A 57,478-nucleotide genomic window follows, 5' to 3' on the forward strand; every position below is an offset into this window, starting at 1 on the left:
CGTTAAGGCCTTCCTCAACGGTCAAATTATCGACGTTCAAATCGCGAGTTGATTGCAGTTGACCCGTCGCGTCAGTGTAGGTGACAACATCAGTGATAACCATTCCACTTTGAGCGTCAAAAACACCCTGAGCCGTAATATTGTCGTTGCCAACGCCAAGAACAACCTGGTTGTCGGACGTTGTAGTGGCTCCGGTGCCGAGAGCAGTCGAAAAGTCGTGCTCCACAACAGTGCCGAAACCGATCCCAGTCGATAGTTCACCGTTTATCATCGAACCACTGCCGACTGAAGTGTTTCTGTCTCCAATACTAGTCGAGTTAGAACCCAGTGTAACCGAGCCATTGCCCGAAATGCTGCTCCCTACGCCGACAACAACTGAGTTGTTGCCTTCCACACCACTGAAGCTACCAAGAATAGTGCCATTGTTACCGCTAGCATTACTAAAAGAACCAAACACTGAAGAATTGTTTCCATCAGCAGTTGACTGACGACCAACTACGGAAGCAGCGCTGCCCGCTGCTGTGGAAGCCCAGCCAATTGCAGTTGAACCTGCTCCCTGAACGTCATTAGAGCGGCCAAGTGCTGTACTCTGATCTCCAGCAACCGAGTTTTGTGAGCCATACGCAGTGGATCTGGGTCCAATGACATTGTTGTCATAACCGGCAGCAACAGAATCTGAGCCAACTACGGTGTTCTGCCCAGGCCCCAGATCTTGCGCAGATGCCAAATCAGCGACGGAAACAAAAACCATAATCGCGGTACAAGAAGGAGCGATACTGGCGATCACACCCTTCCATTTAGTCATCCGACCACCATTTTTATTTAGCAACGCAACCCGTTGTTCTGTTGAAGTGTCATGTTTATTCATATTCAGTCTCATTCATTGACTTTACAGATATTGATATCGAGAGATCATCAGCTTATCAGCGCACAAACCGACTAACTAAGCCGCCATTGGCTTGAATGGCAGGACACTGTGCCAAGCCGACGATAACATGAGCACCTTGGAACGAATTCTGCGACCTATCCGCAACCGCTACTTCGCAACCAGATACCGCGCGAGCCCGCGACTCGGCATCGCCAAACCTATCTGGAACCTGTATGCGCTTGCCTGGCGTTTCAGTTCGATAGAGAACCTCCGCAAATCCATAAGTTGAAACTGATGCACCTGTAGCCTCATCAAATGAAAAACGATCAGCGCGAGCACGCGTTACGATCTCGTTGTTGGCCCCTTCATTAGCAATAGCTGAGCCACGATTAGCGTCGCCTCCAACGTGTCCAGCACCACCACAAGCGGCAAGTGGGAAGAACAGCGCCGTTAGGGCCAAGGGTTTCAGAAAGTTCATTAATTTAGTCCTCGCAAAATTCACCCGACAACTGAAGACAAGTACGTCACACTCGGGCCTCACGTCGATGTGACTAATCAAATAATGAATGTTTTAAAATCTCGTCATTCCGATTTACGGAATACCGAGCTGTATGAAATGCGAGCGCTTTGCTAAAAAAGCCTTGCACAGATCGCTTCCGCTCGAAAGAATCAGGACACATGACACGCAAGGCAGCTTGCAGAATATTATTTGTAAGCTTTAAAGCGCTGTTGGATCGTAATAGTGGCGCGGCGCTTGAATTAAAGACGGTGATCGAAGCTCTGGCAAGAGACGAAAGTAACTCTGCCGCCTCTGTTAGCTTAAATTGCTACGATGTGGGAGACAGTTACCGTTTGGATCCGCGAATTGCCTCGGAAATGACCGACAGCTGCAATGTGGGGCGATTTTACCACTTCGACGATAATTGCATCCGGCACTATATTCAGGCTTGCCCTAGTATGAATACTATGAATATCGGGCGTCAAACTTATGATCTTTTTCTTAATAATGCACGCAAGGTAATCTCTAAATTTGATCCAACTGTTGTTATATTCTTTGGATCAAATGAAATTCTACCAGTTATTCAGTTTGCGAAAAACAGGGGTACCCGTGTTGTTCTTTATACCGGCACGGCATCCTATCATGAAGACCGGCAACCGTTATTTGATATCGCAGATGAAATTGTTGCTCCTAGCGACTTTATTAGAGAGCTTTACGAGGCTAGATTTAAAAAAAATGTAAAAGTTATTCCAACTAGTTTACCATTTGCACCACCTGCAATCAATATAGAGCAAAAGGTTGCTCGACGAGAAACTGACTTTATTACGATCATCAATCCGTCCACTGACAAAGGTGGGCACGTAGCATTTTCAATCGCCAGTCACATGCGAGAAATAAGAAACTTTTTTCTAGCTGTCGAGGGTCGAGCAACACATAAGTACTGGACGGAGCATGGTTACGATTTAAGTGCGATCTCAAATTTATTCTGGGCTCCATGGCAGTCGGATATAACAAGAATACTTTCGAAGACATCAATACTCTTGATACCATCTTTAATCCCGGAAGCCGCCGGTAAAGTTATTTCAGAAGCAATGGCACTGGGTGTACCAGTCGTTGGATCTGAAATTGGCGGAATACAACAACAACTTGCTGGATCGGGCGTGACTGTTTCGTTGAAACCTTCGCTACTTCCAAACACGTTGACCAACAAGTACAAGGTACATCTCAGTGCAGAGGACGTAGAAGATTGGACGAGTGCGATCGCTGCGGTATTAAATTCTGAGGATTTTTATAGATCGCTAGTAATTAAAGGTTTAGAAAGCTGCGATCGATACAAACTTGAGAATATCCTACCGTCTTGGCGTTCTTCGCTCGGAATTGAGATGTTCGACGCCACGGTTTGATAGTGTGTTCCTTTCTCAGGTTTGGAGGGAAGCAGTATGAGGCAAGTTCGTCACGCGAGCGCGTTGACCAGGCACGCCGTCTGAGGTGCCCCTAGTTTCCTAGTCACCTGCCGCGCTCAGTTTCTGCTGCCTGAATTCAGAGTCAACGGGCGACAGCATGCCTTTGTTAGTATGCTTGCGTTATCGGTTGTAGAACATTTCAATGTAATTGAACACGTCCCGTCTGACATCGTCGGGCGTCGGGTAAGTGCGCCGCCTGATCTTTCCACGTTACAGAAACTGGGAGACGCTTTCGACGACCGCGTTGTCGTGTCAATTGCCGCGTCGGCTCGTGCTGAGTTCGTGGTCGGGACGGCGGGGAAACGTCTACCACTCCCAACTCGTGAACTGGAAACCTTGATCGGAATGCACTATGGCCTTTCCATCAGGCTTTCGACGCCAGACGGCTATGAGAAGGACTTGCAGGGCGACGTCGGTCGTCAACCGGGACTGGGCGGACCATCCGATAACACGGCGCGAGAACGGATCGATTGCGATGCACAAATAGAGCCAGCCCTAATTGGTCCCGTTGTAGGTGGTGTCGGTCACCGAGGCGCGATCCGTTGAAGCCGTCTGAAACTGCTGTTCCAACCTGTTTTCGGCCACGATAGCTGGCCTGCCGCCGTAGCGGCCAGGGCGGCGTCTGCAGCCAACCGGCGCCACGATCCCGGCCAGCGATGCCAGCCGCGCCACACGGTTCTCCGAGATGCTCTCGCCCTAATCGCGCAGATCGTTCGTCGGCTTGCGATAGCCGTAGACCTTGCCACTCTCTGCCCAGGCCTGCCGGAACAGCTCAGACTGGCGCACGTATTCCTGAGCACGGCAGCTTAACAGTCCCTTAAGCGATGCATAGAAGCCGCTGAAGTGGACCCGAAGAACCCGGCACATGGCCCGGATGCCGAACTCCGCGCAATGCGCCCGGACAAAGGCGATTTTCATTGGGACCCTCGTGCGAAGTACACCGTTGGCTTCCTAAGACACACCCAGTTCTTCGCGGGCCTAAAGCAATGAGGTTTAGGTTCATCAAAGAACATTGAGATCACTTCCCGACCAATCGCTTGCGCCATGTTGTCGGTGACAGCAAGCGCGGGTTGCGGGCTTGGCGAACCCGTCCAGCCAACCGCCGACAGCGGTCTGACTTGGTCACTCTAGCACATATCATGGAACAGTCCGGTCTCAGTTTGGGCAGCTATGGCCGCCCTCGAATGACTGAAGTGCTGAAGGGAATTGGACTGGATACATGCCACCGCCGCGTTGGCAGATTGATGCGCCAGAACGGCATATCAGCGGTAAGAACATGTAAGCACAACGTGACGACCATTGCGCGGCAGGCGATTGCAAAGCAATCTGCCGAGAGGGGGGCAATGACCATAAGTTTACTATTGCGCCGAACCCCCTAGATCGTGACTTCATGGCAGAAGCACCAAACCAGAAATGGGCGGGTGATATCAGCTAGGTCTGGACCCGCGTGGACTGTTCGGACTTTCGCTTTCCAGTCGCCATTTACACCTCCAAGGTCAGGGTGTTGCGACGACCGGTTGAATCCGCGCAATACTGTTCGCACGACTGTCCGAAAGTCCTGGCCAAGACGGGTTCAAGGTGCCGATGTATAGGAAGGGTAACTGTTATGACAATGGAGCAGTCGAGACCTTCTTCAAAACCATCAAGGCCGAACTCATCTGGCGGAGATCATGGGAAACGCAGCGACAAACTGAAATGGCCATCTTCAAATACATCAACGGGTTCTACAATCCGCGTCGCCACCACTTAGCACTGGGCTAGAAAACCCGTCGCCTTTCAAAGGAAAGTGATCTAAACGAGCACCTGAAGCGGAACGAAAGCGTGACCGGTCCAATTGTGTGTTTCGCATTTGGGAACACGTTTTGCGACAATAGCGTTTATTTCTGCTTCACTCAGAGACTATAGTACTAATGTCGCAGAGCGCACGGTGTCATTTTCTGAAATATATTTGAGGTTGATAGGTCGTTACGCCCGCCCGCAAGCGGCGTGGCCAAGGGTTTACTTGGCCGTGTGGACTAGTGTTCTCCACTCTATGAATATGCTTGATCTGATCAAATATCTTACCGATGCATCACCCCCTTCATAACCAATCCCGCGGGACGGGAATTTTGCCATTCAAGAGGAGTTCGATGCTGCGAACGCTACTTATGGCACTGGGGACATTGCAGTATTTACCTTACGTCATCCCGATAGTGACATAACCAAATTCGCGGAAGCGGAAGCTTCAAAACGCAATAAAAAGTAGAAGGAATTTGTAATGGCTAAAGGAAAGAATTTAATCGGAACAGTGACCGAGTCTGGGGACAACCGGATTGACGGCCTTCTAATAGGCACAAATTGGGGCGGTGACGCGATAGAGTATGCTTATCATACCACTTCAAGCGTCGATGATTACTATTCTAAATATACGCAAGGATTTTCCGAAATTAACACCCAGCAAGAGAAGGCAGTCATGTTTGCCCTTGATGCGGATCGCGGTGGTCAGGCATCGCAAGGGTTTTCAGTCGAAGGATTTACGAATCTTCAGATCGAGTTTGATGCAGCCGCAGATAGCGCAGCACCCGAATCCCTAAGATTTGGAAACACAAGTTCAAGTTTGCTTGCAAGCGCATTTTCCTATTACCCTGGAGCCAATTCATCTGCAGGAGACGTCTGGTTTGGTCACGATGCTGCGAAAATTCCTGTCGCGGGCAATTATGGCTGGTACATGACGCTTCATGAAATCGGTCATGCCTTGGGCTTATCTCATGGCCATGAAGCAAGATTTGGGTTTCCTGCACTGCCACCTGAGTATGATTTTTTGGAAATGACTGTTATGTCCTATCGATCATATGAAGGTAAAACGCTTAGTTCTGGATTGTCCAACGAGAAATGGGGATACGCCCAATCCTTTATGATACTAGATATCGCTGCACTCCAATATATTTATGGGGCGAATTATTCGACCAATAGTGGTAACACCGTTTATCAATGGAACCCCAACAGTGGAGATACATTGGTGAATGGCGAGGTTGCTATTGATACCAGCGGAATCCGTATTTTTGCAACTATTTGGGATGGCGGCGGCGTTGATACATATGATTTAACCGCATATACTACGGATTTAAATCTAAACCTTCAGCCAGGTGAAAGCTCGGTCTTCAGTGATGAGCAGCTTTCAAAGCTAGGGCAAGGTAATGATGCGGAGGGCAACATTTATAATGCTCTAACACATGGCGGAAATAATACTTCGTTGATTGAGAATGCATTCGGCGGGACTGGTAACGACCGCATTTCGGGAAACGATGCCGACAATAATATGTACGGAAATGATGGAAACGACCAGTTATTTGGATTAGCCGGAAACGATATCCTTTCGGGCGGGTCAGGGCGAGATGATATCTTTGGGGGCACTGGAAACGACATCATTGATCTTGGCGCGACCATCGGTAACAGGCCACAGTTTGCCAGAGGCGGGGCTGGAGATGACATTTACTTAATCTCCCGCGGCAATGGTTTTTCCGCTGTCTATGACGAATCTGCTGGCGGCGGAAACGACCGCGTCATCTTCACGGATGTAAATTTTGACGAGAGCAGTTTTCAACAACATCCAGACGAACGATTATCAAACTCCATTATTATTAAAGCTGCAGGCGGCATGGACATTCACATTAACAACGTCATTGGGTCATATAATGCGATCGAAAGCTTTGAGTTCAGTGATGGCACCGTGATTAATGATTTCCACTTCGGTGGATCTGGGCGTGAAAGTATCTATGGTGGCGATGGGGCAGATTTCATGGACGGCGGTGCCGATTGGGATCTACTGAAAGGCGGGAACGGTGCAGATATAATGAACGGCGGGGATGGCCGGGATAAATTGTTTGGCGGGGAAGATGCAGATATCATTTACGGTGGTAATGGCTGGGATAAACTGTTTGGTGGCGGCGGTGCCGATAACATGGACGGCGGCAATGGCTGGGATAAACTGTTTGGTGGCGACGGTGCCGATATCATGGACGGCGGTACCGGCAGGGATCGACTGACAGGCGGGAACGGTGCAGATATATTTGTCTTCTCGGATGGTTATGGGGCGGATAAAATAACTGACTTCGACGTAAACTCCGGCGATGTTTTGCGCCTTGATGTTGCTGGTCTTGATACCTTCACAGCCATTCTTTCTGCGGCTCAGCAGAACAGTAGCGACGTCGTAATCAACTTTAGTGATGCTGATATTTTAACTTTGAAGGGCATTCAATTGGCGGCCTTGACCCAAGATGATTTCGCCTTTGTTTAGGTCCTTCACCACGGCATGTTGAGTTATGACCGAATTTGGTTATGGCGTAATTCAAAAAGCGGCGTAATGAGGCAGATGTCAGCGCCGGCCAGAACCTCATAAGTAGCAATACGCCCATAATGAACTCTACACAAACCCTACCGTTTAGCCCAACGGAAACGATTGTTGATCCGTTGATAAAACTTGCACGCGAATGTGCCCGCCGAATGCTGGCGGAAGCGCTGAAACCAGTAGCTGACGCCTTAATTGCCAGTTTTACAAATGGACAGCTAGATGATGGTCGCCAGCGGATTGTCCGTCATGGATTTGGCCCCGAGCGGCAGCTTCAGACCGGTTTCGGTCCGCTGGATGTCCAGCAACCCAGGGTGCGCGACCGGCTGGCGACACCTGATCTGTCAAAAAAGGTCCGCTTTACTTTGAACTTATTGCCAGAATGGGCCCGCCGCTCGATCAGCCTGGATGCCTTGCTACCAGTGATGTATCTTAAAGGCATCTCGACGGGTGATTTCCAAGAGGCGCTCTCGGACATGATGGTCCCTGATGCTCCCACCCTGTCGCCAAGTGTCGTATCACGACTGACGGCAGGGTGGGGCAGGCGCAATATGAGACTAGGTACGGCGTGATCTGTCAGGATGTCACTACCTCTGCATCTGCATTTGGGCGGATGGTATCTACCTACAGGCCCGCGTAGAGGAAAATGCTGAAGGTATATTGGTGATCATCGGCTCAACACTTGAGGTCAAAAAAGATCTGATTGGTTTTCAGGTTGGCCTTCGGGAGAGCGCGCAAAACTGGCACGAATTGCTGGCTGACATAAAGAGTCACGGGTTGTCCGTCGCACCGGAAATTGCGGTTGGTGATGGCACCACGGGGTTCTGGAATGCACTGGATAGAGTGCTTTTAAGCAAAAAACATCAGCGCTGTTGGGTGCATGAGGTGCTGTTGGTGCATAAGGTAAAAAATGTCCTGAATTGTCTTTTAAAGCAGATGGCGCCAGCCGTGAAGTCAGACACGGACGACATCCAGCATGCAGGGGCGGGTAAAAAAGCAGAAATGGCGCTGACAGTGTTCTCCGAGAAATGGGGGGCAAACATTCAAAGGGTGTCGCTTGTTTCTTTAAGGACAAAGACGCAATGCTCGCATAGTCAGACTTCTGCGGTAACGCCTCCGCAAAGCCTGGAAAATGCGCAACGTCAACCATCAATCCGCCAGTCCCGGACAGAGACCTTGACCGAGCCCATTCCCCACAAGATAACCACTTAAGTGGGACAACCTCGGCACAAAATCTTGGTCACTTTTGAATAGGAAGCATGTTGATGGATAAGCCCAATGGGTGACGAAGAACGGCGGATGGGGGCTGCGGAACTGGCAGCGGTGCGGCGCGAAGGACTTGGGCTATATATTGCGGTTGCGGTCTTCAGCTTCTTTGTGAACCTGCTGATGCTGACCGGGCCGCTTTACATGCTAAACGTCTACGATCGGGTGCTGGGATCACGCAGCCTTGAAACGCTCATCGCCCTTAGCGTCTTGGTCGCTTTTCTCTATGGCATGATGGGTATTCTCGATTTCGTACGTGGCCGCGTCATGGGACGCCTTGGCGCACGATTTCAGGCACGTCTCGACCGGCGTGTGTTTGCCGCGACGCTGCATGCCCAGACCCTTAACCGCGTCCCGCAAGAGGCGCGCACTGGTTTGCGCGACTTGGAAGCTATCCAGCGTCTGATCACCTCACCAGCCTTCATGGCGCTTTTTGACCTGCCCTTCATCCCGCTGTTCTTTTTGGGGATATTCATTTTCCATATAAATTTAGGCATCTTAGCGCTGGCCGGCAGCGCGGTCCTGATCGTCGTCGCCGTCGCCAACCAGATCACCACAAAAAAAAAGATGGAGGCTGCGAATGCCGCGTCCTTCCAGTCCGAGGCACTAGGCGCGCAAATCCGTAGCGAAAGTGAACTGGTTCATGCCCTTGGCATGCGCGGTGCCTCTTTTGATCGCTGGCAGGTCGCGCGTGGAAATTCGCTCGATGCCACGATCGGTGCGGCGGATTCCGCTGGCACATTTACCGCGATGACCAAAACATTCCGTCTGTTCTTGCAGTCCGCCATACTGGGTCTGGGTGCGCTACTGGTGCTGCGCGGAGAGATCACGCCGGGGGCGATGATTGCAGGTTCGATCCTGATGGGGCGGGCGCTGGCCCCAATTGAGATGATCGTGGGCCAATGGGCCGTATTCCAAAAGGGCCGTGAGGGCTGGACCCGTCTGTCCGTCCTGCTGGGGTCCATCCCCGAAGAAAAGGTCCGCACAGCCCTGCCTGCCCCCCGCGCAATACTGACGGCCGAGAATGTGACCGTGATGCCGCCTGGCGAACAGCAGGCCAGCCTGCGCCAGATCAGCTTTGCGGTGCAGCCTGGGCAAGCTGTCGGTGTCATTGGCACATCCGGTGCCGGGAAATCCACGCTGGCGCGCGCCTTGACGGGCGTCTGGCGACCTGCTGGTGGCAAAATCCGCCTCGATGGGGCGGCTCTGGACCAATACGATGCAGACACGCTGGGCCAGCACATCGGTTATCTGCCGCAGCGGGTTCAGCTCTTTGACGGTACGATCAAGGAAAACATCGCCCGGATGTCGATGACTCCCGACGATGCCGCCGTCGTCCGTGCAGCGCGGAAAGCGGCGGCACATGACATGATCCTGCGCCTGCCCGATGGCTATGATACGCGTGTCACTACCACGGGCGGTCGTCTGTCCGGTGGCCAGATCCAGCGCGTTGGATTGGCACGTGCCATGTATGGTGATCCGGTGGTGCTTGTGTTGGATGAGCCAAACAGCAACCTCGACAATGACGGGTCGATCGCTCTGAACAACGCGATCCGTATCGCCAAATCCGAAAACAAGGCTGTCTTCATCATGGCGCACCGTCCTGCCGCGATCCAAGAATGCGATTTGCTGCTCGTGATCGAAAACGGCGCACTGCGCGCCTTTGGCCCCAAAGACGACGTGATGAAGAAAGTCCTGAGCAACGCCCAAACGATCACCCAAGCAACCGGCAAAATGGCGGTCACGCAATGACCTCTGGCATCAATGTTCCCAGCCGCTGGTCAGCGACAAAACCGCTTCTGATTGGCACGTTCGCTGTTTTCCTGCTGGTTGGAGGTTTTGGTGCGTGGGCTGTCTTTGCCAATCTGCAAGGTGCCGTAATCGCCCAAGGCCAGATTGAGGTCGACCGCAACCGTCAGGTGATCCAGCATCCGGACGGCGGTGTAGTCGAGCGGATCGCGGTCGACGAGGGCGAAACCGTCGCCGCAGGCGATTTGCTGATCGAACTTGATTCTTCCAATCTAGAGAGTGAATTGGCTGTGGTCGAAGGCCAACTCTACGAGGTACTCGCCCGCCGCGCCCGGCTCGAGGCAGAGCGTGACGGGTCGACTACATTGACCTTTGACCCTCTGCTCTTGAAGGGGGCGTCAGAGGCAAAGGACCTGATCGACGGTCAGCAGCGACTGTTCGAGGCGCGCCTCGACAGCCTACTGAAGGCGACCAATCAGCTTGAACAGCAAGGCATGCAGATCGCGAGCCAGGTGACCGGCATCACAGCCCAACAAACGGCAATGGCAGAGCAAGCTGCCTTGATCGACGCAGAACTGGCCGACCAGCAAAGTCTGCTCGACCGCGGCCTGACGCAGGCCAGCCGGGTGCTGGCACTGAAACGCGAGGCATCTAACATGCGCGGCCGGGCCGGAGAGCTCCGCGCTCAGGCCGCCCAGGCTGCGGAACGTCGCACCGAAATCGAGATCCAGATCCTGGGGCTGGCAAGCACCCGCCGCGAAGAGGCAATCACACGGCTGCGCGATCTGCAATCCAACGAGCTGGAACTAACGGAACGGCGTCGCACGCTGCGCCAGCAACTTGATCGGCTGGATATCCGCGCTCCAGTCTCGGGGGTCGTTTACGGGTTGACGATATTTGCGCCGCGCTCGGTGATCCGCCCAGCTGAACCGCTGCTCTATCTTGTGCCGCAGGACCGTCCATTGGTGATCGCCACACAGGTGCAGGTGACCGACATTGACCAGATTTATTTAGGGCAAGACGTGCTGCTACGCCTATCGGCATTCGACCAGCGCCGCACACCGGAATTGGCTGGCCATGTAACTCAAGTCAGCGCTGACGCCTTTACGAACGAACAAAACGGCCTGTCCTTTTATCGTGCAGAAGTGAGCATGAATGAAGGAGAGATCAGAAAACTTCCCGATGGGATGATGCTGATCCCAGGCATGCCAGTCGAAGCCTACGTCAGGACCGCTGACCGCACACCCATGAACTACTTTCTCAAGCCCATCTCAGACTACTTTGCAAAAGCCTTCCGAGAGAGCTGAAGAAGGTTAAAGGGTCTCATAGCCTGCACGACTGACCCATGATCCGTTCGCGCTTTCGCTAGAGGATGCCTTGCTGGTCGGATACTAAAAAGCCCTGCGAGGTCATCTTATTGGCAGGGGGATTTAGCAAGATGGTCAGTCTTGGCATTTGGCGTGACCTGCTCCCCTGAGTGTCCCCGTTTATAAGTTAGCTCTGTTCAGGTTTTGGTCGTCCTTTGACCGGTTAGCATATTCCCACGGCGTCAGGCCAGCGAGGCTTGAGTGTGGGCGATGGTGGTTGAAGTCTTCGCGCCATGCCGCCACGAGATCGCGGGCATTGCGCAGAGTGTCGAACAGGTGCTCGTTCAGAAGTTCGTCCCGCATCCGGCCGTTGAAGCTCTCCACAAGGCCGTTCTGCATGGGTTTGCCCGGCGCGATATAATGCCATTCGACCTTGCGGTCTTCCTGCTACTTCAGGATCGCGTTCGAGGTCAGTTCTGTCCCGTTGTCAGAGACCACCATGCAGGGATAGCCGCGCATCTCTGCGATCCTGTCCAATTCGCGGCCGACGCGCATACCTGACAGCGACGTGTCAACAACAGCGGCCAGGATTTCCGACTGAAGTCGTCGATCACGTTCAGGATGCGGAGCCGCCGACCGCAGGACAGGCTGTCGGACACGAAGTCCAAGCTCCACCGCTGGTTCGGCCCTCTCGGGATGGCCATCGGCGCTCTGGTGCCCAAGGCACGTTTCCGGCCACCACGTTTGCGCACTGTCAGGCCCTCCTCTTTGTAGATGCGATACAGCTTCTTCCAGTTCACCTGCCAGCCATCGCGCTTCACCAGCACATGCAGCCGTCGATAACCGAACCGCCGCCGTTCCGATGACAGATCCTTCAGGCGTGCCCGTAGGTCAGCGTCATCTGATCTGCTCGACGGCCTGCGATACACACGCGGATCTATCCCCGCCAAAGCGCAGGCCCGCCGCTGCCGATATCCCTCCTGGTTCATGGCCCAATCCACGGCGCGCCGCCGTGCATCAGGCCTCAGAAGTTTTTTCCCAGCATCTCCTTCAGCGTGGACACATCCATCATTTGCTCGGCCAGCAGCTTCTTGAGTTTGGCGTTCTCTGCCTCCAGCGCCTTCAGCTTCCTTGCATCAGATACTTCCATGCCGCCAAACTTGGATCGCCATTTGTAGAAGGTCGCATCGCTGACGCCGTGCTTGCGGCACAGCTCCTTCGCGCCAAGCCCCGCCTGATGCTCCTTCAGAATGCCGATAATCTGTTTTTCACTGAACCTCGATCGCTTCATCGTCTGTCTCCTTTGATAGGAACAGACTAACCTCAAATCGCGGACTTTTCAGGGGAGCAGGTCAGCAGGCGCGGAAATTGCCACGATAACGCGGTGGCGGAAAGCTTCTTCCATCTTTTGAAGCGCGAACGGATCAGGTGGCAAACCTACCTCACACGCGATGCAGCAAGGCAGGACGTATTCGATTACATTGAGATGTTTTATAACCCCACCCGCAAGCACACGAACAACGGCATGTTGTCACCGGTTGACTATGAAACCACACAAAGGAAATGAACGATGCAGGCGTCTAAGAGACTAGGGGCACGTCAAACAATGATTGTAAGCTTCTGACATCCATCTCAGGAATTGGGCCGTTCAACGCCTTGGCCATTCTGGCAGAGGCTGGTGATCTGCGCCGCTTTCAGCATCACCGCCAATTCTTGAAGTTCTGCGGTACGGATCTGGCAACCATCCAGTCCGGCACATTTCGAGGCAAGACCAAGCTGTTCCAATACGGCAATGCCCTGCTACGGCGGACGCTTTGGATGGCTGCGCAGGTGGCCATCATGCAAAAGACCAACAGCTTTCGTGATAAGTTCGAGCGTTACATTTCCAAAGATCGGAAAAACACCCATTTGCGCCGCACGGCGTATACCGCAATCGCTCCCAAAATGGCCCGGACGGAGCGCGGGATCATCAAACGGGGCAAACCTAATCGTCCCTTCTTTCAGGGTTGATCGCCAGCAGGAGGACCTTTCTCTGTAGGGGGCGAAGAGGCGAGCAATCGAACTCGTAGATAATGTTCAGGCCTTCTGCTCAACAACCCGAAGATCTTGTCTTAAGGACGGTGTGAGCCGCAAAATTGTACTCTGTGTTTGTTATGGGAGAGACATGTTGTTGACCAAAATGCCGAACTGACACACATTTAAACAAGCTGGAGTGCTCTAGCGTGACAATGATCTGATTCCGAATCAACCAATCATTCCGCGCATAGAACGTTGTCGCTGAAGATGCAGCCGGGCTTGCCGTAGACCCGGATGAGGGCAACGAGCTCCCTGGCAACCCGTGTGCCGGACAGGCTGGGGTCCGCGACAAGGCACGGGCATTGCCGAGTGCTATCGTCGACCACTGTCAGCATCCGGAAGTTTCGCGAGGTGCCGAAGCTGTCGGACACGAAGTCCAATGACCAACGCGCGTTGGGATGCGGGGCAACTGGCATCCAGTTAGTCGAAAGCTCCGCTTTGCCTCGGTGGTGACATGAGACCAAATTCTGGGGTAAATCTGCGAGCTAAAATCTATCGACTTAGATCTGAGATAATCAGCCTTGAGCGTTTTGGTCGAACCAGTCTTCCATCATCCGCCGTATCATCTCTGGCCGTGATGGCTTGTCTGATTGAGCGTCTATCGCATCGTCCAGCCGCTTCAATGCATCAGGGGGCACCCTCACCAAAACTGGTGTCGCGTCAGTTTTAGGACGACCGATCTTCGCCATAATAATCTCGAAACTTTCCAATATCGTCTATTGACTTTACAATATCGTATAGTAAGTTCGTGCAGACGCAAGGGTCAAGCTTGCGCCTACACTAACCCCAACGATCCTATGGAGATCATCATGGCTGACACTTTCCCTACCACGCGACACGGCGTGTCTCAAACCCCGAATGCGGCGCTGGATTTGTCTGTGGCGAACGCCGCTGGCTTGGCAGAGTTTGATCGCTGCATGGCGCTGACGCGCGCTGCGATCGCGGCGGAGGCCTGCGCGGATGCGGCCAATCAAGATCCCGCACTTGCGGGTTGCGATCAAGCCGCAGCCGATGCTTGGGCCATGGCAGACGAGGCGCTCTGGCGTTTCCACTCCGACAGGTCTGTGGCCCTGTCGGATGTAAAGTATGCGGCTTGGGTGCTTCTGCTGATGCTCGAAGACGATGGAGACGGCCTCGATACTCTGACGCAGCGTGCGCAAAGTCTGCGGTATCGGGCACGGCGGTTCGCCCGCAGTCCGTTGCCTGTCGAACTGCTCTCAGCACCGCGCATGGTCGTAGCCGCCGATCTTGTCGATGAGATTATCGCAGCTGCTCAAGAAGATCTGACCGCACGCGAGGCGCTCCGCGCGACGCCAGTTGTGAGCACCGATCTCGGGCTGTCATCGTCAAGGGTCGATGTGCAATGCGAAGAGATCGAGGACGGTTTGGACGTCAGTCCGGTCTGATCTGCGCCATTCCGATCTGAACGACAGCGGCATCCGTGCTTCTGGATGCCGCCGGTCTGCCTTTGCCTGCAGTTCATCCTTATTCAGGAGGTGCGTTCAATGAACGTTCATTCCCTCGTATCCGACACATTCATCATCGACGGCGATGCCTACCCTGCCCTCGATAAGCCACTCCAGCCGAACTGGATCGCGGCAGCCGCGCGCGCGGGCTTTGATCTGATCGGTCGCGCCCGTGACCGCTACCACGGCGTGTTGCGCTGTCGCACCTGCGCCACCGACGCGCTGGTGCGGATCAATGTCATTCGTGACGCGACACCGCTGTGCCACGCCTGCATCCATGACCGACGGTCCCGTGCGGCCCAAGCTCTCGGCGCAGAGCTGGTCGCCAAGTGTCCGGAACATCGACACTACGGCCTGTTCCGCCTGCCCTGCGGCCATGTCGTGCGGAGTCAATACACTCGTGTGGAGGCCGCCGCAGACGGCGGTCACGCTCTCGGATGCGAAGACTGCCGCGCCGCACGCGATGATGAGGCGGCCCGCGACTTTGGCTGGGTCTTGGTCGGTCCTGCCACAAGCGGGCGCGCAGGGTATCGCGACTACCGCCACCATTGCGGCCACGTGCAATCCATCAGTGTCAGCAACATGCGCTGGGGAGACTGCACCTGTGCGGCCTGCGGTCAGGGGTGGGCGGCCAAGCCGTCGTTCATCTACTTGTTCCGGATCGACCTGCCGGAGATGTCGGTCCTGAAGCTGGGCTATTCCGCCCGACCGGCCAAGCGCCTGCGCCACCAGCTTGGTCTCGACCGCAGCGTGTCGGCCGAAGTCATCCGGGTGCTTGCGCTCTCCTCCGGCAATCTCGCCGTGCGTGAAGAGAAAGCCTGCCATCGCCATATGCGCAACATGCACCCCGAACTGGTCCTGCCCAAGCGCGTGTTTGGTGACGCGATCAAGACCCAAGGCGAGATCTATCATCTGCGGGCAGAACCCTTGCTGCACGCTTTGATCGATGGTGTCACGGCACGATTCCGGTCCGCCGCCGACCATCCGTCGAGATCCACCGCGCCGAAAGCCACGGACGCGCGGCGCGACACGCGCCCCGACTGACGCCAGCGCCACGCCCGCATTCGACGAAGAGGGGGCAGTCCACGGCGGAATCTGCCTGATTGCGGGCAATGGAACAGGTCGCTGACCCGCCAGCCTCACCTGCCGCCCCTTCTCGCCGTCACCCGTGACCGATTGCCCCCTTCGGGCACCGGGTTCTCCGCTCGTTCCTACAGACAGGATATCGCCATGACACATTCGAACACCAATACCGCTCCTGAGCTTCCGCAGACTTCGACCGCCCAGACCCAATCCGTCACCGCACCCTCTTGGCAACCACTGGCCGACGTGGCCCTGCATCGGCTCTATCCGGATCGTCCGCGCGGGCTGAGGATCGGGGCGTTCCTACGCAGCTTGCAAACCTCAGACGCAGAAGCCGACGTCGATGCCTATGCTGATGCAACATGGAACGCGCATGCCAAGGATGATGCGCCATCGAATGCGGATGCGGTGTCACCCACGCCTGCTGACGGCCCAAGCGCCGCGGACGCCCTGCGAGCGTCGGAGATTGCCGAAAGTCTCGATGAGGTATTCGATGACGTTGAACTCTCGAACGACATGCCCATGCCCAGCGGGACGCCTGCGGCCGATGCCATGCGTTCCGCTGAGATCACCGCAGCCCTGGCCGCGGGCGATGACCCATGGGCCACCGACAGCGTCACCCGGAACTGTCGCCCGCCCTGCCCCGTCGCGGCCAGCGCTGTGCTGGCCCTCGCGCAGCTGGCCAAGACCTTTGGCGATCAGGCGGCAGTCAATGCGCTGCTGTCGGATGGGGCCGCCACCGTGCTGATCTGCGACAGCACGGCCGAGGCGCGGCGCCTCAAGGACGCGCTGATGAAGGGGTTGCGCGCCAAAGGCACGCCCCCCGGTCAGCCGCTGTCGCAAACCCCGCTCCGCCCGGAGGTCATCCTGGTCGATACCCGCACACCGACCTCCATCGCAGCAGAGCTGGCCCGCGCCGAGGACAAGCTGGCAGAGCCTGCACCGCTGGTCATTCTGACCCCACCGGGTCAGGACCTGCCCGGCACGCTGTCGCTGCTGCCCGTCGTTCACATCGCCCGGCCCTGCACCCAGACGCTGGCCTGGACCCTGCGCCTGACCCACAGCGCCACCGGACAGATGGCCGAAGGTGCGCTGCGCGCGGCCCTGCCCGCTGATGCCGCCCTGGCAGCGCTGCCGATGAGCACCGTCGACCTCGCCTTGCGCCAACCCAGCCCGTTGCGTGTCGCGCGCAAGCTGGCGGAGCTGGCCCGGCCGAAGACGGTCATCGCAGACGACGGACCGACGCTCGACGATCTGCCGGGTCTTGGTGAGGCAGGCCAAACCCTGCGCCAGATCGCCACCGATCTGAACGCCTACAGGGCGGGCACACTGCCGTGGTCGGACGTGGCTAACGGCGTGCTCCTGACGGGCGCACCCGGCACCGGCAAGACTTTTGCTGCCGCGGCCCTTGCGCGGGCCGCAGGTGTGCCGCTGGTCACCGCAACGCTGGGCGGATGGCAACAATCGAAGGCCAAGCGTGGCAACGAGACGATGCGCGCCATGGCCGACACCTTCGAGGCGGCAATCGCGGCAGCATCCGGTCCAGCCAGGGGAGCGGTGCTGTTCCTCGACGAGATCGACGCCCTTCCCTCCCGCGACGGTCCGGACGATCACAATTCAACCTACTACCGCAATGTGACCAATGCTGTGCTGGCGCTTCTCGACGGGGCCATCGGTCGTGACGGTGTCGTTGTCATCGGGGCCACGAACCACCCCGAGCATCTCGACACGGCGATGGTCCGGCACGGTCGGCTGGGGCTGCGCATCGATATGCACCACCCCACGACAGCCGACCTGCCGGATGTACTGCGTTACCATCTGCGCGGCGATCTGCCCGGCGCCGACCTGACGGGCATCGCGCGCGCAGCCGCCGGTGCCACGATGGCGGACATCAAAGGTCTGGTGCAGGTCGCGCGTCAGACCGCCCGTGCCAAGGGTCGCGATCTGGCGGTCAGTGATCTGATGACCGCCCTGCGGGATCAGCGCCCGCTGGTGCCGCAGGCGCTGCGCGCGCGTGTCGCCATCGCCGGTGCCGCCAAGGCCGTCACAGCCCAGATCACCGGATACGCCCGCCCCGACCGGATTAGCCTGACCGTGGCACGAGACGTCACGGCGCAGGTCGTGCTGACACCGCTGCCGAATGCGCGCAGGCCGACCGACATTCAGCGCGAGATGATCATCCTGCTGGCCGGACGTGCCGCCGAAGAGGTGATCATCGGGTCCGTGTCCGGTCGCAGCGGCGGCGACGCGGCATCCGATCTGGCACGCGCCACCCGCCTGGCGATCGCCGCTGACCTCAGCTTTAGCCGTGGGCCGGGTCTGATCTGGTGCAGCGCGGACGCAGACCCGGCCACGCTCTTTGCCCGGCACCGTGGGTTGCGCGACCGCACCGCCCGCAGGCTCGACGCCGCCTACGCCCGCGCCTGCGACCTCGTCCGCGTGCACCGCGTCATGATCGAGACGCTGGCCGGTGATCTGCTGGTGGGTGGTGTCGTGGAACGTGAGGCTCTGCGTGATGTGCTGGAAGTCGCAGCACCGGAAAGCGATAGTGGCGATGAGGGTGGGGGCGATACGGCGAGGTTCTGGCCGAGGGTGTAAATGATGCGCACATCGCGGCATGGGCGGCGGGTGTCGTCGCCCGTGCCAGCCAAAAGCCTCTACGATTCCAGCTTTCGCTCGCCCGTCGCCAAATATCCTTCTTTAGATCGCGCGTTCTTTGTCAGGACGATAATCCGTTGGTTCATCACTTTAAAGTTCGCCAGCATCCGACGAACAGCCTCATCGGGTTGCGCCGTCACAATTGAAAGCAATCCACCAAACAAAAAAACGCTCACCATATAAAGCAGGTACAGTCATTTATTGATACTGATTGGCCAATATTCACGGCAGGCCTGGCACCTGCAAAGCCGCAATCCATCAAACAATGATACCGTCGTGGGGGCGTGTGACGCACAATTCAAAGTCTGCCTGTCGCTGTCGAACAAGAGTGGATCACAAACACTTTCCCGAAAGACAGACTGCCATCCCCTCAAGATCGGCTCCCTGCCAAAACCATCTCACTTCCTGCAGCCTGACAAAACCTACCCTTTCGTTGCGGGTCTGACAAAACCTGATTGATCTTCGGCCGTCTGACAGAACCTTCCTTATTGTCGTGCGTCTGACAAAACCGGTTCAAGTTTTGCGCCTCTGACAAAACCTCGCCTGAAGCCATTCCCTGACAAAACCGGTCTGCATGCCGTGGCTCTGACACAACCTCTTTCTGTCTTGCCCCTCTGACAAAACCGTTTTGCAAATTCCGGGCCTTACAAAACCTGATGGGGTCGTATTGTTGGAAAGGGCGACCATCACTGCGGCATCATCGGCAGGCCCTGGTCAGCGCCAATTTCTTACCTGATGACCATCTCGGAAACCGCTGTGATTGATCTGCGACGCCCCTATCGGCCGATCAACCAGACATCGACACCAGAACGAGGATGACCGCTGATCGACCAGGACAGCGCAGCGAGCCGGCGGTGATTTCGATCTTCTAGAAGCCCGTCCCTTCGAGTTGAGGTGACCTACCCGACAGTAAGCGCAGATCTCTCGAACACGCACATCTGATCGGCAGAAGCACCGCCAAACTGAGGAACGCCGTGCGCTTCTGCGATCGCGCAACTGTTCAAATCAGCCGCGGTCTTTTCTCAGGTGGGACCCAAGCCCTCATCCCGCTCATCCCATAGTTCACAATCAGCCACGCCCGTGTTTGACGAGTCCTGCTTTGCCGCAATAGGCTGCTCCTGCCCCGCGACCGCCCGCCGATAGGGCCGCAACGTCTCTGCATCCTGCGCGCGCTGCATCTGACCGAACTGCCCCTCACGATAGGTTTGATCATCCACACGCTCGAGGGCAGCCCGGACCTCTTTGATCTGCTTGTCTGGGACGTCGGGCAACACCTGCCTGATCCTGCGCAACAATCCACGCTCTGCGGCGGCGTCTTTCAGCAACAGTTTCAGAGGACGCAGATAGTCAGTGATGATCCCTTCCAGTTCAGCCACTCGCTTTTGCAGACCACCCACAGTCTCGGCGACGATCCGGTCCGCACGCGCGCGCTCTTGCGCGCGGGCCTCCAGCACGGCCGCGTCTTTCAGATCAGCGATCTCGGCAAAGGCCGCGTCCAGTTCTGCGTGTCGCGCTTTCAAACGGGCGGCCTCTTCGTTCACCCATTGGCGGGTCGTTTTTGGCTTGGGATCGTCCTGCGTGCGAGGATAGCCCGGATGGATCCCCAGCGCGGCAAAGGCCCGACCGAACGCCTGGCGCAGCGCCTCAAAGCTTCCCTCCAGCCGCAATGTTGGATGCGATGCGCGACCCACCGTGCGCACCCCCGGTGAGGCCGCAACCTTGGCCTTGCGCGCCGCGAACGCGGCATCGGTCTCTCCCTTTCGCCGTCGGTCCACAGCACGGGGCTTGCGCAGATAAGTGGGCGCGACCAGCACATGCAGATGCGGCGTGTCCTCATCGAGATGAAGCGAGACATGCACCAAATCCGCGCCAAACTCTTGTCTCAGGGCCGCCATTGCCACATCAAGCCAAGCCTCCAGTCGCGCCGCGTCCCATGTGCCGATCTGCCCCGGCGCATCGGGCCGAAAGAAGTTTGCCGACGCCCCCATGACGATCCGCAAGTAAGGCAGACGCGCACGCCGGGACGGCATCTTGACCCCCGCTTTGTAGAAGTCCGCCAATGCCGCTTTGGGACCGGCGGGATTACCGAACAGCACCCGGTTCAAACAGGTGCGTGCGGGATCGATGTTGGATGAGTCCGCCACACGCTTGATCTCATGGGTGTCCATCTCCGTCACATTGTCGGCACTGGCAGGCTCACAGTTGAACACCAAGAAAGATTGGTCGATCGCATCTTTGGGCATAAGCTCATCTCATAGGTTCGGCGCATTTTCTGCGGCATACTTTTTTCACGGGTCAGGATTATCGTTTGGGCAGATCGGAGTTTCCTGTGGCTCATAAGGAAACTCCGATCACCTGCAGGCCGTCCGGTGCGACGTTGTCTGCAACAGTAGTCAGCATGGGTCGTGATCACGCAGACGTATGAAGCCAGCTGACCTGCCAAGCCTGCAGCGATCGGCGCAACCTATTCCGGCTGCGGGGCCTGCCCCGGCGGCCAGATCCGCGGGTTCACCGCCGCGCGCCGACTGGGCGCACCGCCCCGCGGCCCACTGGGGGCCGCCTTCATCAGCCGCACAACATGTGCCCGCTCCAGCCAAGTCATCAGGTCCACGAAGGCGTCACCTTTTTCGAACTTTTCAGGCGCCATACGCCGCAACTCCCGCACGGGGATGGATGCAACCCTATTGGCCTGCAACTTCTTGACGAGCGTGTAGGCCGCCAGTTCGGTCTCGCTGCACCCGTTCCGCCAGTAAACCGACCGTGCCATCGGCAGCAGGTAGTCGTCGAAGAGCCGACCCGCAGCGCGCACATCGTCGGCCTCGACAGTCTCCGGTGTATCGGGTCCGGTTGAGACCACGCGCATCAGAGCCAGCACCAGCGCAAGCCGCGCGACCGTGCCGTCACTCTTGCCGATAAAGCTTACCAGCAATCCCGCCTCTTGCGATTGCCGTGCGGCCGTGATGCGCGCGGCCATGAGCGCCCGCGCGTCATCAGTGAACGGCACCTCCCGCGGCGCGGGTCCGTGCATACCCTCATCCATCTGCAATGCCCTGAGACCGCGGAGCACATCCAGGATCGGACCATCATCGATGCGCGCATTCAGGTCGACGACCGACTGCGGAACACCCCACACCGGACAGAACCTGGCAAAAAGGCCGTCTGATGCGAGTTTGGGGACGTGCTTTTCGAGAACGTCAGGCTGGATACTGCCCACGATCGAAAGCAACACACCCGCAAGATCAGTATTCTCTTTGGCAGTATAACGCCGGAAAGGGGCACCATCGGCGCACTTGAGAAGCAGTGCGCGCAGGTCAGAAGGCATCGTCTTGACAAAGCCCGCGATCTCATCCGCGGTCATCAGCATACCGCGCCTGTGCTGCGCGAGCATCTTGATCAGCCCGAGATAGGTCATCATCTCGCACATCAGCAACGGTTTCGGACCGAGAGCGGCCTGAATATTCTCTCCCCCGTCCGGCATCACTGCCTGCCGCCAGGCATGCGCGTCATCTTCCAAATCCGGCAGGCCAGCCGCCGCGTGCGCAGCCTGCTCTTCAGCCTCCAGCGTCCGGTATGGTTTGAGCGTCCGGCCCATGGCCGGACTTTTGGCGGCTGCCGGATCCCCGATCAGCAAGAACCACAGAATGCAGGGCACCGCCCATTCCGGACCGACGCGCCCGACCCGCGCATTTCCGATCGCAGCGGCCGCCATCGCCAAAAACGTGGCCACAACGTAACCCTCGGAGGCCCCGACCGCTTTCGCGACCGACCGAATGAAGTCCGCGATCATATCCGGGAAGATATCCAGCGGCACATTCACTTCCGGCAACGCTCCGATCAAGTTCGGATCGACAGACGGCCAATCCGCAACATAGGCTCCGGCAGCTGTCTCGTCCGGAGAATGTGCAGGCGGCGCGATCGCAGGCTCTTCCGCAACCTGATCAGCAGACTCGGCCTCATCAAAGTCGTCTTGCTGAGACAGATCCGGTGGCCGCACTGGTTCATCAACACCGTCAGCTGCAGGGGCTGGCGGATCGACGAAGCTAACGTCGGCACCGCCCAGATCTTCAGCATCCGTCGCAGGTTTGCCAGCCAGCGACGTTGAACCATCGGCGTGAGGCGGATCAGGTGTTGCAACCTCTTCATTTGCATCGGGCTCAGGCGTAGAGCTCTGCGCCGCTGGCGGGATCGCGACCGGCCCGTTGACGTTGTCATACCGAATATCCTCTTCCGGAATAGAGGTGCGAACGACACCCGCACCGGTAATCGGCGGATCAGCGGGACTTGGTTTCGGATCGTAGACCTTGGACTTGGAGAACATCGGAGATTTGGCCATGAGGATTTCCTTTTGTGAGTTTGGAACCCCTAAAATAGGTAATTATAGCAGCACCGATACCCCTCTGCTTGGCTAATTGAATCTAAACATGTGGACAAACCGGCTAATCGGCTAAACTTGCCTTGTTGCGGCACCGACCGCGAGCACTTCTCAAGCTTACCAATTAATTATATAAAACATTTTATTTTCGCATCAGAATCGAACTTCAATTAATTCATGGGCGACCAGCTTCTCACGTTCGAGGTGGTCAGAACCTGATTTTGACGGCACGACATGACGGCAAATCAGCGCGTCAACGGAATCTCGTTCTCCACCCAGGCTTATCTTCAATTTGTCCACGACTTTGTTCGCCAGAGACGGTGCAATTCGCATTGACATCGGTTAGATTGCAATCACAGCGCCACCCGACACTCCCCCGTAATCGTAACCTTCAACAAACGCGCAGCCCGCGCACGGTATCACTTTGTCCAACGCACCGACATCAACGACAGCCAATGGCCCCGACCGCGCAGCCGCGCGGACGGGCCGTCGGCGTGCACTGCGTCTGGACAAAGTCATTGATACCGCACGTATCGAGAAAGCGTTGGAGACTGTCGCTCTGCTTCTGGAAGAGAACGAACGTTACCTGCCGATCTTCCTGCGGTTGGAAACCGAACTCGAAGCGGCCCGTCGCTCGGCCGACGCACTGGCGCGGGCCAAGGCAATCGCGCGCAAGGCGCGCTGAGACCTCAGGCCAAGTGGTCCGGCACAGGCAGTGCGATGCGCGCGACAACATCGCGTCTCATCTGCAGCGCCATTTCGTCGCCGTAGACCTCACGGCCACGGACTTCCTTGACGCTGTGCCCCATGATCTCACCGCGATCGTCCATCGGCACTTGCGCGGCTTTCAACCGGCTTTCCCACGTATGGCGCACACCGCCAATGGTCACACCTGCCGGTAGCAAGCCGTTCTCGCGCAAATATTTGTTCACGCCAGCCGAGTAGCTCCGTTTGTGGCGGTAGCGGGGAAAGCCCTCGGGATGGCGTTTCGCGGCCGCCAGTGCCAATCCCACAAGCGGCACCTGCCGCTCTGAATGCACATTCTTGACCTCCCGCCTATCGTCCGCGCTCTCGTCGCCCTCCTCATTCGCGACCATCAAATGCGGGATCGGCGCGTCAAGTTTGAACGCCCGTGCGGGCAAATCCATGATTTCCGACTGACGGCACCCTGTCTCGATACTGATCAAAAGGATATCGCGTGCTTCGTCGTTCATTCCGTCCAGCGCACCTGGTGCCAACCATTTTTCCTTGATCCAATCGACTGGCACTTCTCGCTTGCGGGTCGGTTTGGCATGTCGGTCACGGATCGAGATACCGGCGTAAGGTTGCGGCGGTGCCGCTTGTCCAAGGTCGTCGTAAAACCGGCGCAGCATGCCAGCGATATAATGGAAATCCTTGTTGGCAGAGGCGACCTTCAGCCTTCCACTTTTCAACCTGCCCTGCCACAGCCGACGATGCTGCAACGCTTCTGCCGCAGTTACGTCTACGACCCTACGATCCCCGCCAATCGCCTCGATCAAATTGCGAACAGCGCGATCGCGCGGGTTCCGCCACAACCGCATCTGCTGCGCGCTTTTGAACCGGTTGTCATGCGATGCAATATCTTCGATATGCGCGACAAGGCCGGATAGCATCAGGCCGGGCTCTTCAACGCCGCCCAACAGCGCCTCGGCAACCTCTGGCTGCACATCATTAGACAGTGCCAAAGTCGCCTCAACACGGCGCAGCAGTTCGATCAGTTCAAGATTTGCAACCGACTCTGCCGACAGAAACGCATAACCCTGTCGCGCGGCCAGATCACGCGCCGCCCGAAACCGGGCCTCCGCATCCCCGTCACGCCCCGCAAGCCGCGCTTCCCATCCATCGACGTATCCCGCCCAAACACGTTCCACCTTCGAAAGTGCAATCGCGCGAGAATCTGTTTTCAAGCTGTGCCAGATGACAGGCCGCGGCTCCACATCAGCAAACCGCGCAGGCACGCGTCGCTTCAGGTAAAACGTCTTGCCGCGTAAGGTGAGGTTGTCTGACATCGCACATCTCCAATACCCTCGGGTAGCAGAATGTGGTGCGAAATGGGTAGCAAATCAATAACAGTAATATCGACCGAGACTGAAGCTTGCGGTTAAGATATTGGCGCTGAACAAAATAAACTAAAATTTTAATTTATTATGGCGGACTGGGGAGGATTCGAACCCCCGACCCCTTGATTCGTAGTCAAGTACTCTATCCAACTGAGCTACCAATCCGCGTAGGGCTGCATCTAGACCTAGCACCCGACTGATGCAAGCCCCCAAAACCGGAAAATTCAGCCGTTCGTGGGGGAAAGTGCAAAATCCGCCTTGGGCAGCCTGATCTCGAACACGGTGCCGTTTTCGTCGGTCTGGGCCAGCGTCAGGCGACCACCGTGGCCACGTACCAGATCGCCGGCGATCACCAGCCCCAGCCCGATCCCGCCCTTGCGCGCACCGCCCTGGAACGGCTGGAAAAGGTGTTCGCGCGCCTTGGCGGGCAGGCCCGGCCCCGTGTCGGCCACGCGAATGCACCATGACGTGTCATCCTCGGCAGCCGTCACCGCGATTTCGCCAGCGCGGTGCGTCGCGGCAATCGCTTGGCGCGCGTTGCGCACCAGGTTGGTCAGCACACGGTGCATCTGTTCCTCGTCGGCGCGCAGCATCATCGTGGCCGGGATGTCCTCGGCAAAAGATACGGGATCATCGCCAGCGGCCAGGCGTTCGCCCTCGATCACATCGGCCACGATGCGCGACAGGTTCACATGATCAAGCCGCGGTGCGGGTTCGTCCGCGCGACCAAACGCCAGCGTGCTTTCGCACAGGTGGACGGCACGGCTGATCGACCCGACCAGCTTGGGCGCCATGCGTTTGACAAGCGGATCATCGGACCCCTCGATCCGGTCGGTGAACAGCTGCGCAGCCGTCAGGATGTTGCGCAGGTCGTGACTGACCTTGGCCACAGCGCCCCCCAGCTGCGCGAGCCGGTCCTTTTGCTTGAGCGCGCCGGTCAACTGGGTCTGCATCGCCTGAAGCGCCACCTCGGCGTCTCGCAATTCTCGCACCCCCGCGCTGGGTGCGATGATGCGGCGCGCATCCTCGGGTGCGGCGGCATAGGCGGTCATGTGATCGACGACACCCTTGATCGGGCGCACCAGCAGCACGCGCACCGCAAGGAACAGCAAAAACGCGGTGATGACCGAAATAACCGCCGACAGCAGCAACACGTTCAGCCCGTATTCCAGCATCGCCGCGCGCAGCGGCACCTGCATCATCGTCACCTCGATCAACCGCCCAGCGCCCTGCACCGGGTCACCGATCACGCGGATGATCCGCGGCTGGGTATCCAGCAGGGTCGCCATCGCATCGCGGATCAGCGTCGAGGCCGAAGGATCGCGCATGTCATAGGTCGCCGAGATCGGCGACGGAATCGGCGATGACAGCGCCAGCTGGCGCGCATCGTCGCGCCGCAGCACGACGTTGAACACGCCCGCGTTCTTCAGCAGTTCCGCTTCCAGATCGGGCGAAATCATCGGCCCAGCCTCGACCGCGAGTGACGCGATCTGTGCCCGTTCCAGCCGGTCCAGCAGGTAATCCTCGCGGAACCGGGCGACAGAGGGCACGAATATGAACACTTCGGCCAGCATCACAAAGATGACGGTCAGGATCAGGAAACGTCCTGAGAGTGTGTTCAGCATCGCCCCTCCTGAAAGGTCAGGGTAGCCAGCGCTGGACCAGACCGACCACCTTTTTCACCGTATCGCTTTCGAACAGCTTGGGTGTGAAATAGGCGCCCGCCGCCCGTTTGTTAATCTCGTTATAGGTGGGATAGGGCAAAACGGTATTGGAAATCGCCGTCATCTTGAGGCCGTTGGCGATGGCCATGGACCACATGGCGATCAGCTCTCCGGCCATGTGTCCCACGATGGATGCACCGACCGGTTTGCCCTTGACCACCATGACCTTGATCAGGCCCTTGGTTTTCAGTTCCGTATTGGCGCGGTCGTTGTGTTCGAATTCGCTGCGCACCACGGTCAGGGCAGCCCCGTGTTTCTTGCGCGCCTGCGCCTCGGTCAGACCCACCTGGGCCAGTTCGGGGTCCGTATAGGTGACCCAGGGGATATGATCGGTCCGCGCCTTGGCGGGCAGGCCGAACATCAGCGCACGCACCAACTGGCCGCCGTGATAGCCCGCAACATGGGTGAATTGCAGACCACCCGCCACGTCACCGGCGGCATAGACCCGCTTGTTCGTGACACTGCGCAGGTTGGCATCCACCTTTAGCCCGCTGCGGTCGTATTTCACCCGCCCCTTTTCCAGGTCCAGCCGGTCGACGTTGACCTTGCGGCCCACGGCCATCAACAGATGCGAGCCGGTGAAATCACCCTGCGAGGTATGCACGGTGATCTGGCCCTCATCGCCGCTGACACGTTCGGCCTTGGCGTCCTCGATGATCTCGACGCCCTCGGCACGCAGGTTGTCCAGCACGATGGCCGCCAGTTCGGGGTCATCCTTGCCCATGGCCTTGGCACCTTCGATCACGGTCACCTTGCACCCCAACCGCCGATGCGCCTGCGCCATTTCCATGCCGATGGGACCGCCGCCGATGACCAGCAGGTGATCGGGCCGTTCGCGCAGATCGAAAATCGTCTCGTTGGTATGCACCGTCACGCTGTCCAGCCCGTCGATCGGCGGGACAAGCGGCCCCGACCCCGTCGCCACGACAAAGCGTCGGGCCGTGATGATCGTGTCACCCGCCTGCACCTCGGTGTCCGAGATGAACCGGGCGTTTTCGCGGATCACGGTGCAGCCCAGTCCCTCGAACCGCTCCTGACTGTCCACCGGCGCGATGGTATCTACGACGCGTTGGACGTGGTCCTTGGCGGCGGCATAGTCCACGGCAGGCCAGACATCGGCCACACCGTAGGATTGGTTGTTGATGCCCGCATGGGCGTGCTTTGCGCTGGCGATCAGCGCCTTGGACGGGATGCAGCCGTAATTCAGGCAATCGCCGCCCATCTTGTGCCCCTCGATCAGGACGACGTCGGCCCCCATCTGTGCGGCCCCGGCCGCCACCGACAATCCGGCAGAACCAGCACCGATCACACAGAGGTCCGTCTTGATGCGTTTGGTCATGTCAGACCCCTTTCTTGCCGCGCACGGCCTTGAGTACGATAGGCAGGGCGGCCAGCAGGCACAGACCCAGGATCGGCAACAAGATCGCCGGTTCAAAGATAATGCCCAGATCGGGGGTTTCACCCCTGTCAAAGACCTGGCTCAGCCCAGCGCCGACCGAGGTATAGACAACTGCCCCCGGCATGATTCCGAAAAACGTGGACACCGCGAACCGGAACAGCGGCACACCGACCAGCGCCGGCACAAGGTTCGCCACGAAAAACGGCACCGCGGGCACCAGGCGAATCAGGAACAGCATCGACCACTGGTTTTCGTCGATCCCGTCCTTGATCCGTTTCACCACACCTTCGCCGGTGTCCATCTTGCGGGCCAGCGTGTCGCCCAACCCCCAGCGCGCCGCCAGAAACAGCGCAACCGCGCCCAGCGTCGCCCCGGTGACGTTGTAGATGGCCCCCGGCAGCACGGGAAAGGCCTGCGGAAAACTGGCGAACAGGAACCCGCCCGTCAGGGTGGCAATCGTCGCCCCCGGCAGACTGAACCCCACGATGGCCGCATAGGCCGCGATGAACCCCAGCACGCACAGCAGGTAATTCGCATCCCGAAACGCGATCAGCGCCTCGCGATTCTGGCGCAGCGCATCAAAACTGAGGTAGTCGCGCAGCAGCCAAAAACCCAGCAGAGCTGCAATTGCGATACCGATCAGCGGCAATCGCCGCAGGATGGGGTTGGGCTGATCCGGGGAACTGGGCGACATGGACACTCTTTCTCTTTGGGCGCAGGTGACGGTTGTGACCTACAGTTGGCAGAATGTCGCAGCGGTGACAGGCTTCTCACAAGGGGTTGACCGATTTGACGCGATACCGTGCAACTGCGGCCGAATTGTAACATTTGTCTCGTGTCGCATTTCGAAAATGTTTCAGCGCATTCCGGGCTTGTTTGCGTTGACAGCATGTATGGCACCGCCTAAAGGACGGGTCTGAATTGATACGGGCCTTGTATCCATCCGTGGATCGGCCCCCGAACCGGAGTTTTGCCATGAAGCGCACATTCCAGCCCAGCAACCGGGTCCGCAAGAACCGTCACGGTTTTCGCGCACGGATGGCGACCAAGGCAGGTCGCAACATCATCAACGCACGCCGCGCCAAGGGCCGGTCGAAGCTGAGCGCGTAAGCGCACAGGTTTTGAGCGACGTCAACAACAGGCCGCCGGAGGCACCCGACAGGGTTGCACCGGCGGCCTTGTCGCGTTTGCCGGTCCTGAAAAAGCGGCGTGATTTCATCGCCGCGAGCCACGCGCGCCGTCAGGGCACACCGGGCATCCACCTGCAGGGGCGCAACCGCGACGATGGCGATGACACCGTGCGCGTCGGTTTCACCTGTTCGAAAAAGGTCGGCAATGCCGTGGCGCGCAATCGCGCCAAGCGCCGCCTGCGCGAGGTGGCCCGCCTGACCTTGCCGCAACACGCCCGTCCCGGCTGGGACTACGTTCTGGTCGGCCGCGCTGAACAGACAGCGGCCCTGCCGTTCACCCAGTTGCAATCCGACCTGATCCGCGCCCTGCGCAAGGTTCACGGGTGACGCCCGGCGCGCGATTGCTGGCGCTGCCGGTGCGCGCCTACCGCCTTTTGCTGTCGCCCTGGGTCGGGCACGGCTGTCGCTATCACCCCACCTGTTCGGTCTATGCGCTCGAGGCGCTTGAACGACATGGCGCCATCAAGGGCGGTTGGCTGACCATTCGCCGTATCGCGCGCTGCCACCCCTGGGGCGGCAGCGGCATTGACAACGTGCCGGATTAATCCGGTTTCTCGAACGAAATGCTGACATCACCGATATCGAACCCGTAGCGTTTGACATAGGCGCGGTTGAACAGCCGCTTGTCCGTCAGCAACCACATCCAGTCGTCAAAGGTCACGCGCAACGTTTCCGACGTGCCATCCGCCGCAGGGATCGGCAGGTCAATCTCGTAGCGCCAGTTGAAACGGTTGTCCTGTTCCTGCCCCACGGCCTGCCCGATCACGCCGGGCGCGGTGCCGACCCAGCTGTCAGGCCCGGTTTTCGTCAGTGACCAGATCCGCTGTTCGGTGCTGCCGTCCTCATAGACGAAATCCTCGGTCAGGGTCAGGACCTCGCCGTCCCATTCACCGGTGATATCCACCACAAAGCTGCGGCGCACCGTGCCCAGCACGTCCTGAAACTGACCGTAGGCCACCAGTTCGCCGTCGAAAAATTCCTCGAGGTTCAATTTCGGCCCGCCAAGGGTTTCGTCCTCGAACGACGGCTTGCCCGTGCAGGCCGCCAAGACCGCAAAAATCGCTACCGTGAAAAATCGCATGGGATGCCCTCCTGTTATGTAACGCAGGTAGCGCCACAGCATCGCGTGCCCAGCGCAATTTCACTTGGTCTTGTGCGCTGATCGCAGTAGATGCAGCCCATGCTAGATGATCCAGAAATCCACCCGCTGTTTTACGGCGCACCCGACACGACCGAGTTTCGCAAGCTGCGCAAGCGGCTGGTGCGCGATACCCGCGAGGCGATCGACCGCTACGGCATGATCGAACCCGGCGCACGCTGGCTGGTATGCCTGTCGGGCGGCAAGGACAGCTATACCCTGCTGGCTGTGCTGCACGAACTCAAATGGCGCGGCCTGCTGCCCGTGGACCTGCTGGCCTGCAATCTGGACCAGGGGCAACCGGGGTTTCCCGCAACGGTCCTGCCGGAATTTCTGGAAAAAATGGGCGTCCCCCACCGCATCGAATACCGCGACACCTATTCCATCGTGATGGAAAAAACCCCGCAGGGCCGCACCCTGTGCACCATGTGTTCGCGCCTCCGCCGCGCCAACCTGTACCGTGTCGCCCGCGAAGAAGGCTGCAGCGCCATCGTGCTGGGCCATCACCGCGACGACATTCTGGAAACGTTCTTCATGAACCTGTTCCACGGTGGCAAGCTGGCGACCATGCCGCCCAAGCTGCTGAACGACGAAGGCGATCTGTTCGTCTATCGTCCCCTCGCCCATGTGGCCGAGGCCGATTGCGACAAATTCGCCCGCGCCATGAACTATCCGATCATTCCCTGCGATCTGTGCGGGTCGCAGGACGGTTTGCAGCGCCAGCAGGTGAAACAGCTGCTGGACAGCTGGGAGGCAAACGCCCCCGGCAGGCGCGGCAAAATGTTCAGCGCGCTGATGAATACGCGCCCCAGTCACCTGCTGGACCCTGCGCTTTTCGACTTCATGGGGTTGGCGCGCGATCACAAAGACCCTGAAACCTCTTGACCTTTGGGGCCTTGGGGGGTTGAACCAACCGGATTCTAAATCAGCGATGGATAGGCCCGGTTCATGGACGACCAAAACAAGAATCTGATCTTGGCGACAGCCCTCAGCTTTGGGGTTATCCTCGTCTGGTTCCTGCTGTTCCCGCCGCCCGCGCAGTCGCCCGCCGCGCTCGAGGATGCGACCGCCCAGATGGAAGAGGCGGCGGTGCCCAACGCCGCGCTGACCGACAGCGGTGTGACAGCCCCCACCGACGCCAGCGCTGACGCGCCGCGCGTGCCGATCGCAACACCTGAAATGGATGGCTCCATCTCCTTGCTGGGTGGCCGCATCGACGACATCAAGCTGACCCGGTACCGCGAAGAGGTTGACCCGGATTCGCCCCAGGTCACGCTGTTGTCGCCCGCGGGCACACCTGACGCCTATTTCGCCAGCTTTGGCTGGGCCGCCGTGACCGGTGTGGACGCCGCCAACGTGCCCGGCCCCGACACGCTGTGGTCACTCGAAAACGGCGAGACCTTGACCCCCGACAGCCCCATCACCTTGGCCTGGGACAACGGTGCCGGTCAAATTTTCCGCACCGAAATCGCGGTCGATGACAAGTTCATGTTCGACGTGACCCAATCCGTCGAAAACACCGGCACTGCCGAAATCGCGATCCGTCCCTATGGCCTGATCCGCCAGTACGGTATTCCGTCAGACGTCGAAAATTTCTTTATCCTGCACGAAGGTCTGGTCCGCATGACCGACGGCGAGCTGGAAGAAACGAAATACGGCAATATCGAGGATTACAACATCGATCCCGCCGAAGGCACCAACGCCGAACGGCTGGACGTCACGGGCAGCGGGTGGATCGGCTACACCGGCCACTACTGGATGACGACGCTGATTCCGCAGGACGGCACGCCGTTCCGGTCCACGTCGAAATATTTCCCCAGCCGCGACATCTTTCAGGCCGAGGCGGTGCAGATGCCCGTCAACGTGGCCGCAGGGGCATCGGCCACCGTCACCACCCAGTTGTTTGCCGGGGCCAAGGAATGGGAGGCCATCCGCGACTACGAACGCGCTGGCGTGCTGAACTTTGTCGACAGCATCGACTGGGGCTGGTTCTTTTTCCTGACCAAGCCGATTTTCTGGGTCCTGCACCACATCAACATCGTGATCGGCAACATGGGCTGGTCGATCATCGGCCTGACCTTTGTGCTGAAACTCATCGTGCTGCCGCTGGCCTACAAATCCTATGTCAGCATGGCCAAGATGAAAGAACTTCAGCCCGAAATGGAAAAGCTGAAGGAAAAGGCCGGCGACGACCGCCAGCAGCTCCAGCAGGGCATGATGAAACTGTACAAGGACAACAAGGTGAACCCAGCCGCCGGTTGTTTGCCGATCCTGTTGCAGATCCCGATCTTCTTTTCGCTGTACAAGGTGATCTTTGTCACCATCGAACTGCGCCACGCACCTTGGGTCGGCTGGATCAACGACCTGTCCGCACCGGACCCGTCCTCGATCCTGAACCTGTTCGGCCTGCTGCCCTGGGGCGTGCCGGATCCCGCGTCGATCTTTGCGCTGGTCAGCCTTGGTATCCTGCCGATCCTGCTGGGCATCTCGATGTGGTTGCAGCAGAAACTGAACCCGACCCCCACCGACCCCACGCAAAAGATGATCTTTGCCTGGATGCCCTGGGTGTTCATGTTCATGCTCGGCAACTTTGCATCGGGTCTGGTGCTGTACTGGATCACCAACAACACGATCACATTCGTGCAGCAGTACATCATCATGCGCAGCCACGGGGCCAAGCCTGACGTGTTCGGCAACATCAAGGAATCGTTCCAGCGGCGCAAGGACGCCAAGGCAGCGGTGCCCGCCAACACGAACAAGGCCCCCAAGGCTAAATCCACCAAGGACAAGGCCAAGTAGATGGTGCCACAACCGATGGGGAGCGTCGCCGCCCTGTGGCGTCACCCCATCAAGAGCCACGGCCGCGAGGCGCTGGACCGCGTGACACTGATCAAGGGGCAGACGATGCCCTGGGACCGCCGCTGGGCCGTGACCCACGACCGCAGCCGCGACAGTGACGGCTGGGACGTTTGCCGCAACTTCATGATCGGGGCGATCACACCTGCGCTGGCAGGACTGTGGGCGCGGCTCGACACGGCAACGGCAACCGTGACGCTGTCGCATGTGGAACTTGGGGATCTGACGTTTCGCCCCGATGATTCCGAAGATATCGCACGGTTCCTCGAATGGGTCGCACCGCTGACCGGTGACGGCCCGCAACCGCGGGGTATCGTCAGCGCAGGCGACCGCGGCATGACCGACAGCGATTTTGCCAGCCTGTCCGTCATGTCCACCGCCAGCCACGACGCTGTTGCAAACGCCGTAGGCGGTCCGCTGGAACAGACCCGCTGGCGCGGCAACATCTGGCTGGACGGATTTGCCGCCTGGGACGAATTCAACTGGTATGGCCGCGGCCTGCGGATCGGTGATGTGATGCTCGACATCGTGGACCCGATCGAACGCTGCGCCCATACCCGTGCAAACCCCGTGACGGGCCAGCGTGATCTGGATACTGTCGCGGTATTGCGCGATAGGTTCGGTCACACGGATTTCGGCGTTTACGCCATCGTCACCCAGGGTGGCACAATCGAACTTGGCGACACGGCAGAGGTGATCTGATGCAACTACCCTTCCCCGAGGCAGAACGCCCCGACGACGCCGCGCTTGAAAAGGGCCGTCTGCTGTTCGCCGGCGAAACCGAATTCGTCAAAGGCGTCGTTGCCATGGACGGCCTGCCAGAGGCCGACCGCCTCGAGGTGTGCTTTGCCGGGCGTTCCAACGTCGGCAAATCGTCCCTCATCAATGCGCTGACCGGTCGCAAGGGGCTTGCGCGGGCGTCCAACACGCCGGGCCGCACGCAGGAAATCAACTTTTTCACAGCAGGCGATCTCTATGTGGTCGACCTGCCCGGCTACGGATTCGCCAATGCGCCCGTCGCCGTCGTCGCCAAATGGCAGGCCCTGTTGAAACAATATCTGTCCGGCCGCCCCACCCTGCGCCGCGTCTTTGTGCTGATCGACGCCCGCCACGGGGCCAAGGCCGTGGACGAGGAAATGATGACACTGCTGGATCGGTCCGCCGTGACATTCCAGGTCGTCATGACCAAGGTCGACAAGGTCAGAGGCACGGCACTCGAAGACTCATTGGCCAAGACCCGCGCGGCCCTCGCCAAACACCCTGCCGCCTATCCAGAACTGATCTTGACCAGCTCTGACAAGGGCGACGGAATCGACGTGCTGCGCGCCATCATCGCGACCATCTGAAATTAAATCCACTTTTTCCGCGACAGGCCCTGATCGTGACCTAACTCAACCGTGTCAGGTCAGGAGCCTTAGTCATGTTTGATCAGTTTACGCGTGCCTTTTGGAAAAAGTTTTTTGCCGTGATTGCCGCCGCTGGCGTCGTGGTGGGGATCTTGGGGGTCGCCGCCATCAGCCTGGGGCTGATGCCCATATCGGCCCGCACGCCGCACATGCAGGTGACGACGCAGCTTTTGCACTTTGTGTTCAAACGGTCCACCGCACGCACCGCCGGACAGTTCACCGCCCCCGATGACCTGATGTCGCCCGAACGAATCGCCCTTGGCATGCAGCACTACAACAACGTCTGTTCCAGCTGCCACGGCGGCCCCGAACTGGGACAATCGCCAATCGCCCTGTCACAACGCCCGCGCCCCCAGCACCTGCCTGCTGTGGTCGACCAGTTTTCGGACGAACAGCTCTATGTGATCCTGCGCAACGGGGTGAAATTCTCGGCCATGCCGTCCTGGCCTGCCGACAGCAACTTTGACGAAATCTGGTCTGTCGTGGCGTTCATCCGCAATCTGCCCAACATGACCGCCGAGGAATATATCGCCGGCACCACCCGCACCATGCCCGAAGATGCGCCCGCATTGCCGTTCGAGGCACCGGTCGCACTTGGCCCGATGGATCGCGGTCCGCAGGCCTACCCGATCGAGGAATACCTCTACGCGGCCCCCGGCACAGGCTGGCACGAATACGCCAGCAACAACGATATCATCGCAACCTGCACCTCCTGCCACGGTGCCGACGGCAGCGGCAGCCCGACGCTGGGCCTTGCGCCGAACCTGACGGTGCAATCCGCGGATTATCTGGCCAAGGCGCTGCGCGAATATGCATCCGGTGCCCGGCCCTCTGGCATCATGATGACCGTGGCCGCCAGCCTGACCAATGACCAGATCGACGGCCTCGCCGCCTATTACGACAGCCTGCCCGATGTGCCGTCGCCGCAGGATCAGGCCTCTGCCGCCGATCGCGCCGCCGGTGAACAAATCGCGCTGATGGGCAAGCCGGACGCCGTCATTCCCGCCTGCTATACCTGCCATCAGAACATCGAAACGCAGGCCAACATGGTGGTCCCCGCGATTTCCGGCCAATCAGAGGCCTATCTGCGCAACAAGCTGGACCAATTCGCGACAGGCACCTGGTATGGTGACGGCGCATGGCAGCCCATGGGCCATATCGCCCAAGCGCTGACCCCCGAGGACCGCGCCAACCTGGCCGCCTATTTCGCGGCACAGCCGGTGGGGGAAACGGCCCCGGCCCTGACCATGGCGACCGCCGATCTGGCGAATGCCGAAACGATCGTGGGGCAGGTCTGCGCCGAATGTCACACCGAATCCGGCGTGGGCGTGGACTCGGGCGAATTTCCGAACCTGACGATCCAGACCGCCACTTACCTTGCCCAGCAACTCCGCGCCTTTCATGCACGCGAACGCGACAACGAAACGATGTCGATGGTGGCCGGGCGCCTGTCGGATCAGGACAAGACCGACCTTGCCCAATACTTTGGCAACGCCGTCGCACAGCCGTCACCTGCACCATCCGATCCCTTTGCGACCGCTGCCGAAATCGCCAATGGCCAAGTGATCGCGCAGAACGGCATCGCGGACAAAAACATCCCCGCCTGCCTGTCCTGCCACGGTGCCGAACCCACGGACGATCTACCGATCGTGGCGCGCCTGCACGGACAGGCCGGCCGCTATATCGAAAACCGCCTGCAAAGTCTGGGGTCCGACGCGGATGCGGACCTCTACAGCCTCAGCCCGATGCACGGCATCGCCCGTGACATGGACGTGCAGGAACGCCATGACGTTGCCGCCTGGTTTGCAGCACAGGATCCCCTGCCCAAGTGATCCCCGCTTGAGGCCGCACGCGCCCTCGTCTACCGTCCGCCAAGTTTCGAACGGGAGCACAGGCGATGAGGGCGCAGAATATGGACCGGGACTGGATCAGCACGGCACGGACACTGTCTGAGGCAGTGCCCTTCCTGCAGCGCTACGCAGGTGCTGTGGTCGTTGTCAAATTCGGCGGCAATGCCATGGGCGATGCGGATGCAATGGCCAGCTTTGCCCGCGATATCGTGTTGATGAAACAGGTGGGCATGAACCCGGTCGTGGTGCACGGCGGCGGCCCGATGATCAACCAGATGCTGGACAAACTGGGCATCACATCCGAATTCATCCGCGGCAAACGCGTCACCGATCAGGCCACGGTCGAAGTGGTCGAAATGGTGCTGACCGGTCTTGTCAACAAACGCATCGTGCAGGCGATCATGGACGAAGGCGGCCGGGCCGTCGGCCTCTCGGGCAAGGATGATGATCTCATGGTCGCAGAGGCGGACGATCCCGAACTGGGCTTTGTCGGCCGCCCTGTCGAAATGAACGTGCAGGTGCTTCGCGATCTCTATGGTGCGGGCATCATCCCCGTCGTGGCCCCCGTCGCCACCGGCATGAACAGTCTGGAAACCTTCAACGTAAACGGCGACACGGCCGCTGGCGCGATTGCCGGGGCGCTTCAGGCCGACCGCCTGCTGCTGCTGACCGATGTATCGGGGGTCAAGGACGCGGATGGCAAGGTGGTCACCCAGCTGTCGCCCGAACAGGTCCGCCAGATGACGCAGGACGGCGTGATCGCAGGTGGCATGATCCCGAAAACCGAAACCGCGCTCAAGGCGATCGAGGACGGCGTGCGGGCCGTTGTGATCCTGGACGGGCGTCTGCCCAATGCCTCGCTGCTGGAACTGTTCACCGAACATGGCGCGGGCTCGATCATCCGCAGCTCTGAAACGCGTGTCAAAACCCGCGGCAGCGCCACGTGACGAGCAAGCTGATCCTGATCCGGCACGGGAAATCGGGCTGGGACGACGACGCTCTGGACGATTATGACCGCACCCTCACGGACCGCGGCCGGACCGACGCTGCGGCAATAGGCGCATGGCTGCGCGCACAGGGGCACGCCCCAGATGTCATCCTGTGCTCATCCGCGCAGCGCACACGCGAAACGGCCACAGCCCTCGATTTGCCCGGCACATTGACGCTGGTGGATGCGCTTTATCTTGCGTCCAGCGACCAGCTGCTGCGACACATCGCGAAACAGACGGCCGCGACCATAGCCGTCATCGCCCATAACCCCGGGATTGGTGATCTCGCGACAAGGCTCGCCCACCAGCCCCCGACCGACCCGCGTTTTGGCAGCTATCCGACATCCGCAACCACGGTTCTGACCTTTGATGCCCCGGATTGGTCCAGCATCACCACGGGTATCTGCACCGCCTTCGTGACCCCACGCTCCTTGAACGCATAAGGGCCGCACCCCTGGTGCGACCCTCACTTCTTCTGGTCAAAAATATCCCCGCCGGAGGCATCGGTTTTGCCAACGGCGAATCCGACCCTTTTGCGCCGGGCTGGCTGAACCCTAGTGTCCCAGGATCTGGCTCAGGAACAGTTTTGTCCGGTCCGACTGCGGGTTGTTAAAGAACTCTTTCGGCTCGTTCTGTTCGACGATCTGCCCCTGGTCCATAAAGATCACCCGGTTGGCGACGGCCTGCGCAAAACCCATCTCATGCGTCACGCACAACATGGTCATACCCTCTTCCGCCAGCTCGATCATGGTATCGAGCACCTCTTTGATCATCTCGGGGTCCAGGGCGGATGTCGGTTCGTCGAACAGCATGATCCGCGGCTTCATGCACAGCGACCGCGCGATGGCGACGCGCTGCTGCTGACCGCCGGACAGCTGGCCCGGATATTTATGCGCCTGATCGGGAATCTTGACCTTTTCCAGAAAATGCATGGCCGTGGCTTCGGCCTCTTTCTTGGGCGTCTTGCGCACCCAGATGGGGGCCAGCGTGCAGTTCTCCAGGATCGTCAGATGCGGAAACAGGTTAAAGTGCTGAAAGCACATGCCGACCTCTGACCGGATCTTGTCGATGTTTTTCAGGTCGGAGGACAATTCGGTGCCGTCCACGATGATGCTGCCCTTCTGGTGTTCCTCCAGCCGGTTGATGCAGCGGATCAGCGTCGATTTGCCGGACCCCGAGGGGCCGCAGATGACGATGCGCTCGCCGCGCTGCACGGTCAGGTTGATGTCGCGCAGCACGTGAAACGTTCCGTACCACTTGTTCATGTTGCTGATTTCGATCGCAACCTCGTCGCTGACCTTCATCTGGCTGCGGTCGATGGTGCGGTCCTGAACGGCTTCAGACATGTCTGGCCTCCCTTAGCGGTTTTCACGCTGAAGCTTGCGCTCCAGGTACATGGAATATCGGCCCATCGCGTAGCACGCGACAAAGAACAGCAGACCGATAAAGACATAGAGTTCCCAATAGATGCCGTTCCAGTCGGTGCTGGCGCGGATCGAATTGGTCAGACCCAGCGGGTCCAGCAGGCCGATGAACACGACCAGCGTGGTATCCTTGAACAACCCGATAAAGGTGTTCACGATTCCCGGGATCGAGATTTTCAGCGCCTGCGGCAGGACGATCAGACGCATCGACTGCCAATAGTCCAGACCAAGGCTGTCCGCGCCCTCGTACTGGCCCTTGGGCACGGCAGCCAGGCCGCCGCGCACGACCTCGGCGATATAGGCCGCTGAAAACAGTGTCACCATGATGATGACGCGTAGTGTCAGGTCAAAATTGGTGCCCGGCGGCAGGAAATAGTTCAGCAGCAGCGATGCGGTGAACAGCCAGACGATCAGCGGCACACCACGGATGATTTCGATGAAACCGACGGACAGCTTGTTCACGATGAACAGGTCCGACGCGCGGCCCAGCGCCAGCATGATGCCCAGCGGCAGCGACAGCACGATGGCCGCAACACCGATGACGATCGACAGCATGAAACCGCCGAATTGCTTGGATTCGATGGCCATGATGCCGATGGGCAGAAAGCCTTGCAGCATGTTCACCAGCGGCATCATCACAAAGAACCAATAGAGGATCGGCACGATGACCACCCCCAAGAGCGCGACGATCTGGTTCACCGATGCCAGCGCCTTTGCCACATAGAAGCCGATGACGAAACCGGCCGCAATCGCGATCGGCAGCCAGATCGACCCGCCCCACAGCAGGAAAAAGATGATAAAGGGCGAGGCCAGCGAAAATGCCATGAACCGGCGCGGGATCGACCCGAACAGCACCGGTGCCAGACCGGCCAGCAGGATCACCAGCGCCACAACGGGGCGCCAATAGGCCTCGGACGGATAGAATCCGAACAAAAGCTGCTTCCAGCGGTCGCTGATCACGGCGAAACAGGCGGCAGAGGCATCAGGCCCAAGCGTTGCGTTGCGGATTTCACGACATTCGGTCAGCGATGATGCGTTCCAGATCCCGTTCAGGAACCAGGGGGCCGCATGGCTGATGATGAAATAGATCACATAAAGAGCGATCACTGTACCAATGGCGTTCAGCCAGGTGGGAAACAGGTTCTCGCGCAACCACTTGATCGCGCCGGTTTCCGTCGCGGGTGGCGGTTGCTGGGCGATCATGGTTTCGCGGAAATAGGCGTTCGTGACGTGTGCGTCGGTATCGCTCATCTTAACGCTCCTCCAGCTTCATGGAATTGTTGATGATGTTCATCACAAAAGAGATGATCAGCGACAGCGCCAGATAGAACAGGCCCAGCAGCAACATGCATTCCAGCGCGCGCCCCGTCTGGTTCAGCGTGATGCCACCCAGTGTCGCACGCACGTCGGCATATCCCACGGCAATGGCCAGCGAAGAGTTCTTGGTCAGGTTCAGATACTGCGACGTCAGCGGTGGAATGATCACGCGCATCGCCTGCGGCAGGATCACCAGGCTCATCGTGCGGTTGGCCCGCATGCCCAGCGCCTCGGAAGCCTCGGATTGGCCCTTGGACACGGCCAGAATACCGGCGCGCACGATTTCGGTGATGAACGCGCCGGTGTACAGTGACAGCGCCAGCCACAGTGCAACCAGCGGGTTCGAGATCTGGATACCGCCACTAAAGTTGAATCCCCCGATCACCGGATAATCCAGGCTGACCGGGCGCCCCAGAATAAAGAAAAACAGGATGGACGGCACAAAGGCGATGGCGATTGCAGGCCAGACCATGGGCAGCAGACGACCCGTATCGAACAGAAGTTTTTTCGCATAGCGGCGGTAGGCGACTGCACCGATGATCGACAGCACAAAGATGATCGACAGGATACCTGAACCCGCCCCCATCACAGGCCCGGGGATGGCGACGTACCGCGTTGTAAACGCAATCGCGCCGAAAATCATTTCGACGTTGGCAACGCCGTCTGCGTTCGGGCGATAATCACGCGGAACGGGCATGGATTCGGACAGGACTGCGTAGATCAACACGATCCACAGCAGCAACGGCACGTTGCGAAAGGCCTCGACGTAGACGGCCATCAGGCGGCTGATCAGCCAGTTTTTCGACAGGCGCAGCACACCCGCGATCACGCCGATGACGGTCGCAAGGACAATGCCGAGTGCGGCAACCAGAAGCGTGTTCAGAATGCCGACAAACGCTGCATCAAGATGGCTGCTCGCAGAGGTGTAACCCATCAATGCGGTGCCAAATCCGGATCCGATATCGTAACCGGCGCGACTGCTCAGGAACGAAAAGCTGGGCTCGATCCCCAATTCGCCGAGGTTGGCCAGCAGGTTGTCCACCAGCCACCAGATCCCCACGCACACCAGACCCAGTGTCACGACCTGGATCGTCATGGACCTGTAACGTGTATCGTAGATCAGTTGGCTCAGGTGGAAACTGTTGCGCGGCGGGTTTTCCGACATCGATGACATAGGGTGTCTCCCGGTTGCAGTGCTAACATTCAAAAAAGGTGCACGGGTTTTGACCAGCGCACCACGGTCAGTTCTGCATTCTTTTTGTTTTTGGGTCGCTGTGGCGAAAGGCCCGGCAGTTTGCCGGGCCCTTGCCTAACGTTTTAGCGGAACGGGGGTGCGTACAGCAGGCCGCCGTCGGTCCACTGTGCGTTCAGACCGCGCGCCAGACCGATCGGGGTGTTCTCACCGATGTTGCGCTCAAAGATCTCGCCATAGTTGCCGCCGGCCATGATCGCGTTCTTGGCCCAGTCAGCCTCGAGGCCGATCATCGCGCCCAGCTCGCCTTCGGTGCCCAGAATACGGTTCACTTCGGGGTTGTTGGTCGGTGCAGCAGACATGTCTGCGATGTTTGCAGAGGTGATGCCCAGCTCTTCGGCTGCGATCAGTGCGTTCAGCACCCACATCGTCAGATCGCCCCACTCGTTGTCACCGTGACGGACCAGCGGGCCCAGCGGTTCCTTGGAGATGATTTCGGGCAGCAGCACGTGGTCTGCGGGGGCTTCGAACGTGGCACGTGTCGCGGCCAGGCCGGATGCGTCGGTCGTGTAGACGTCACATGCACCAGCCAGATACTGCTGCTGTGCTTCGGCGTTGGTCTGGATCGGAACCGGCTCATAGCTGATGTTGTTGGCGCGGAAATAGTCGGCCAGGTTCAGCTCGGTCGTGGTGCCGGTCTGGATACACACGGTGGCGCCATCCAGTTCCTTGGCAGAGGTCACACCCAGCTCGCGCGGGACCATGAAACCCTGACCGTCGTAGTAGTTCACGCCGATAAAGTCGAACTTCAGGTCGGTGTCACGGGACATGGTCCAGGTGGTGTTACGGGCCAGCAGGTCGATTTCGCCGGACGACAGCGCGGTGAAACGGGTTTCACCGGTCGTAGGGACGAATTCGACAGCGTTCTCGTCACCAAAGATCGCAGCAGCAACGGCACGGCACACGTCGACGTCGAAACCTTCCCAGACGCCGTTTGCGTCGGGTGCTGCGAAACCGGTCAGACCAGTCGTCACACCACAGTTCAGATTGCCGCGTGCCTTGACGTCGTCAAGCGTTGCCGCGCTTGCAGCGGCAGCACACAGACCGGCAACGGTCAGCGTTCCGAGAAAAATCGTCTTTTTCATTTATACCTCTTCCTGAGTTCCCACCCCACATCGGGGGCAGCCAATTATTTCGTCCAATTGGACGTTAGCGGTAAGAAGGTTGATCCTTCACCTGCAAACAAACTGGGCGATAAGCCGCCGAAAGGTCAAGTACATGTTGCACAAGACAGCGCGTCAAATGCCCATTCGTTCGACATCTGCCCCCCAAATGGGCGGAATTGACCGCTAAATCGACCGGGCCATGACCATGAATTGGGCAGCGTCGGAAAACGCCTGCGCCTTGATCGCGGCGACGTGCATGGCCTCTTCGTCGTCGCCCCACTGGCTGATCTGGAAATCCTCGTCGATCCGGCTCAGGGTCCAGGCGTCCTGCGGCGTCAGCTTGCCAGTAGCCACGGCAAGCGCCAGCACGAGCGAGCCCGACAGTTGTACGAGATCGTGAAAACCGGTCAATTCCCACGGATCATAGGCGTCCACCAGCGCGTGGAGGCGTTGCAACGATTCGGTCGGCTGGTCGATCGGCATGATCCCGGCGGTCACGTGCAGGGGGGCATCCAAGACCTGTGCTGCCCAGGACAGCCAGGGATTCCACGCAGCATCCTGCTGCGCGATCAGCGCCTCGGGTGCCGTCGCGCGGTAGCACAGCAGATCACTCTGCCCATAGGATGCCAGCATCGCGGCAACCTCGGCGCGTTGTGGCGTTACCTTGTCGATGGCTGAATTTGCGGCCCGAGTCACGGGCATGGTCTGGGGGTCGATCACCTCGACCTGTGCCTGCCATTCGACCGCCACGGCCTCTGCAAGGGCGCGGGTCGGCATCACCAGGGGCGTCTTGTAGGGCGTCTTGACCGGACGACCATCCAGATCAACGGCGAACCCGCCATCACGGGTCACGACCTCGGCCATGGTCCAGAAACGTTTCGGTGCCCAGTCATTCATGGGTGTTCTCCTGTCAGCGCATCAACAGCCGCGTCGAGCTGCGCGAAATCGGTGATGATCCGGTCGGCGTCCAGGGCCTCTGGCGGGTGATAGCCCCAGCTGACCCCGATGGTGGCGACGCCTGCGGCCCGCCCCATCTGCATGTCGAAACTGGTATCGCCCACCATGACCGCGCGTGCAGGATCGACGCCGGTATCGGCCAGCACCTGTTGGATCATGGACGGATGCGGCTTGGATGGATGATGGTCGGCGGTCTGCACGCTCTGGAAATAGCCTTCCAGCCCGTGATCCGCGATCATCGCCTGCATGCCGCGCAGCGATTTCCCCGTCGCTGCCGCCATCAGCATCGTGTCCTGCGCGCGAAACCGGTCCAAGGCGTCGCGGGCACCGTCATAAAACGGTGCCATCGCCTCGCTGCCCAACGATGCTCGATGGTCGTAATAAGCCTGCTGATAGGCGCTGCGCAGTGCGACCCGTTCTGCGTCCGGCGCATCGGGCACAAGGGCGCGGAACATGACGTCAACGGACAGGCCGACGCCGCGCAGGCAGGCGGCATCACCCGGATAGTCGCGCCCCACAGCGGCAAAGCCCGCCCGCATCGCATGAACGATGGCGGCGCGGCTGTTCACCAGCGTGCCGTCCACGTCGAATATCACCAGCCGCAGGTCCATCAGTCAGGCATGTTGAACGGATCGACGGGCGCATGCGCCTCGACCCAGCCCACGAAATCCCAGGTGCGTTTCATGTGGTCGGGCATCGGTGCGGTCAGATGCAGGATGGCACCGGTTTCAGGATGTTCAATCGTCAGCGACCGGGCATGCAGGTGCATCTTGCGGCTGATGTCGCCACCCATGCCAGCGCCCCAGCCATCGCCTAGGTTTTCCTGGCTCGACCCGCCGTATTTGCCGTCACCAATGATCGGATGCCCCATCTCGGCCATATGGGCGCGCAGCTGGTGCGTGCGACCCGTGATCGGGACCAGCGCCACCCAGGACGCGCGACCACCCAAGGTATCCAGCACGGCGTAATCCGTCGTCGCGCGCTTGGCACCTTCGGTCGTATCGACCTCGCGCGGGTGGATGCAGTGCATCTTTTCACCCTCGCCGTGATGGCCGTGACCGCCCGCCTTGACCAGACCGTATTTGATCGTGCCCGCGCGCGGATGCGGTGTGCCGGCAACAGCGGCCCAGTAGATCTTGCGCGTGGCGTGATGCTTGAGGTTCTCTGTCAGCGCCTTGGCCATCATGCGCGTGCGCGCCAGCAGCAACACGCCGCTGGTGTCGCGGTCCAGCCGGTGCACCAGACGGGGCTTTTCGTCGTAGCCAAAGGTCAACGCCTCGGCCATGCCGTCCACGTGCCGCGTGGTTTTCGACCCGCCCTGCGTCGCCAGACCCGCCGGTTTGTTGATCGCGATGATATGGTCGTCGCGGTAGATCACGCAGGACTGGATCAGCGCGGCATCCGCCTTGGTCACGCCCTGTTTCAGCATGGACCGTTCGGCGGCAACCTGTTCCTCGGTCGGCAGCGGCGGAATGCGGATCGTCTGCCCCACTTCCAGCCGGGTGTTGGATTTCACCCGCCCGCCGTCGACGCGCACGTCGCCCTTGCGGCACATCTTTTCGATGCGCCCCTGCGTCAGGTGTGGAAACAGCCGCCGCAGATAGCGGTCCACCCGCTGATCACCGTCGTCGTCACCGATTGTGCGTGTTTGTACGCCACTCATATCATCATCCTTGTCACGATCAGGCCCGCGAACAGCGCCAACAGGGCCACGCCAACGCTGGCCCCCACATATAATCCCGCCAGCCCCAGCTGGCCCGTCTCGATCAGGCGGATCGCATCCAGTGAGAACGCGGAAAACGTGGTGAACCCACCCAAGACCCCGGTCATCATAAACGGTGCGAACCGATTGCCGGACCGTTCCGCCAGCAGCACGACCAGCACGCCCATCAGGAACGACCCGACCACGTTGACGCACAACGTGGCCCAGGGGAAACCCGGCCCCATGACGCGCAGCGCCCACAGCCCGGTCAGCCACCGCAGGGTCGCACCAATCGCGCCGCCCAATGCCACAGAGATGCCTGTCAAAATCATCCGCGCTCTCTGGCCCCTGGCGCGGTAGAAGTCAATTCTGGCGGGCCTTGCGCTTGGCCCGCAACCCGGCAAAGAAATCCAGCCGCTTTTTCAGATCACGCTCGAACCCGCGATCGACAGGCAGATAGTAAATGCCGCGCTTCATGCCTTCGGGGAAATAGTCCTGACCGGAAAACCCGTCCTCGGCGTCGTGGTCATAGGCATAGCCCGCACCGAACCCCTGTTCTTTCATTAGCGAGGTCGGTGCATTCAGGATGTGGGCCGGTGGCGGTTCGGACCCGGTTTTTTTCGCGGCCACCATCGCCGCCTTGAACGCCACATAGCCTGCGTTGGATTTCGGCGCGAGCGCCAGATACGTCACCGCCTGCCCCAGCGCCAATTCGCCCTCTGGACTGCCCAGCCGTTCGTAGGTTTCCCAAGCTTGCAGGCAGACGTGTTGTGCCTGCGGATCAGCCAGCCCGATATCCTCGACCGCCATCCGCACGATACGCCGCGCCAGGTATCGCGGGTCCTCACCGCCCGTCAGCATCCGCGCCAGCCAATAAAGTGCGGCATCAGGGTCCGATCCGCGCACGGATTTGTGCAAGGCCGAAATCAGGTTGTAATGTTCATCACCCGATTTGTCGTATTTGGCCGCACGCTTCATCAACCGACTGGTCAGCGTATCGACCCCCAGCGGTTTGTCCGTTTTCCAGCCTGCGATCTGTTCGATCAGATTCAGCAGCGACCGCCCGTCACCATCCGCCATGTTGATCAACGCCGCACGCGCAGAGCCGTCCAGCGGCAACGCACGGCCCAGTTCCGCCTCGGCCCGTTGGGCCAGCAGTTCGAGGTCATCCTCGTTCAGCCGCGTCAGGATCAGCACCTGCGACCGCGACAAAAGCGCGGCGTTCAGCTCGAAGCTTGGATTTTCCGTCGTGGCCCCGACCAGCAGGATGGTTCCGTCCTCCATGTAGGGCAGGAAACCGTCCTGCTGCGCCTTGTTGAACCGGTGGATCTCGTCCACGAACAACAGCGTGCCTTGCCCGTTGGCACGCCTGATCTTGGCCGCCTCGAACACTTTGCGCAGGTCCGGCACGCCAGTGAAAATCGCGCTGATCTGAACGAAATGCAGGTCGGATTCATTGGCCAGCAGCCGCGCGATCGTCGTCTTGCCGACACCCGGCGGCCCCCAGAACACCAGTGACGACAGACTGCCAGACGCCAGCATCGCGCCCAGCGGTGCATCCGGTCCCAGCACCTGCTGCTGCCCGATCACCTGCGACAAGGCGCGCGGTCGAAGCCGATCCGCAAGGGGGCGCGGACCGGCAGGTTTCGCATGAGGAGGGTCAGAGTCGAACAAATCAGCCATCTGCGACAGATAAGCCTTGCCCGGCAACTTGGCAAAGCGTCAGTGCATCTGGCGGGCAAATCCGATCCAGACGGCCTGATAGTCGATCCCGCCCATGTTCATGTTGCGGCCGGCGGGTTCCATCGTCAGATGACAGCGCCCGGCCCAACGGCCCCAGTTCGACGGCAACAGCGCGATCATGCGGCCGATCCCTTCGGTGCGGGCGGTGCGCAGCATCTGGTTGACCAGCCGGATGCGGACCCGCTGACGCTGGGCTGCGGGCAGGTCATGGACAATGAAACCGCGCGTGACCTCCCATGTGGCACTGTCCACCGGTGCCGCGCCGAACAACAGGTCATCGGGGATCGACGACAACAGCCCGTTTTGCGCATCACGGATCATGTAGGAATAGACACCGCATTGCGCGGTTGTCGGTGTCAGACGCACGCCCGCCAGCACCCGCCCATCGACATCATGAACCGCGAGCCAACGTGACGCAGGTGTATCATACTGGTCGAATTCCATGCCCATGCTCTCGGGCAGTTTCCAATTGTTCCGGACGATGAACGATTCGCGCCGTGCGCGCAGGATGTTTGCGAAAAGCTCGCCATGATTGTGCAGATTGGCAAAGGATAGCGTGGTTGCTTGCATGATTGTTTCTCCGATGAATGAAAAGGCGACGACGGCAGGTCATCGTTTCGGAGTCATGCTTAAAAAAGTGTTTAGAGCAACTTGTAGTTGCGAGCCCTCTGGATCGCTTCAACCGTTGTTCTTGCTTTCAGATTGGTACGTGCGGCAGCAAGTCGCGCCTTCAGGGCGCTTTCTGAAATGCCCAGCTTTGCAGCAGCGGCCGCATGGCGATCACCGCCCGCGATCAGCGCCAATGCCTCGATCTGTGCGGCGGACAGCGAACCGGGTGGTTCAACCAGACGATGCATCGTTTCGATCGTTTCGGCAAACTGGGTAATCTCGCTCTGGGTGAACTCGCGTTCTGCACGGGCGGCGGATGCCACGGTCCGGGACTTGATCGACCCTGTCGCCACGACAAACCCGTAGTTCATGCCGAATTCGCGGGCCTGCCCGATAATGTTCTCAGGATCGGGCAGCTGGATTTCAGACCAACGGGCGGTGCCGGTATTCCCGAACCCCCACAGGATGATCGGATCACGCAGCGCATAGGCCCGTTCCGTATAACGGTCCGTCCAGTCGCGCGGATAGCTGTGATAATGCATCAGGGGCAGCGCGAACCGAAAATGCAGCGCATAGAACAGCCCCGAGGGGGCCATTTTCACCAGTTCGCGCGTGTGTCTTTCGATCTCGGATTGGACGGTCATGGCCTGATCTACATTGGGTCACCGACAGTATCGCTGCGGTTTTATAAAATTGTTACTAATGGATATTTTCGCCGCGTGGCGAATTTTTGACCGTCAAACACAAAAAAGGCCCGATCTTGCGACCGGGCCTCTTTGACGAACTGCCGTCAGCTTAGCTTTCGGCGGAATCTTCTTCGGCCAGACGGGCCTTGTCGGCGGCACCCTTGGCGTCGCGGTCGCGGTCAACCAGTTCGATGATCGCCATCGGGGCCATGTCGCCATAACGGAAACCGGCCTTCAGGACGCGGCAGTAGCCACCCTGACGGTCCTGGTAGCGTGGCCCCAGGATTTCGAACAGTTTGGCAGTGTGCATTTCCTGCTTCAGCTGCGCATTGGCCATGCGGCGGGCGTGCAGGTCGCCGCGCTTGCCCAGCGTGATCAGCTTGTCGATGACGCGCTTGAGTTCTTTGGCCTTGGGCAGGGTCGTCTTGATCTGCTCATGTTCGATGAGCGAGCCAGCCATGTTCGCGAACAGCGCCTTGCGGTGTTCATGGGTGCGGTTCAGGCGGCGGTATCCACGTGCGTGACGCATGTTAAGTCTCCATTACGTTTTATGATGGGCCCGCGATGCGATGACGCGTAGCTCCGTTATTGGGGCACCATGCCCGGATCTTCCCCGCCATTGCGGGCATTGCCGCGCCCCGATCATGACCGGGGCGCGTATCTCTTAGAACTGGTCTTCGAACTTCTTGGCCAGGTCTTCGATGTTGTCTGGCGGCCAGTCCTCGACGTCCATGCCAAGGTGCAGACCCATGCCGGACAGCACTTCCTTGATCTCGTTCAGGGACTTGCGGCCAAAGTTCGGCGTGCGCAGCATTTCGGCTTCGGTTTTCTGGATCAGGTCGCCGATATAGACGATGTTGTCGTTCTTGAGGCAGTTTGCCGAACGGACAGACAGTTCCAGCTCGTCCACCTTCTTGAGCAGCAGCGGGTTGAATTCCAGACCGTCATCATCGCCACCGGCGGATGCGGATTCCGGCTCGTCAAAGTTGACGAAGACCTGCAACTGGTCCTGAAGGATACGGGCGGCATAGGCCACGGCATCATCAGGCGTCAGCGAACCGTCGGTTTCGATTTTCATCGTCAGCTTGTCATAGTCCAGCACCTGGCCCTCGCGGGTCGGCTGTACGTCATAGCTGACCTTCTTGACCGGGGAATAGATCGCATCGATGGCGATCATGCCGATCGGTGCATCCTCGGGCTTGTTCTTGTCGGCGGCGACATAGCCCTTACCGGTGTTGACGGTCAGTTCCATGTAGAGATCGGCACCGTCGTCCAGGTGGCAGATCACGTGATCCTTGTTCAGGATCTCGATCCCGGCGGTTTCCGAGATATCGCCAGCCGTCACGATGCCCGGACCCTTGGCCTGAACGCTCAGACGCTTGGGGCCTTCGACGTCCATGCGGATTGCCACACCCTTGAGGTTCAGAACGATGTCGGTCACGTCTTCACGCACACCGGCCACGGACGAAAATTCATGCAGGACGTTGTCGATCTGAACGGCGGTGATGGCAGCGCCTTGCAGCGACGACATCAGCACGCGGCGCAGCGCGTTGCCCAGCGTCAGACCAAAGCCGCGTTCCAGCGGTTCGGCGGTCACGGTCGCCTGGCGTGCGGGGTCGTTGCCCGGCTTGACGTCCAGTTGCGACGGTTTAATCAGTTCGGCCCAGTTCTTGTGGATCATATGTCCCTCCATCCTTGCCCGACCCTATGTCCAAAAGGTCCGACGCTCGAGGTTTCAAAACGGCGCAACGGGGCCGTGCGGATGCACGGCCCCATCACCATAAATAGGCTTAGACGCGGCGACGCTTTGGGGGGCGGCAGCCGTTGTGGGCCATCGGCGTCACATCACGGATCGACGTGATGTTGAAACCGACGGCGGCCAGGGCGCGCAGCGCGCTTTCGCGGCCGGAACCGGGGCCCTGCACTTCGACTTCCAGCGTTTTCACGCCGTGGTCCTGTGCTTTCTTGCCGGCGTCTTCTGCGGCCATCTGGGCGGCGTAGGGTGTCGATTTACGCGACCCCTTGAAACCCATGGTACCGGCAGAGGACCACGCAATTGCATTGCCCTGAACGTCGGAAATCAGGATTTTCGTGTTGTTGAACGAAGAGTTCACATGCGCCACACCAGCGGCGATGTTCTTGGAGACCTTCTTCTTGCCCCCACGACGAGTATCACGTGCCATGATGGAGCCTCCTTATTTCTTCTTGCCGGCGATGGCCTTTGCGGGGCCCTTGCGCGTGCGTGCGTTGGTGTGGGTCCGCTGACCGCGAACCGGCAGGTTCCGGCGGTGACGCAGGCCACGGTACGAACCGAGGTCCATCAGACGCTTGATGTTCATCTGGGTCTCACGACGCAGGTCACCCTCGACGGTCAGATGCTCGTCGATATACTCGCGCACCTTGAGGATTTCGGCGTCGGACAGGTCGTTCACGCGGCGTGCGCGGTCGATGCCGACAGCTTCACAGATGGTTTCAGCGGTCGTGTTGCCGATACCGGTGATATAGGTCAGTGCGATGGGAACGCGCTTACCAGACGGGATGTTAACCCCAGCGATACGTGCCAAAATAGCAATCCTTTTCGTTGCGGGTCCGTCATGCCAGACCCTTTTTTCACAACGCAGGCCTACCGGTTTTCACGGCAGGCCGGTGTCATATGAGGTAATCTTGGCGGCGTGGGTGCGACCCGGACACCAAGAATGATTCCCTCGCGGGATGCGGGTGTTTAGGAGCAAGGCAACAGGGGGTCAACCCCCTGTTCACCATTGGCGTATCAGGCCAGTGCAGCGCGGATCGCAGCCGACACATCGTCCATTGATTGCAGGCCGTCGACCGTGCTCAGGTCGTCCTTGGCGTAATAGTAACCGACCAGCGGGCTGGTCTGTTTGTAATAGGCCAGAAGGCGGGTTTTCAGACTATCTTCGTTGTCGTCCGCGCGGCGCGTGAACTCTGCCTTTTCGCCGCAGCTGACGCAGACGCCGTCGTCCGGAACCGGTTTGGTGTTGTCGTTATAGACCTCACCGCAGTTGGCACAGGTTGAACGGGCCGTGATCCGGGCGACCAGCGCCTCGTCATCGACTTCCATCAAGACGACGCGGTCCAGATCCTCACCCAGTTCCTTCAGCAGATCACCCAGCGCGTCGGCCTGTGCCAGCGTGCGGGGAAACCCGTCAAAGATATAGCCGTCAGCGCCGTCGTCGTTGGTCAGCTGTTCACGGATCAGACCAATCACGATCTCATCGGTGACCAGCTCACCCCGGTCCATGACCCCGGCGACCATCTGGCCCATCTCGGTGCCCGATGTCCGGGCGGCGCGCAGCATGTCACCCGTGGACAGCTGCACCAGATTGCGTTCTTCGACCAGGCGACGCGCTTGCGTGCCCTTTCCCGCCCCCGGCGGTCCCAACAGGATAATGTTCATCGGCGCGCTGGCCCCCTCCGCTTCGTGCCGCCGCGCTTGCCGCGCAACTGTGATTTCTCGATCAGTCCCTCATACTGATGCGCCAGCAGATGTGACTGTATCTGCTGAATGGTGTCCATCCCCACCGACACGATAATCAGCACGGATGTGCCGCCGAAATAGAACGGGATCGCGAACTGGCTGCGGATGATTTCCGGCAACAGCGCGACCAGCGCCAGATAGCCGGACCCCAGCACCAGAATACGGGTCACAACGTAGTCGAGGTATTCCTTGGTTTTCTGACCCGGACGAATACCCGGCACGAAACCGTTCTGGTTCTTGAGGTTTTCGGCGACGTCCTCGGTCTTGAACGCGACTTCACGGGTGTAAAAATAGGTGAAGAACACGATCATGAATGTGAAAAACAGCAGGTACAGCGGCTGGCCCGGTCCGAAATAGGCCAGCAGTGCCGACATGAACGGGCTGTTCGATCCACCCGAAAACGTGCTGATCGTTGTCGGCAGCAGCAGCAGCGCGCTGGCAAAGATCGCGGGGATCACGCCGGCAGGGTTTACCTTGATCGGCAGGTGGCTGGACGACCCGTCATAGACCTTCATGCCGCGCTGTTGGCGTGGATACTGGATGTGGATCTTGCGCAGCGAGCGTTCCATGAACACCACAAAGGTCAGCACCGCAATCACCATGATGATGACACCGACGATCACGAACGGGCTGATCGCACCGGACCGGCCCTGGCTCAGGAACTGCGCAAGCGCGGCCGGAATTTCCGCGATGATGCCGACGAAAATGATCAAGGAGATACCGTTGCCGATGCCGCGTGCGGTGATCTGCTCACCCAGCCACATCAGGAACATGGTGCCCCCGACGATGGTGATGACACAGCTCGCCGTAAAGAACAGACCCGGATCGGCGGCCAAACCGCCCGCCTCCAGCGACTTGGCCAGACCGTAAGCCTGCGCCGTCGCCAGCGCCACGGTGCCATAACGGGTGTATTGGTTCATCTTGCGACGACCCTGTTCACCCTCTTTTTTCAGGTTTTTCAGCGGTTCCCACATCGCGCCCAGCAGCTGCACGATGATCGAGGCCGAAATATAAGGCATGATGCCCAGGGCAAAGATACCCATCCGCGACAGCGCACCACCGGTGAACATCGACAGGATGCCACCGATTCCGGCGGCTGCGTCGTCCATGAAGGCGCGCAACTGCACGCCGTCGATCCCCGGGACCGGGATATAGGTGCCCAGTCGGTAGACACACAAAAGCCCGATGGTGAAAAGGATTCGGCTGCGAAGCTCCTTCGCCTTGCCGAAAGCGCCCCAACTCATGTTGGATGCCATTTGTTCTGCTGCGGATGCCATGCAAAGGCCTCTTCGATAATAAAAACGCCGCCCAACGGTTTCCCGGTCGGCGGCGTTTGGAAAACGTTGATCCTATCTAGGGCAGGTTTCCCCGACCCACAAGCGATCAGGCGTCTGCGGCCGCTTTCGGGGCTGCAACGGTGACGGAACCACCAGCCTTTTCGACCGCCTCGATCGCACCCTTGGATGCACCGGTCACGTTCAGCGTGATCTTGGACGTCAGTTCGCCTTTGGCCAGAACGCGGATACCGTCCTTGCGGCGGCGGATCAGACCGGATGCGATCAGCGCGTCCTCGGTCAGCTCGTTGCTGATGTCGATCTTGCCGGCGTCGATGAATTTCTGGATCAGGCCCAGGTTCACAACGGAATAGGTCTTGGCGTTGATGTTGTTGAAACCACGCTTGGGCAGGCGTTGGTACAGCGGCATCTGGCCGCCCTCATAGCCCTTGATCGCCACACCAGAGCGCGACTTCTGGCCCTTGATACCACGGCCACCGGTCTTACCCTTGCCGGAACCAGCACCACGGCCAACGCGCTTCTTGCGGTGGGTTGCGCCTGCGTTGTCGGACAGTTCGTTCAGTTTAAACATTGTCGCTATCTCCTTGGCCGGAGGACCCCACCCAGCGACGGGAACGGGGCACACGGCATTACATTGAGTCGCACCCAAGGGGTGCAGACCGGCGGCGTATAGCCCCGCACTCACCGCGCGTCAAGAATGGCGGGTGATGTCCGCCACGGTCGCCCTGGCCAGTGCGTCGCGCACCGCCACGCTTGAAAAACTGTGGTCGGTGTCATGCCGGGTCAGTTGCGCCTGCTCGCCCCATATCTCGCGATAGTGTGCGGCGTATTTCATCGGCACGACCTCGTCGTTCGTGCCGTGATGGATATGAACAGGACCGGTATAGGCCCGCAGCCCGGCATAGGGATCAAAGCCCGCCAAGACCGAATCAACCAGCGGCTTGCCGACGAGTTGGCCCGCATGGTCCACCGTGCCACCCTTCATGATCGGATCGATCGGTTTGCCCAGCACATGTCCGCCGTTGATTTCATCCGCGACATAAGCCGCTGGCGCGAACAATGTCAGTGTGGCGACCCGGTCGGGCATACGGCCCGCGATCACCGCGCTTTCCATAGCACCCAGCGAGTGACCGATCAGGTGCACCCCCCCGCCCGGTGCCTGCGCGTCGATCATCGCAGCGATCTGGTCCAGTTCGTCCGGAATCGTGATCTGGTCCATGGTTCCGTCACTTTCCCCATGGCCAATACGGTCGTACAGGGCCACCGTGATCCCGGCAGCGGCAAGGGCCTGTGCGATCTGCGTGTAGAACCGACGCGGACCAATCCGGTTTGCACTGATCCCGTGATTGAACAGCGCCACGCCACGTGGGCGCGCGGCCCCGAAAACCGACCCGACAAGGGTCCGCCCACGGTGTTCGCAGGTCGTCTGGGTCGGAATGATCATCAGGCTACCTCACTTGTCCCCGGTCAAACCATGATAGGCCACAGGCAGTTCCCCAAACGCAAGACGCCCCGCCGGTCAGGGCGGGGCGTTTTCAATCAGTCTGGTCGCAACGCTCAGGCGGCCAGTGCGGCTGCTTCGCTTGCCACGGTCGGGATCATGCCGCGGGTCAGGCCGATGTCGGCCAGTTCGTAATCGGTCATGGCCGACAGTTCATCGCGGGTGCGCACATAGGCGCTGCGACGGGCTGCCGCAGTGCGCACGCGTGCGGCAATGCGGCCCAGCAGTGTGTCGGTGTTCGTGGCGGTGAATGTGTTTGCAAAAGTCATCTGTACGTCCTTCGGGTTCAGGTGCCCGCGGTACTGTGCAGGCCGGTTATCTCTTTCGTGACACTCAGATAGGCCTGTCGCCCTATGCAAACAACGCACAGCGCGACAGACCCGATATGCAAATGCTGCAACGCAGAACGCCCGCAGCGTGCTGCTGCGGGCGTTCCAAAATCCGACCAAAGAAAGAGGGTTTAGCCCTTTTCCTCGACGATCTGCACCAGGTGCGGAATCGAATTCACCATGCCACGGACCGAAGGTGTGTCTTCCAGTTCGCGGGTGCGGTGCATCTTGTTCAGGCCCAGACCGATCAGGGTCTTGCGCTGCTTCTCGGGGCGACGGATGGGCGAACCCACCTGCTTGACGACGATTGTTTTAGCCATTGTCATCTACTCCTTATGCGTCAGCGGTTGCTTCGGCATCGGTGGCGTTGTGTGCCACGTCAGACTGCTGATCGACGTTGTTCTGCTTGGGCAGAATGTCGGCGACCTTCTTGCCACGACGCTGTGCCACGTTGCGGGGCGACTGTTCCTTGCGGAGGCCGTCCAGCGTGGCGCGGATCATGTTGTAAGGGTTCTGGGAACCCAGCGACTTGGACACGACGTCCTGCACACCCAGCATCTCGAACACGGCACGCATCGGACCACCGGCGATGATACCGGTACCGGCGGGTGCCTGACGCATCACGACGCGGCCAGCGCCGTGGCGGCCTTCCATGTCGTGGTGCAGCGTCCGGCCGTCCTTGAGAGCGACGCGGATCATGTTGCGCTTGGCGGATTCGGTTGCCTTGCGGATCGCCTCGGGGACCTCTTTGGCCTTGCCCTTGCCGAAACCGACGCGACCCTTCTGGTCGCCGACAACGACGAGTGCGGCAAAGCCGAAACGCTTACCACCCTTGACGGTCTTGGACACGCGGTTGATGGCGACCAGACGGTCGGCAAATTCCGGTGCTTGTTCTTCGCGGCGGCCGCGGCCACCCCGGTTATCACGTTCTGCCATGTCTGGCGTCCTTTCTGTGTCAGGCTCGCGCCTTGTGGATACGATCGCAGTGCCCCACCGGGCCCCGATCATCGAGACGGCCCCACCAGGGGGCCGCCTGCGTTTGGTTTAGATCTTCAGGCCAGCTTCACGGGCGGCGTCGGCGACAGCCTTCACCTTGCCGTGGAACAGGAAACCACCGCGGTCGAAATAGGCTTCTTCCACGCCGGCTTTCTTGGCGCGCTCGGCAATCGCCGCGCCCACCTTCTTGGCGGCCTCGATGTTGTTGGTGCCGACGACGCCCAGATCTTTCTCCAGCGTGGAGGCAGAGGCGACGGTCACACCGTTCACATCGTCGATCAGCTGAACGCTGATGTTCTTGTTGCTGCGGTGGACGCTCAGACGCATCCGGCCAGCATTGACGCTGCGCAGCTTGTTCCGGACGCGCAGACGGCGCTTGAGGAACAGGGTTCTTTTGCTGTTGGCCATGTTACTTCTTCTTCCCTTCTTTACGGAAGATGTACTCATCTTTGTACTTGATACCCTTGCCCTTGTAGGGCTCGGGCTTGCGCCAAGCACGGATGTTCGCTGCGACCTGACCAACCTGCTGCTGGTCGATGCCCTCGACGATGATCTCGGTCTGCTTTGGGGCCGTCACGGTGACGCCCTCGGGCACGTCGAAGTTCACGTCGTGGCTGTAACCCAGCGCCAGCTTCAGGACGTTGCCCTGCATCTGTGCCCGGTAACCCACACCGTTGATCTCAAGCTCTTTCTTGAAGCCGGTGGTCACACCGGTCACAAGGTTCGACACCTGCGTGCGGGTCATGCCCCACTGCTGGCGTGCGCGCTTGGATTTGCCGCGCGGCGTCACGCTGACTGCGCCGTCTTCGACCGTCAGTGTCACATCGTCGGTCGCCTTGAAGCTGCGGGTCCCCTTGGGGCCCTTCACTTCGATGGTCTGGCCGGAGACTTTCGCCTCAACCCCGGAGGGCAGCTCGACCGGTTTTTTACCAATACGAGACATCAGTCCCTCCTTAGAATACGGTGCAAAGCACTTCGCCGCCAACATTGGCTGCGCGTGCATTTGCATCAGACATCACACCCTTGGGGGTGGAGACAATCGACACGCCCAGGCCCTGACGGACGCTCGGCAGGTCATTGACGGCCATGTAAACACGACGACCGGGCTTGGACACGCGCTTCACCTCTTGGATGACGGGCGTACCTTCGTAGTACTTCAGCTCGATCGAAAAGGCCGGGTGACCGTCCTTGCCGTCTTTTTTCTCGTAACCGCGGATGTAACCTTCGTCAGCCAGCACATCCAGCACCCAGCCACGCAGCTTGGATGCAGGTGTCTCGACCGAGGCCTTGCCGCG

General features: G+C 59.4%; 53 protein-coding genes, 1 tRNA gene and 8 pseudogenes (1 of these 62 cut by a window edge). 23 read left to right on the plus strand and 39 right to left on the minus strand.

Annotated features, from left to right (window positions below; genetic code table 11):
- Together AN189_RS19235 and AN189_RS19240 are read right to left on the minus strand one after the other, a co-directional pair.
- Positions 1-880: pseudogene (locus tag AN189_RS19235) on the minus strand (hypothetical protein); the annotation flags it as partial.
- A 43-nt stretch (positions 881-923) separates the two neighbouring features.
- The gene (locus AN189_RS19240; RefSeq protein WP_157057542.1) at positions 924-1,346 is read right to left on the minus strand and encodes a hypothetical protein; all 423 of its coding nucleotides are present in this window, start codon (positions 1,344-1,346) and stop codon (positions 924-926) included.
- A 200-nt stretch (positions 1,347-1,546) separates the two neighbouring features.
- Here AN189_RS19240 and AN189_RS18905 point away from each other — a divergent pair, with 200 nt between their 5' ends.
- Positions 1,547-2,770: a glycosyltransferase gene (locus AN189_RS18905; protein ID WP_083484482.1), complete on the plus strand. Its 1,224-nt coding sequence runs from the start codon at positions 1,547-1,549 to the stop codon at positions 2,768-2,770.
- Between the two features lie 366 nt (positions 2,771-3,136).
- Here AN189_RS18905 and AN189_RS19750 read toward each other — a convergent pair whose 3' ends face one another.
- Together AN189_RS19750 and AN189_RS18915 are read right to left on the minus strand one after the other, a co-directional pair.
- Positions 3,137-3,313, minus strand: a complete 177-nt coding sequence (locus tag AN189_RS19750) for a DDE-type integrase/transposase/recombinase (RefSeq protein ID WP_083484483.1) — start codon at positions 3,311-3,313, stop codon at positions 3,137-3,139.
- A 213-nt stretch (positions 3,314-3,526) separates the two neighbouring features.
- On the minus strand, positions 3,527-3,748 hold the full coding sequence (locus tag AN189_RS18915; RefSeq protein WP_083484484.1) for a hypothetical protein: 222 nt from the start codon (positions 3,746-3,748) through the stop codon (positions 3,527-3,529).
- 29 nt (positions 3,749-3,777) lie between these two features.
- Here AN189_RS18915 and AN189_RS18920 point away from each other — a divergent pair.
- From AN189_RS18920 to AN189_RS17090, 6 genes and pseudogenes are all read left to right on the plus strand, one after another.
- Positions 3,778-4,262, plus strand: a pseudogene (locus AN189_RS18920) (IS3 family transposase); the annotation flags it as partial.
- A 93-nt stretch (positions 4,263-4,355) separates the two neighbouring features.
- Positions 4,356-4,625 (plus strand): annotated as a pseudogene (locus tag AN189_RS18925) (IS3 family transposase); the annotation flags it as partial.
- Between the two features lie 462 nt (positions 4,626-5,087).
- Complete coding sequence (locus AN189_RS18930; protein ID WP_083484486.1) at positions 5,088-7,106, plus strand: M10 family metallopeptidase; 2,019 nt, start codon at positions 5,088-5,090, stop codon at positions 7,104-7,106.
- Between the two features lie 119 nt (positions 7,107-7,225).
- Positions 7,226-8,248: pseudogene (locus AN189_RS17080) on the plus strand (transposase); the annotation flags it as partial.
- A gap of 187 nt (positions 8,249-8,435) precedes the next feature.
- Positions 8,436-10,175 carry a type I secretion system permease/ATPase gene (locus AN189_RS17085; RefSeq protein WP_056038836.1) on the plus strand — a complete coding sequence of 580 codons (1,740 nt, stop codon included), beginning with the start codon at positions 8,436-8,438 and terminating at the stop codon, positions 10,173-10,175.
- Entirely contained in the window at positions 10,172-11,479 is a 1,308-nt protein-coding gene (locus tag AN189_RS17090) for an HlyD family type I secretion periplasmic adaptor subunit (protein WP_056038841.1), read from the plus strand. The genes AN189_RS17085 and AN189_RS17090 overlap by 4 nt, the downstream gene beginning before the upstream one ends.
- A gap of 180 nt (positions 11,480-11,659) precedes the next feature.
- Here the strand turns inward: AN189_RS17090 and AN189_RS17095 are convergent.
- Positions 11,660-12,770 (minus strand): annotated as a pseudogene (locus AN189_RS17095) (IS3 family transposase).
- A 60-nt stretch (positions 12,771-12,830) separates the two neighbouring features.
- Here AN189_RS17095 and AN189_RS17105 point away from each other — a divergent pair.
- Positions 12,831-13,046: pseudogene (locus tag AN189_RS17105) on the plus strand (IS3 family transposase); the annotation flags it as partial.
- 35 nt (positions 13,047-13,081) lie between these two features.
- Positions 13,082-13,489 (plus strand): annotated as a pseudogene (locus AN189_RS17110) (transposase); the annotation flags it as partial.
- 260 nt (positions 13,490-13,749) lie between these two features.
- Here AN189_RS17110 and AN189_RS17115 read toward each other — a convergent pair.
- Positions 13,750-13,953 (minus strand): annotated as a pseudogene (locus AN189_RS17115) (IS3 family transposase); the annotation flags it as partial.
- Between the two features lie 399 nt (positions 13,954-14,352).
- Between AN189_RS17115 and AN189_RS17120 the strand changes: the two are divergent.
- From AN189_RS17120 to AN189_RS17130, 3 genes are all read left to right on the plus strand, one after another.
- Positions 14,353-14,961, plus strand: coding sequence for a hypothetical protein (locus tag AN189_RS17120; RefSeq protein WP_056038853.1), 609 nt, complete (start codon positions 14,353-14,355; stop codon positions 14,959-14,961).
- Between the two features lie 99 nt (positions 14,962-15,060).
- Positions 15,061-16,065 carry a GIY-YIG nuclease family protein gene (locus AN189_RS19410; RefSeq protein WP_172794943.1) on the plus strand — a complete coding sequence of 335 codons (1,005 nt, stop codon included), beginning with the start codon at positions 15,061-15,063 and terminating at the stop codon, positions 16,063-16,065.
- Between the two features lie 186 nt (positions 16,066-16,251).
- Positions 16,252-18,702, plus strand: coding sequence for an AAA family ATPase (locus AN189_RS17130; RefSeq protein ID WP_056038859.1), 2,451 nt, complete (start codon positions 16,252-16,254; stop codon positions 18,700-18,702).
- A gap of 1,082 nt (positions 18,703-19,784) precedes the next feature.
- Here the strand turns inward: AN189_RS17130 and AN189_RS17140 are convergent.
- Positions 19,785-21,005 carry a plasmid recombination protein gene (locus AN189_RS17140; protein ID WP_056038864.1) on the minus strand — a complete coding sequence of 407 codons (1,221 nt, stop codon included), beginning with the start codon at positions 21,003-21,005 and terminating at the stop codon, positions 19,785-19,787.
- A 221-nt stretch (positions 21,006-21,226) separates the two neighbouring features.
- The gene (locus tag AN189_RS17145; protein WP_056038867.1) at positions 21,227-23,095 is read right to left on the minus strand and encodes a DUF3987 domain-containing protein; all 1,869 of its coding nucleotides are present in this window, start codon (positions 23,093-23,095) and stop codon (positions 21,227-21,229) included.
- A gap of 463 nt (positions 23,096-23,558) precedes the next feature.
- Between AN189_RS17145 and AN189_RS17150 the strand changes: the two genes are divergently transcribed.
- The gene (locus AN189_RS17150) at positions 23,559-23,819 is read left to right on the plus strand and encodes a hypothetical protein (RefSeq protein WP_056038870.1); all 261 of its coding nucleotides are present in this window, start codon (positions 23,559-23,561) and stop codon (positions 23,817-23,819) included.
- 4 nt (positions 23,820-23,823) lie between these two features.
- Here AN189_RS17150 and AN189_RS17155 read toward each other — a convergent pair whose 3' ends face one another.
- The 5 genes from AN189_RS17155 to AN189_RS17175 all read right to left on the minus strand — a co-directional run bounded on the left by AN189_RS17155 (position 23,824) and on the right by AN189_RS17175 (position 29,032).
- Complete coding sequence (locus AN189_RS17155) at positions 23,824-25,164, minus strand: DUF6538 domain-containing protein (protein WP_056038873.1); 1,341 nt, start codon at positions 25,162-25,164, stop codon at positions 23,824-23,826.
- 139 nt (positions 25,165-25,303) lie between these two features.
- A tRNA-Arg gene (locus tag AN189_RS17160) sits at positions 25,304-25,380 on the minus strand.
- Positions 25,381-25,439: 59 nt separating this feature from the next.
- Entirely contained in the window at positions 25,440-26,840 is a 1,401-nt protein-coding gene (locus AN189_RS17165; RefSeq protein ID WP_056038876.1) for a HAMP domain-containing sensor histidine kinase, read from the minus strand.
- A 16-nt stretch (positions 26,841-26,856) separates the two neighbouring features.
- Entirely contained in the window at positions 26,857-28,278 is a 1,422-nt protein-coding gene (locus AN189_RS17170; protein WP_056038879.1) for an NAD(P)/FAD-dependent oxidoreductase, read from the minus strand.
- 1 nt (position 28,279) lies between these two features.
- Positions 28,280-29,032 (minus strand): TVP38/TMEM64 family protein, encoded by a 753-nt coding sequence (locus tag AN189_RS17175; RefSeq protein WP_056038882.1) that lies wholly within the window; start codon positions 29,030-29,032, stop codon positions 28,280-28,282.
- A 281-nt stretch (positions 29,033-29,313) separates the two neighbouring features.
- Here AN189_RS17175 and rpmH point away from each other — a divergent pair, with 281 nt between their 5' ends.
- The 3 genes from rpmH (at position 29,314) to yidD (ending at position 30,073) form a co-directional block, all read left to right on the plus strand.
- The gene (gene rpmH, locus AN189_RS17180; protein ID WP_056038884.1) at positions 29,314-29,448 is read left to right on the plus strand and encodes a 50S ribosomal protein L34; all 135 of its coding nucleotides are present in this window, start codon (positions 29,314-29,316) and stop codon (positions 29,446-29,448) included.
- A gap of 68 nt (positions 29,449-29,516) precedes the next feature.
- Complete coding sequence (rnpA, locus tag AN189_RS17185; protein ID WP_253279666.1) at positions 29,517-29,855, plus strand: ribonuclease P protein component; 339 nt, start codon at positions 29,517-29,519, stop codon at positions 29,853-29,855.
- On the plus strand, positions 29,852-30,073 hold the full coding sequence (gene yidD / locus AN189_RS17190; RefSeq protein WP_056038888.1) for a membrane protein insertion efficiency factor YidD: 222 nt from the start codon (positions 29,852-29,854) through the stop codon (positions 30,071-30,073). Before rnpA ends, yidD begins: the two co-directional genes overlap by 4 nt.
- Here the strand turns inward: yidD and AN189_RS17195 are convergent.
- A complete protein-coding gene (locus AN189_RS17195; protein WP_056038890.1) occupies positions 30,070-30,609 on the minus strand; it encodes a DUF3833 domain-containing protein in 540 nt (179 codons plus the stop codon). The two genes, yidD and AN189_RS17195, sit on opposite strands and share 4 nt — an antisense overlap.
- Positions 30,610-30,708: 99 nt before the next feature.
- Here AN189_RS17195 and ttcA point away from each other — a divergent pair, with 99 nt between their 5' ends.
- The 7 genes from ttcA to AN189_RS17230 all read left to right on the plus strand — a co-directional run bounded on the left by ttcA (position 30,709) and on the right by AN189_RS17230 (position 38,210).
- Positions 30,709-31,551 (plus strand): tRNA 2-thiocytidine(32) synthetase TtcA, encoded by an 843-nt coding sequence (ttcA, locus tag AN189_RS17200; protein WP_056039025.1) that lies wholly within the window; start codon positions 30,709-30,711, stop codon positions 31,549-31,551.
- A 63-nt stretch (positions 31,552-31,614) separates the two neighbouring features.
- Entirely contained in the window at positions 31,615-33,465 is a 1,851-nt protein-coding gene (gene yidC, locus AN189_RS17205; protein ID WP_056038892.1) for a membrane protein insertase YidC, read from the plus strand.
- Positions 33,466-34,224: an MOSC domain-containing protein gene (locus AN189_RS17210; protein WP_253279664.1), complete on the plus strand. Its 759-nt coding sequence runs from the start codon at positions 33,466-33,468 to the stop codon at positions 34,222-34,224.
- Positions 34,224-34,868, plus strand: a complete 645-nt coding sequence (gene yihA, locus AN189_RS17215) for a ribosome biogenesis GTP-binding protein YihA/YsxC (protein WP_056038897.1) — start codon at positions 34,224-34,226, stop codon at positions 34,866-34,868. The genes AN189_RS17210 and yihA overlap by 1 nt, the downstream gene beginning before the upstream one ends.
- A gap of 74 nt (positions 34,869-34,942) precedes the next feature.
- A complete protein-coding gene (locus AN189_RS17220) occupies positions 34,943-36,760 on the plus strand; it encodes a c-type cytochrome (protein ID WP_056038901.1) in 1,818 nt (605 codons plus the stop codon).
- Positions 36,761-36,825: 65 nt separating this feature from the next.
- Positions 36,826-37,725: an acetylglutamate kinase gene (gene argB / locus AN189_RS17225; RefSeq protein WP_056038904.1), complete on the plus strand. Its 900-nt coding sequence runs from the start codon at positions 36,826-36,828 to the stop codon at positions 37,723-37,725.
- Positions 37,722-38,210 carry a histidine phosphatase family protein gene (locus AN189_RS17230; RefSeq protein WP_056038906.1) on the plus strand — a complete coding sequence of 163 codons (489 nt, stop codon included), beginning with the start codon at positions 37,722-37,724 and terminating at the stop codon, positions 38,208-38,210. Before argB ends, AN189_RS17230 begins: the two co-directional genes overlap by 4 nt.
- 111 nt (positions 38,211-38,321) lie before the next feature.
- Here AN189_RS17230 and AN189_RS17235 read toward each other — a convergent pair whose 3' ends face one another.
- The 25 genes from AN189_RS17235 to rpsH all read right to left on the minus strand — a co-directional run.
- Positions 38,322-39,113: an amino acid ABC transporter ATP-binding protein gene (locus AN189_RS17235; protein ID WP_056038909.1), complete on the minus strand. Its 792-nt coding sequence runs from the start codon at positions 39,111-39,113 to the stop codon at positions 38,322-38,324.
- A 12-nt stretch (positions 39,114-39,125) separates the two neighbouring features.
- A complete protein-coding gene (locus AN189_RS17240) occupies positions 39,126-40,442 on the minus strand; it encodes an amino acid ABC transporter permease (protein WP_056038914.1) in 1,317 nt (438 codons plus the stop codon).
- 1 nt (position 40,443) lies between these two features.
- The gene (locus AN189_RS17245) at positions 40,444-41,682 is read right to left on the minus strand and encodes an amino acid ABC transporter permease (protein WP_056038916.1); all 1,239 of its coding nucleotides are present in this window, start codon (positions 41,680-41,682) and stop codon (positions 40,444-40,446) included.
- 143 nt (positions 41,683-41,825) lie between these two features.
- Positions 41,826-42,845: an amino acid ABC transporter substrate-binding protein gene (locus AN189_RS17250; RefSeq protein ID WP_056038918.1), complete on the minus strand. Its 1,020-nt coding sequence runs from the start codon at positions 42,843-42,845 to the stop codon at positions 41,826-41,828.
- 204 nt (positions 42,846-43,049) lie between these two features.
- Positions 43,050-43,763, minus strand: coding sequence for an ATP12 family chaperone protein (locus tag AN189_RS17255; protein ID WP_056038921.1), 714 nt, complete (start codon positions 43,761-43,763; stop codon positions 43,050-43,052).
- Entirely contained in the window at positions 43,760-44,434 is a 675-nt protein-coding gene (locus AN189_RS17260; RefSeq protein WP_056038925.1) for an HAD-IA family hydrolase, read from the minus strand. Before AN189_RS17260 ends, AN189_RS17255 begins: the two co-directional genes overlap by 4 nt.
- Positions 44,434-45,486, minus strand: coding sequence for an RluA family pseudouridine synthase (locus tag AN189_RS17265; RefSeq protein WP_056038928.1), 1,053 nt, complete (start codon positions 45,484-45,486; stop codon positions 44,434-44,436). Before AN189_RS17265 ends, AN189_RS17260 begins: the two co-directional genes overlap by 1 nt.
- A complete protein-coding gene (crcB, locus tag AN189_RS17270; protein ID WP_056038932.1) occupies positions 45,483-45,857 on the minus strand; it encodes a fluoride efflux transporter CrcB in 375 nt (124 codons plus the stop codon). The genes AN189_RS17265 and crcB overlap by 4 nt, the downstream gene beginning before the upstream one ends.
- 31 nt (positions 45,858-45,888) lie before the next feature.
- Entirely contained in the window at positions 45,889-47,208 is a 1,320-nt protein-coding gene (locus tag AN189_RS17275; RefSeq protein ID WP_056039027.1) for a replication-associated recombination protein A, read from the minus strand.
- A 39-nt stretch (positions 47,209-47,247) separates the two neighbouring features.
- The gene (locus AN189_RS17280; RefSeq protein ID WP_056038934.1) at positions 47,248-47,838 is read right to left on the minus strand and encodes an acyl-homoserine-lactone synthase; all 591 of its coding nucleotides are present in this window, start codon (positions 47,836-47,838) and stop codon (positions 47,248-47,250) included.
- A gap of 71 nt (positions 47,839-47,909) precedes the next feature.
- Entirely contained in the window at positions 47,910-48,521 is a 612-nt protein-coding gene (locus AN189_RS17285) for an autoinducer binding domain-containing protein (RefSeq protein ID WP_056038938.1), read from the minus strand.
- Positions 48,522-48,672: 151 nt separating this feature from the next.
- Entirely contained in the window at positions 48,673-49,092 is a 420-nt protein-coding gene (gene rplQ / locus AN189_RS17290) for a 50S ribosomal protein L17 (protein WP_056038942.1), read from the minus strand.
- Positions 49,093-49,227: 135 nt separating this feature from the next.
- Positions 49,228-50,244, minus strand: coding sequence for a DNA-directed RNA polymerase subunit alpha (locus tag AN189_RS17295; RefSeq protein ID WP_056039029.1), 1,017 nt, complete (start codon positions 50,242-50,244; stop codon positions 49,228-49,230).
- A 109-nt stretch (positions 50,245-50,353) separates the two neighbouring features.
- Positions 50,354-50,746 (minus strand): 30S ribosomal protein S11, encoded by a 393-nt coding sequence (gene rpsK / locus AN189_RS17300; RefSeq protein ID WP_056038943.1) that lies wholly within the window; start codon positions 50,744-50,746, stop codon positions 50,354-50,356.
- Positions 50,747-50,758: 12 nt separating this feature from the next.
- The gene (gene rpsM / locus AN189_RS17305; protein WP_056038946.1) at positions 50,759-51,127 is read right to left on the minus strand and encodes a 30S ribosomal protein S13; all 369 of its coding nucleotides are present in this window, start codon (positions 51,125-51,127) and stop codon (positions 50,759-50,761) included.
- 206 nt (positions 51,128-51,333) lie between these two features.
- Positions 51,334-51,981 carry an adenylate kinase gene (locus AN189_RS17310; protein ID WP_056038949.1) on the minus strand — a complete coding sequence of 216 codons (648 nt, stop codon included), beginning with the start codon at positions 51,979-51,981 and terminating at the stop codon, positions 51,334-51,336.
- Positions 51,978-53,318, minus strand: a complete 1,341-nt coding sequence (secY, locus tag AN189_RS17315) for a preprotein translocase subunit SecY (RefSeq protein ID WP_056039032.1) — start codon at positions 53,316-53,318, stop codon at positions 51,978-51,980. Before secY ends, AN189_RS17310 begins: the two co-directional genes overlap by 4 nt.
- A 127-nt stretch (positions 53,319-53,445) precedes the next feature.
- The gene (gene rplO, locus AN189_RS17320; protein ID WP_056038951.1) at positions 53,446-53,928 is read right to left on the minus strand and encodes a 50S ribosomal protein L15; all 483 of its coding nucleotides are present in this window, start codon (positions 53,926-53,928) and stop codon (positions 53,446-53,448) included.
- A gap of 120 nt (positions 53,929-54,048) precedes the next feature.
- Positions 54,049-54,801, minus strand: coding sequence for an alpha/beta hydrolase (locus tag AN189_RS17325; protein ID WP_056038953.1), 753 nt, complete (start codon positions 54,799-54,801; stop codon positions 54,049-54,051).
- Positions 54,802-54,914: 113 nt separating this feature from the next.
- Positions 54,915-55,127, minus strand: coding sequence for a DUF1127 domain-containing protein (locus AN189_RS17330; RefSeq protein ID WP_056038956.1), 213 nt, complete (start codon positions 55,125-55,127; stop codon positions 54,915-54,917).
- Positions 55,128-55,318: 191 nt separating this feature from the next.
- Positions 55,319-55,507 carry a 50S ribosomal protein L30 gene (rpmD, locus tag AN189_RS17335; RefSeq protein ID WP_056038958.1) on the minus strand — a complete coding sequence of 63 codons (189 nt, stop codon included), beginning with the start codon at positions 55,505-55,507 and terminating at the stop codon, positions 55,319-55,321.
- A gap of 13 nt (positions 55,508-55,520) precedes the next feature.
- Positions 55,521-56,123 carry a 30S ribosomal protein S5 gene (gene rpsE, locus AN189_RS17340; protein ID WP_056038961.1) on the minus strand — a complete coding sequence of 201 codons (603 nt, stop codon included), beginning with the start codon at positions 56,121-56,123 and terminating at the stop codon, positions 55,521-55,523.
- A gap of 108 nt (positions 56,124-56,231) precedes the next feature.
- Complete coding sequence (rplR, locus tag AN189_RS17345; protein ID WP_056038964.1) at positions 56,232-56,591, minus strand: 50S ribosomal protein L18; 360 nt, start codon at positions 56,589-56,591, stop codon at positions 56,232-56,234.
- Position 56,592: 1 nt separating this feature from the next.
- Entirely contained in the window at positions 56,593-57,126 is a 534-nt protein-coding gene (gene rplF / locus AN189_RS17350; RefSeq protein WP_056038967.1) for a 50S ribosomal protein L6, read from the minus strand.
- Positions 57,127-57,136: 10 nt separating this feature from the next.
- A protein-coding gene (rpsH, locus tag AN189_RS17355; RefSeq protein WP_056038970.1) for a 30S ribosomal protein S8 crosses the window boundary here: on the minus strand, positions 57,137-57,478 show its 3' portion. Its footprint extends 51 nt past the window's final position; only the last 342 of its 393 coding nucleotides appear in the window; its start codon lies off the right edge, out of view — the gene reads right to left on this strand; its stop codon occupies positions 57,137-57,139.

The organism is Loktanella sp. 3ANDIMAR09 (assembly GCF_001420005.1).
In the GTDB taxonomy this organism is placed as follows: Bacteria; Pseudomonadota; Alphaproteobacteria; order Rhodobacterales; family Rhodobacteraceae; genus Loktanella.

Excerpts from the sequence above, each read along its gene's own strand:
- AN189_RS19240 (WP_157057542.1), bottom strand. The coding sequence starts at position 1,346 with ATGAACTTTCTGAAACCCTTGGCCCTAACGGCGCTGTTCTTCCCACTT.
- AN189_RS18905 (WP_083484482.1), top strand. The coding sequence starts at position 1,547 with ATGACACGCAAGGCAGCTTGCAGAATATTATTTGTAAGCTTTAAAGCG.
- AN189_RS18915 (WP_083484484.1), bottom strand. The coding sequence starts at position 3,748 with ATGAAAATCGCCTTTGTCCGGGCGCATTGCGCGGAGTTCGGCATCCGG.
- AN189_RS18930 (WP_083484486.1), top strand. The coding sequence starts at position 5,088 with ATGGCTAAAGGAAAGAATTTAATCGGAACAGTGACCGAGTCTGGGGAC.
- AN189_RS17085 (WP_056038836.1), top strand. The coding sequence starts at position 8,436 with ATGGGTGACGAAGAACGGCGGATGGGGGCTGCGGAACTGGCAGCGGTG.
- AN189_RS17090 (WP_056038841.1), top strand. The coding sequence starts at position 10,172 with ATGACCTCTGGCATCAATGTTCCCAGCCGCTGGTCAGCGACAAAACCG.
- AN189_RS17120 (WP_056038853.1), top strand. The coding sequence starts at position 14,353 with ATGGAGATCATCATGGCTGACACTTTCCCTACCACGCGACACGGCGTG.
- AN189_RS19410 (WP_172794943.1), top strand. The coding sequence starts at position 15,061 with ATGAACGTTCATTCCCTCGTATCCGACACATTCATCATCGACGGCGAT.
- AN189_RS17130 (WP_056038859.1), top strand. The coding sequence starts at position 16,252 with ATGACACATTCGAACACCAATACCGCTCCTGAGCTTCCGCAGACTTCG.
- AN189_RS17140 (WP_056038864.1), bottom strand. The coding sequence starts at position 21,005 with ATGCCCAAAGATGCGATCGACCAATCTTTCTTGGTGTTCAACTGTGAG.
- AN189_RS17145 (WP_056038867.1), bottom strand. The coding sequence starts at position 23,095 with ATGGCCAAATCTCCGATGTTCTCCAAGTCCAAGGTCTACGATCCGAAA.
- AN189_RS17155 (WP_056038873.1), bottom strand. The coding sequence starts at position 25,164 with ATGTCAGACAACCTCACCTTACGCGGCAAGACGTTTTACCTGAAGCGA.
- AN189_RS17165 (WP_056038876.1), bottom strand. The coding sequence starts at position 26,840 with ATGCTGAACACACTCTCAGGACGTTTCCTGATCCTGACCGTCATCTTT.
- AN189_RS17170 (WP_056038879.1), bottom strand. The coding sequence starts at position 28,278 with ATGACCAAACGCATCAAGACGGACCTCTGTGTGATCGGTGCTGGTTCT.
- AN189_RS17175 (WP_056038882.1), bottom strand. The coding sequence starts at position 29,032 with ATGTCGCCCAGTTCCCCGGATCAGCCCAACCCCATCCTGCGGCGATTG.
- rpmH (WP_056038884.1), top strand. The coding sequence starts at position 29,314 with ATGAAGCGCACATTCCAGCCCAGCAACCGGGTCCGCAAGAACCGTCAC.
- AN189_RS17195 (WP_056038890.1), bottom strand. The coding sequence starts at position 30,609 with ATGCGATTTTTCACGGTAGCGATTTTTGCGGTCTTGGCGGCCTGCACG.
- ttcA (WP_056039025.1), top strand. The coding sequence starts at position 30,709 with ATGCTAGATGATCCAGAAATCCACCCGCTGTTTTACGGCGCACCCGAC.
- yidC (WP_056038892.1), top strand. The coding sequence starts at position 31,615 with ATGGACGACCAAAACAAGAATCTGATCTTGGCGACAGCCCTCAGCTTT.
- AN189_RS17210 (WP_253279664.1), top strand. The coding sequence starts at position 33,466 with ATGGTGCCACAACCGATGGGGAGCGTCGCCGCCCTGTGGCGTCACCCC.
- yihA (WP_056038897.1), top strand. The coding sequence starts at position 34,224 with ATGCAACTACCCTTCCCCGAGGCAGAACGCCCCGACGACGCCGCGCTT.
- AN189_RS17220 (WP_056038901.1), top strand. The coding sequence starts at position 34,943 with ATGTTTGATCAGTTTACGCGTGCCTTTTGGAAAAAGTTTTTTGCCGTG.
- argB (WP_056038904.1), top strand. The coding sequence starts at position 36,826 with ATGAGGGCGCAGAATATGGACCGGGACTGGATCAGCACGGCACGGACA.
- AN189_RS17235 (WP_056038909.1), bottom strand. The coding sequence starts at position 39,113 with ATGTCTGAAGCCGTTCAGGACCGCACCATCGACCGCAGCCAGATGAAG.
- AN189_RS17240 (WP_056038914.1), bottom strand. The coding sequence starts at position 40,442 with ATGAGCGATACCGACGCACACGTCACGAACGCCTATTTCCGCGAAACC.
- AN189_RS17245 (WP_056038916.1), bottom strand. The coding sequence starts at position 41,682 with ATGTCATCGATGTCGGAAAACCCGCCGCGCAACAGTTTCCACCTGAGC.
- AN189_RS17250 (WP_056038918.1), bottom strand. The coding sequence starts at position 42,845 with ATGAAAAAGACGATTTTTCTCGGAACGCTGACCGTTGCCGGTCTGTGT.
- AN189_RS17255 (WP_056038921.1), bottom strand. The coding sequence starts at position 43,763 with ATGAATGACTGGGCACCGAAACGTTTCTGGACCATGGCCGAGGTCGTG.
- AN189_RS17260 (WP_056038925.1), bottom strand. The coding sequence starts at position 44,434 with ATGGACCTGCGGCTGGTGATATTCGACGTGGACGGCACGCTGGTGAAC.
- AN189_RS17265 (WP_056038928.1), bottom strand. The coding sequence starts at position 45,486 with ATGAGTGGCGTACAAACACGCACAATCGGTGACGACGACGGTGATCAG.
- crcB (WP_056038932.1), bottom strand. The coding sequence starts at position 45,857 with ATGATTTTGACAGGCATCTCTGTGGCATTGGGCGGCGCGATTGGTGCG.
- AN189_RS17275 (WP_056039027.1), bottom strand. The coding sequence starts at position 47,208 with ATGGCTGATTTGTTCGACTCTGACCCTCCTCATGCGAAACCTGCCGGT.
- AN189_RS17280 (WP_056038934.1), bottom strand. The coding sequence starts at position 47,838 with ATGCAAGCAACCACGCTATCCTTTGCCAATCTGCACAATCATGGCGAG.
- AN189_RS17285 (WP_056038938.1), bottom strand. The coding sequence starts at position 48,521 with ATGACCGTCCAATCCGAGATCGAAAGACACACGCGCGAACTGGTGAAA.
- rplQ (WP_056038942.1), bottom strand. The coding sequence starts at position 49,092 with ATGCGTCACGCACGTGGATACCGCCGCCTGAACCGCACCCATGAACAC.
- AN189_RS17295 (WP_056039029.1), bottom strand. The coding sequence starts at position 50,244 with ATGATCCACAAGAACTGGGCCGAACTGATTAAACCGTCGCAACTGGAC.
- rpsK (WP_056038943.1), bottom strand. The coding sequence starts at position 50,746 with ATGGCACGTGATACTCGTCGTGGGGGCAAGAAGAAGGTCTCCAAGAAC.
- AN189_RS17310 (WP_056038949.1), bottom strand. The coding sequence starts at position 51,981 with ATGAACATTATCCTGTTGGGACCGCCGGGGGCGGGAAAGGGCACGCAA.
- secY (WP_056039032.1), bottom strand. The coding sequence starts at position 53,318 with ATGGCATCCAACATGAGTTGGGGCGCTTTCGGCAAGGCGAAGGAGCTT.
- rplO (WP_056038951.1), bottom strand. The coding sequence starts at position 53,928 with ATGTTTAAACTGAACGAACTGTCCGACAACGCAGGCGCAACCCACCGC.
- AN189_RS17325 (WP_056038953.1), bottom strand. The coding sequence starts at position 54,801 with ATGATCATTCCGACCCAGACGACCTGCGAACACCGTGGGCGGACCCTT.
- AN189_RS17330 (WP_056038956.1), bottom strand. The coding sequence starts at position 55,127 with ATGACTTTTGCAAACACATTCACCGCCACGAACACCGACACACTGCTG.
- rpmD (WP_056038958.1), bottom strand. The coding sequence starts at position 55,507 with ATGGCTAAAACAATCGTCGTCAAGCAGGTGGGTTCGCCCATCCGTCGC.
- rpsE (WP_056038961.1), bottom strand. The coding sequence starts at position 56,123 with ATGGCAGAACGTGATAACCGGGGTGGCCGCGGCCGCCGCGAAGAACAA.
- rplR (WP_056038964.1), bottom strand. The coding sequence starts at position 56,591 with ATGGCCAACAGCAAAAGAACCCTGTTCCTCAAGCGCCGTCTGCGCGTC.
- rplF (WP_056038967.1), bottom strand. The coding sequence starts at position 57,126 with ATGTCTCGTATTGGTAAAAAACCGGTCGAGCTGCCCTCCGGGGTTGAG.